Annotated in this window: 60 protein-coding genes, 2 tRNA genes and 1 riboswitch (1 of these 63 only partly in view); of the genes, 55 read left to right on the top strand and 7 right to left on the bottom strand. The window is 36.6% G+C overall.

Features of this window, described 5'->3' with window-relative positions; translation table 11 throughout:
* From mreC to ACPLVE_RS04335, 26 genes are all read left to right on the top strand, one after another.
* Positions 1 to 825: the 3' portion of a rod shape-determining protein MreC gene (mreC, locus tag ACPLVE_RS04460; protein ID WP_424610214.1), read on the top strand. 6 nt of this gene lie to the left of the window's left edge; only the last 825 of its 831 coding nucleotides appear in the window; its start codon lies off the left edge, out of view; the stop codon is at positions 823 to 825.
* Between the two features lie 3 nt (positions 826 to 828).
* A complete protein-coding gene (gene mreD, locus ACPLVE_RS04455) occupies positions 829 to 1347 on the top strand; it encodes a rod shape-determining protein MreD (protein WP_424610213.1) in 519 nt (172 codons plus the stop codon).
* Positions 1344 to 3659, top strand: coding sequence for a penicillin-binding protein 2 (locus tag ACPLVE_RS04450; protein WP_424610211.1), 2316 nt, complete (start codon positions 1344 to 1346; stop codon positions 3657 to 3659). The genes mreD and ACPLVE_RS04450 overlap by 4 nt, the downstream gene beginning before the upstream one ends.
* A gap of 96 nt (positions 3660 to 3755) precedes the next feature.
* Positions 3756 to 4400, top strand: a complete 645-nt coding sequence (gene minC / locus ACPLVE_RS04445; RefSeq protein ID WP_424610209.1) for a septum site-determining protein MinC — start codon at positions 3756 to 3758, stop codon at positions 4398 to 4400.
* 40 nt (positions 4401 to 4440) lie between these two features.
* Positions 4441 to 5235, top strand: coding sequence for a septum site-determining protein MinD (minD, locus tag ACPLVE_RS04440; RefSeq protein ID WP_424610208.1), 795 nt, complete (start codon positions 4441 to 4443; stop codon positions 5233 to 5235).
* 20 nt (positions 5236 to 5255) lie between these two features.
* Positions 5256 to 5531, top strand: a complete 276-nt coding sequence (minE, locus tag ACPLVE_RS04435) for a cell division topological specificity factor MinE (RefSeq protein ID WP_424610206.1) — start codon at positions 5256 to 5258, stop codon at positions 5529 to 5531.
* Positions 5532 to 5891: 360 nt separating this feature from the next.
* Positions 5892 to 6989, top strand: coding sequence for a rod shape-determining protein RodA (rodA, locus tag ACPLVE_RS04430; RefSeq protein ID WP_424610204.1), 1098 nt, complete (start codon positions 5892 to 5894; stop codon positions 6987 to 6989).
* 10 nt (positions 6990 to 6999) lie between these two features.
* Positions 7000 to 7389: a methylglyoxal synthase gene (mgsA, locus tag ACPLVE_RS04425; RefSeq protein ID WP_424610202.1), complete on the top strand. Its 390-nt coding sequence runs from the start codon at positions 7000 to 7002 to the stop codon at positions 7387 to 7389.
* A 54-nt stretch (positions 7390 to 7443) separates the two neighbouring features.
* Positions 7444 to 8160: a M23 family metallopeptidase gene (locus ACPLVE_RS04420; RefSeq protein ID WP_424610200.1), complete on the top strand. Its 717-nt coding sequence runs from the start codon at positions 7444 to 7446 to the stop codon at positions 8158 to 8160.
* The gene (locus tag ACPLVE_RS04415) at positions 8157 to 9044 is read left to right on the top strand and encodes a M50 family metallopeptidase (protein WP_424610198.1); all 888 of its coding nucleotides are present in this window, start codon (positions 8157 to 8159) and stop codon (positions 9042 to 9044) included. Before ACPLVE_RS04420 ends, ACPLVE_RS04415 begins: the two co-directional genes overlap by 4 nt.
* Positions 9022 to 10887, top strand: a complete 1866-nt coding sequence (locus tag ACPLVE_RS04410) for a TIGR03960 family B12-binding radical SAM protein (RefSeq protein ID WP_424610196.1) — start codon at positions 9022 to 9024, stop codon at positions 10885 to 10887. Before ACPLVE_RS04415 ends, ACPLVE_RS04410 begins: the two co-directional genes overlap by 23 nt.
* Entirely contained in the window at positions 10853 to 11506 is a 654-nt protein-coding gene (locus ACPLVE_RS04405) for a TIGR03936 family radical SAM-associated protein (RefSeq protein WP_424610194.1), read from the top strand. The genes ACPLVE_RS04410 and ACPLVE_RS04405 overlap by 35 nt, the downstream gene beginning before the upstream one ends.
* A gap of 9 nt (positions 11507 to 11515) precedes the next feature.
* Positions 11516 to 12910, top strand: coding sequence for an Rne/Rng family ribonuclease (locus ACPLVE_RS04400; RefSeq protein ID WP_424610192.1), 1395 nt, complete (start codon positions 11516 to 11518; stop codon positions 12908 to 12910).
* A gap of 82 nt (positions 12911 to 12992) precedes the next feature.
* Positions 12993 to 13343, top strand: coding sequence for a LapA family protein (locus ACPLVE_RS04395; protein ID WP_424610190.1), 351 nt, complete (start codon positions 12993 to 12995; stop codon positions 13341 to 13343).
* Positions 13344 to 13462: 119 nt separating this feature from the next.
* On the top strand, positions 13463 to 13777 hold the full coding sequence (gene rplU, locus ACPLVE_RS04390; protein ID WP_424610188.1) for a 50S ribosomal protein L21: 315 nt from the start codon (positions 13463 to 13465) through the stop codon (positions 13775 to 13777).
* A 2-nt stretch (positions 13778 to 13779) separates the two neighbouring features.
* Positions 13780 to 14106: a ribosomal-processing cysteine protease Prp gene (locus tag ACPLVE_RS04385; RefSeq protein ID WP_424610187.1), complete on the top strand. Its 327-nt coding sequence runs from the start codon at positions 13780 to 13782 to the stop codon at positions 14104 to 14106.
* A gap of 3 nt (positions 14107 to 14109) precedes the next feature.
* A complete protein-coding gene (gene rpmA / locus ACPLVE_RS04380) occupies positions 14110 to 14397 on the top strand; it encodes a 50S ribosomal protein L27 (RefSeq protein WP_424610185.1) in 288 nt (95 codons plus the stop codon).
* A 50-nt stretch (positions 14398 to 14447) separates the two neighbouring features.
* Positions 14448 to 14681 carry a Spo0B domain-containing protein gene (locus tag ACPLVE_RS04375; RefSeq protein ID WP_424610183.1) on the top strand — a complete coding sequence of 78 codons (234 nt, stop codon included), beginning with the start codon at positions 14448 to 14450 and terminating at the stop codon, positions 14679 to 14681.
* A gap of 59 nt (positions 14682 to 14740) precedes the next feature.
* Positions 14741 to 16012, top strand: coding sequence for a GTPase ObgE (gene obgE / locus ACPLVE_RS04370; RefSeq protein ID WP_424610181.1), 1272 nt, complete (start codon positions 14741 to 14743; stop codon positions 16010 to 16012).
* Positions 16013 to 16085: 73 nt separating this feature from the next.
* A complete protein-coding gene (nadD, locus tag ACPLVE_RS04365) occupies positions 16086 to 16715 on the top strand; it encodes a nicotinate-nucleotide adenylyltransferase (RefSeq protein ID WP_424610180.1) in 630 nt (209 codons plus the stop codon).
* On the top strand, positions 16712 to 17308 hold the full coding sequence (gene yqeK, locus ACPLVE_RS04360; protein ID WP_424610178.1) for a bis(5'-nucleosyl)-tetraphosphatase (symmetrical) YqeK: 597 nt from the start codon (positions 16712 to 16714) through the stop codon (positions 17306 to 17308). The genes nadD and yqeK overlap by 4 nt, the downstream gene beginning before the upstream one ends.
* Entirely contained in the window at positions 17292 to 18467 is a 1176-nt protein-coding gene (locus tag ACPLVE_RS04355) for an LCP family protein (protein ID WP_424610176.1), read from the top strand. The genes yqeK and ACPLVE_RS04355 overlap by 17 nt, the downstream gene beginning before the upstream one ends.
* A gap of 4 nt (positions 18468 to 18471) precedes the next feature.
* Positions 18472 to 18825 (top strand): ribosome silencing factor, encoded by a 354-nt coding sequence (gene rsfS / locus ACPLVE_RS04350; RefSeq protein ID WP_424610174.1) that lies wholly within the window; start codon positions 18472 to 18474, stop codon positions 18823 to 18825.
* An 86-nt stretch (positions 18826 to 18911) separates the two neighbouring features.
* Positions 18912 to 19562, top strand: a complete 651-nt coding sequence (locus ACPLVE_RS04345; RefSeq protein WP_424610172.1) for a helix-turn-helix transcriptional regulator — start codon at positions 18912 to 18914, stop codon at positions 19560 to 19562.
* A 77-nt stretch (positions 19563 to 19639) separates the two neighbouring features.
* A riboswitch (cyclic di-AMP (ydaO/yuaA leader) is annotated at positions 19640 to 19772 on the top strand.
* Between the two features lie 104 nt (positions 19773 to 19876).
* Positions 19877 to 20977 carry an NAD/NADP octopine/nopaline dehydrogenase family protein gene (locus ACPLVE_RS04340; RefSeq protein ID WP_424610170.1) on the top strand — a complete coding sequence of 367 codons (1101 nt, stop codon included), beginning with the start codon at positions 19877 to 19879 and terminating at the stop codon, positions 20975 to 20977.
* A complete protein-coding gene (locus ACPLVE_RS04335) occupies positions 20974 to 22626 on the top strand; it encodes a cobalamin-dependent protein (RefSeq protein ID WP_424610168.1) in 1653 nt (550 codons plus the stop codon). Before ACPLVE_RS04340 ends, ACPLVE_RS04335 begins: the two co-directional genes overlap by 4 nt.
* A 172-nt stretch (positions 22627 to 22798) precedes the next feature.
* On the opposite strand, the gene ACPLVE_RS04330 is transcribed toward ACPLVE_RS04335, so the two are convergent.
* Positions 22799 to 24052 (bottom strand): D-alanyl-D-alanine carboxypeptidase family protein, encoded by a 1254-nt coding sequence (locus ACPLVE_RS04330; RefSeq protein WP_424610166.1) that lies wholly within the window; start codon positions 24050 to 24052, stop codon positions 22799 to 22801.
* A 119-nt stretch (positions 24053 to 24171) separates the two neighbouring features.
* On the opposite strand from ACPLVE_RS04330, the gene ACPLVE_RS04325 reads away from it, so the two are divergent.
* Both ACPLVE_RS04325 and ACPLVE_RS04320 read left to right on the top strand, forming a co-directional pair.
* The gene (locus ACPLVE_RS04325) at positions 24172 to 24768 is read left to right on the top strand and encodes a helix-hairpin-helix domain-containing protein (protein ID WP_424610165.1); all 597 of its coding nucleotides are present in this window, start codon (positions 24172 to 24174) and stop codon (positions 24766 to 24768) included.
* A 52-nt stretch (positions 24769 to 24820) separates the two neighbouring features.
* Positions 24821 to 25879, top strand: a complete 1059-nt coding sequence (locus ACPLVE_RS04320; RefSeq protein ID WP_424610163.1) for a coiled-coil domain-containing protein — start codon at positions 24821 to 24823, stop codon at positions 25877 to 25879.
* Positions 25880 to 25892: 13 nt separating this feature from the next.
* Here the strand turns inward: ACPLVE_RS04320 and ACPLVE_RS04315 are convergent, their stop codons facing one another.
* A complete protein-coding gene (locus ACPLVE_RS04315) occupies positions 25893 to 26375 on the bottom strand; it encodes a phosphatidylglycerophosphatase A family protein (RefSeq protein WP_424610161.1) in 483 nt (160 codons plus the stop codon).
* Between the two features lie 122 nt (positions 26376 to 26497).
* On the opposite strand from ACPLVE_RS04315, the gene gltX reads away from it, so the two are divergent.
* The 3 genes from gltX to ACPLVE_RS04300 are packed head-to-tail and all read left to right on the top strand — an operon-like array spanning position 26498 to position 29339.
* Complete coding sequence (gltX, locus tag ACPLVE_RS04310; protein ID WP_424610159.1) at positions 26498 to 27940, top strand: glutamate--tRNA ligase; 1443 nt, start codon at positions 26498 to 26500, stop codon at positions 27938 to 27940.
* Positions 27941 to 27996: 56 nt separating this feature from the next.
* A complete protein-coding gene (locus tag ACPLVE_RS04305) occupies positions 27997 to 28629 on the top strand; it encodes a SatD family protein (RefSeq protein WP_424610157.1) in 633 nt (210 codons plus the stop codon).
* The gene (locus tag ACPLVE_RS04300) at positions 28626 to 29339 is read left to right on the top strand and encodes a DUF3307 domain-containing protein (protein ID WP_424610155.1); all 714 of its coding nucleotides are present in this window, start codon (positions 28626 to 28628) and stop codon (positions 29337 to 29339) included. Before ACPLVE_RS04305 ends, ACPLVE_RS04300 begins: the two co-directional genes overlap by 4 nt.
* Positions 29340 to 29419: 80 nt before the next feature.
* On the opposite strand, the gene ACPLVE_RS04295 is transcribed toward ACPLVE_RS04300, so the two are convergent.
* Positions 29420 to 29495, bottom strand: a tRNA-Glu gene (locus tag ACPLVE_RS04295).
* Between the two features lie 7 nt (positions 29496 to 29502).
* A tRNA-Gln gene (locus tag ACPLVE_RS04290) sits at positions 29503 to 29576 on the bottom strand.
* Positions 29577 to 29714: 138 nt separating this feature from the next.
* On the opposite strand from ACPLVE_RS04290, the gene ilvE reads away from it, so the two are divergent.
* From ilvE to holA, 9 genes are all read left to right on the top strand, one after another.
* Positions 29715 to 30590 (top strand): branched-chain-amino-acid transaminase, encoded by an 876-nt coding sequence (gene ilvE, locus ACPLVE_RS04285; RefSeq protein ID WP_424610153.1) that lies wholly within the window; start codon positions 29715 to 29717, stop codon positions 30588 to 30590.
* Positions 30591 to 30639: 49 nt separating this feature from the next.
* Positions 30640 to 31833, top strand: coding sequence for an alanyl-tRNA editing protein (locus ACPLVE_RS04280; protein ID WP_424610152.1), 1194 nt, complete (start codon positions 30640 to 30642; stop codon positions 31831 to 31833).
* A gap of 60 nt (positions 31834 to 31893) precedes the next feature.
* Positions 31894 to 32157 (top strand): hypothetical protein, encoded by a 264-nt coding sequence (locus ACPLVE_RS04275; protein ID WP_424610150.1) that lies wholly within the window; start codon positions 31894 to 31896, stop codon positions 32155 to 32157.
* A 69-nt stretch (positions 32158 to 32226) separates the two neighbouring features.
* On the top strand, positions 32227 to 32412 hold the full coding sequence (locus ACPLVE_RS04270; RefSeq protein ID WP_424610148.1) for an aspartyl-phosphate phosphatase Spo0E family protein: 186 nt from the start codon (positions 32227 to 32229) through the stop codon (positions 32410 to 32412).
* Between the two features lie 126 nt (positions 32413 to 32538).
* Positions 32539 to 33033 carry an ECF transporter S component gene (locus ACPLVE_RS04265; RefSeq protein ID WP_424610147.1) on the top strand — a complete coding sequence of 165 codons (495 nt, stop codon included), beginning with the start codon at positions 32539 to 32541 and terminating at the stop codon, positions 33031 to 33033.
* Positions 33034 to 33132: 99 nt separating this feature from the next.
* Positions 33133 to 33837 carry an HAD family hydrolase gene (locus tag ACPLVE_RS04260; protein WP_424610145.1) on the top strand — a complete coding sequence of 235 codons (705 nt, stop codon included), beginning with the start codon at positions 33133 to 33135 and terminating at the stop codon, positions 33835 to 33837.
* 17 nt (positions 33838 to 33854) lie between these two features.
* The gene (locus ACPLVE_RS04255) at positions 33855 to 34577 is read left to right on the top strand and encodes an MBL fold metallo-hydrolase (protein WP_424610143.1); all 723 of its coding nucleotides are present in this window, start codon (positions 33855 to 33857) and stop codon (positions 34575 to 34577) included.
* Position 34578: 1 nt separating this feature from the next.
* Positions 34579 to 36861, top strand: a complete 2283-nt coding sequence (locus ACPLVE_RS04250) for a DNA internalization-related competence protein ComEC/Rec2 (protein WP_424610142.1) — start codon at positions 34579 to 34581, stop codon at positions 36859 to 36861.
* Positions 36858 to 37874: a DNA polymerase III subunit delta gene (gene holA, locus ACPLVE_RS04245; RefSeq protein ID WP_424610140.1), complete on the top strand. Its 1017-nt coding sequence runs from the start codon at positions 36858 to 36860 to the stop codon at positions 37872 to 37874. The genes ACPLVE_RS04250 and holA overlap by 4 nt, the downstream gene beginning before the upstream one ends.
* A 24-nt stretch (positions 37875 to 37898) precedes the next feature.
* On the opposite strand, the gene rpsT is transcribed toward holA, so the two are convergent.
* On the bottom strand, positions 37899 to 38180 hold the full coding sequence (gene rpsT / locus ACPLVE_RS04240; protein ID WP_424610138.1) for a 30S ribosomal protein S20: 282 nt from the start codon (positions 38178 to 38180) through the stop codon (positions 37899 to 37901).
* Positions 38181 to 38313: 133 nt separating this feature from the next.
* Here rpsT and ACPLVE_RS04235 point away from each other — a divergent pair, with 133 nt between their 5' ends.
* From ACPLVE_RS04235 to ACPLVE_RS04165, 15 genes are all read left to right on the top strand, one after another.
* Positions 38314 to 38640, top strand: coding sequence for a phage holin family protein (locus tag ACPLVE_RS04235; protein ID WP_424610136.1), 327 nt, complete (start codon positions 38314 to 38316; stop codon positions 38638 to 38640).
* A gap of 6 nt (positions 38641 to 38646) precedes the next feature.
* Positions 38647 to 39612, top strand: coding sequence for a GPR endopeptidase (gene gpr, locus ACPLVE_RS04230; RefSeq protein WP_424610134.1), 966 nt, complete (start codon positions 38647 to 38649; stop codon positions 39610 to 39612).
* Positions 39613 to 39706: 94 nt separating this feature from the next.
* Positions 39707 to 40828 carry a stage II sporulation protein P gene (spoIIP, locus tag ACPLVE_RS04225; RefSeq protein WP_424610132.1) on the top strand — a complete coding sequence of 374 codons (1122 nt, stop codon included), beginning with the start codon at positions 39707 to 39709 and terminating at the stop codon, positions 40826 to 40828.
* Positions 40829 to 40838: 10 nt separating this feature from the next.
* On the top strand, positions 40839 to 43019 hold the full coding sequence (locus ACPLVE_RS04220; protein WP_424610131.1) for a hypothetical protein: 2181 nt from the start codon (positions 40839 to 40841) through the stop codon (positions 43017 to 43019).
* Between the two features lie 8 nt (positions 43020 to 43027).
* Complete coding sequence (locus ACPLVE_RS04215) at positions 43028 to 44143, top strand: glycosyltransferase family 4 protein (RefSeq protein ID WP_424610129.1); 1116 nt, start codon at positions 43028 to 43030, stop codon at positions 44141 to 44143.
* 6 nt (positions 44144 to 44149) lie between these two features.
* The gene (locus ACPLVE_RS04210; protein ID WP_424610127.1) at positions 44150 to 44380 is read left to right on the top strand and encodes a hypothetical protein; all 231 of its coding nucleotides are present in this window, start codon (positions 44150 to 44152) and stop codon (positions 44378 to 44380) included.
* Positions 44381 to 44403: 23 nt separating this feature from the next.
* Positions 44404 to 46215, top strand: coding sequence for a translation elongation factor 4 (gene lepA / locus ACPLVE_RS04205; RefSeq protein WP_424610125.1), 1812 nt, complete (start codon positions 44404 to 44406; stop codon positions 46213 to 46215).
* Positions 46212 to 47339: a radical SAM family heme chaperone HemW gene (gene hemW, locus ACPLVE_RS04200; RefSeq protein ID WP_424610123.1), complete on the top strand. Its 1128-nt coding sequence runs from the start codon at positions 46212 to 46214 to the stop codon at positions 47337 to 47339. Before lepA ends, hemW begins: the two co-directional genes overlap by 4 nt.
* A gap of 104 nt (positions 47340 to 47443) precedes the next feature.
* Entirely contained in the window at positions 47444 to 48475 is a 1032-nt protein-coding gene (gene hrcA, locus ACPLVE_RS04195) for a heat-inducible transcriptional repressor HrcA (RefSeq protein WP_424610121.1), read from the top strand.
* Positions 48476 to 48488: 13 nt separating this feature from the next.
* The gene (gene grpE / locus ACPLVE_RS04190; RefSeq protein WP_424610119.1) at positions 48489 to 49133 is read left to right on the top strand and encodes a nucleotide exchange factor GrpE; all 645 of its coding nucleotides are present in this window, start codon (positions 48489 to 48491) and stop codon (positions 49131 to 49133) included.
* A gap of 18 nt (positions 49134 to 49151) precedes the next feature.
* Positions 49152 to 50972, top strand: a complete 1821-nt coding sequence (dnaK, locus tag ACPLVE_RS04185; RefSeq protein WP_424610118.1) for a molecular chaperone DnaK — start codon at positions 49152 to 49154, stop codon at positions 50970 to 50972.
* A 57-nt stretch (positions 50973 to 51029) separates the two neighbouring features.
* Complete coding sequence (gene dnaJ, locus ACPLVE_RS04180; protein ID WP_424610116.1) at positions 51030 to 52187, top strand: molecular chaperone DnaJ; 1158 nt, start codon at positions 51030 to 51032, stop codon at positions 52185 to 52187.
* 24 nt (positions 52188 to 52211) lie between these two features.
* Positions 52212 to 53141, top strand: coding sequence for a 50S ribosomal protein L11 methyltransferase (gene prmA / locus ACPLVE_RS04175; RefSeq protein ID WP_424610114.1), 930 nt, complete (start codon positions 52212 to 52214; stop codon positions 53139 to 53141).
* Between the two features lie 3 nt (positions 53142 to 53144).
* Positions 53145 to 53882 carry a 16S rRNA (uracil(1498)-N(3))-methyltransferase gene (locus ACPLVE_RS04170; RefSeq protein ID WP_424610112.1) on the top strand — a complete coding sequence of 246 codons (738 nt, stop codon included), beginning with the start codon at positions 53145 to 53147 and terminating at the stop codon, positions 53880 to 53882.
* A gap of 107 nt (positions 53883 to 53989) precedes the next feature.
* Positions 53990 to 54514, top strand: coding sequence for a ferritin (locus ACPLVE_RS04165; protein WP_424610110.1), 525 nt, complete (start codon positions 53990 to 53992; stop codon positions 54512 to 54514).
* A gap of 45 nt (positions 54515 to 54559) precedes the next feature.
* Here the strand turns inward: ACPLVE_RS04165 and ACPLVE_RS04160 are convergent, their stop codons facing one another.
* Positions 54560 to 55408, bottom strand: a complete 849-nt coding sequence (locus ACPLVE_RS04160; protein ID WP_424610109.1) for a 2-oxoacid:ferredoxin oxidoreductase subunit beta — start codon at positions 55406 to 55408, stop codon at positions 54560 to 54562.
* Positions 55405 to 57084, bottom strand: a complete 1680-nt coding sequence (locus ACPLVE_RS04155) for a 2-oxoacid:acceptor oxidoreductase subunit alpha (protein ID WP_424610107.1) — start codon at positions 57082 to 57084, stop codon at positions 55405 to 55407. Before ACPLVE_RS04155 ends, ACPLVE_RS04160 begins: the two co-directional genes overlap by 4 nt.
* Between the last annotated feature and the right edge of the window lie 183 nt (positions 57085 to 57267).

The raw sequence follows: 57267 nt of genomic DNA, 5'->3' as shown, positions 1-57267 counted from the left end.
CGTTTTTTTAAGAATAGGCAGCTTATTCTGATACTTTTAATAGCCGTGGCGCTTATTGCTGCCATGGCTTATACTTATGATACAGAAAGATATCTTACAAGAGCAGAATCTGTAATAGGTGGTGTGTTTACTCCTGTAGGTAAGTTTTTTTATCGAATGACCAATGGCATTTCTGACTTTTTTTCCTCTATAGCAGAGATTGGAAGTTTAAGAGCTACAAATGAAAGACTTCAAAAGGAATTAGAAAGATTGCAAAAAGAAAATGTAAAACTACAGGAGTTAAAAAATGAAAACGAAAGGCTAAAAGAAGCGCTTGATTTTAAGACAGAAAATCCGGAACTTAATCTTAAGTTGGCTTCCATTACGGGGAAAAACCCGGGCAATTGGTTTAATACATTTACGATTGATAGAGGTAAAAAAGATGGAGTAATGCCTGGGATGGCAGTTTTGGATGAAAAGGGTAACATGGTGGGGCAAGTCTTCCAGGTGGGCGATACCTGGTCGAAAGTTTTATCCATAGTAGATAGGGATAGTTCTGTGAGTGCAGTAGATGTTAGGACAAGGGATAACGGCATAGTAAGGGGAGATTCTCAGGGCGGTCTTTTAATGATATATCTTCCTCTCGATGCGGAAATTTTAGAGGGGGATATCATCACTACTTCTGGTATGAGCAGATTTCCCAAAGGTCTTGTAATAGGGAAAGTAGAACGAGTGACAAAGGAACCCGGGGCGCTTTTTAAGCAAGCAGTTGTGAAACCGGCAGCTGATTTTGAAAGATTGGAATATGTATTTGTGGTGCTTAATATGACTGAAGCGGGGAAATAAAATATGAGAGGCATATACAAGTATTTGATTGTTATTTTGTTGGTACTCTTGCAATCTTCTTTTTTCAGATTTGTGGATATTTTGGGCGTAAAACCTGACGTTGTATTTATATTCGTTTTTAGTCTTTCTCTTTTAAATGGGCCATGGGAAGCCATCTATTTAAGTCTTTTTGCTGGGCTCTTGCAAGATATAATGTTTAACAGGGCTTTGGGAATTTACACTTTTGCACTTCTTCTTGTTTCCTATATTGCTGGACTTTTGAATAAAAACATTTTTAGGGAAAGTACTTTTGTGGCTTTTGTTTTTACCTTTATTGGTACTCTTTTTTACAACCTGATAATCATGTTTTCAATGGTCTTAATGAAATATCAGTTTGGTTTTATAGAAGAATTTCTCAATGTTGGAATGATACAGGCGGTTTACAATTCCTTAATCGTGGTATTTGTATATAAATATATTGTGAATTTCAACAGTTATGTGAGTGAAAAGAAAACACTTTTCTCCAGGAAAAGTCGATTTTGAAGGTGATAAGGTTGAGCGAGATGCTAAAAAAAAGGTTTTATGTGCTTTGGACTATAATAAGTGTGTTACTAGTTCTTCTTATATCTCGCCTTGTGTATTTGCAGTTGATAAAGGGAGATTATTATAGGGAAATTTCTATAAAACAGGCCATTCGTTTGATTCCTATTGATGCTCCAAGAGGAGAAATTGTCGATAGATATGGCATAAAACTTGCCACTAATAGACCCAGTTTTTCTGTTGATATTTTAAAAGGGGAAGTAGTAGACAGTCATTTGAATGAAACTATATTAAAGTTGATACATTTGCTAGAGAAAAATAATGTAAAGTATAAGGACGACCTTCCAATTTATTTAGATGAAAAAGGAGAACCTTATTTCAATTTTAAAAATCCTGACGAGGGAGAAGTTTCCCCTGAAACTTTAAAAGAAAGAGAGAAGCTGTGGAAAAAAACGAATAACATAAATGAAAATGCTACGGCAAAAGAAACATGGAATATTATGATGAAAAAATTTAAAATTTCGAAGGATTTAGACCCACAGGATGTGCGCAAAATAATGGTTGTAAGGCAGCTTATGGAGGAACAAGGGTATAATCAGTATCAGCCAGTGGAAATAGCGGTGGATGTAGATCAAAAAACGGTAGCGGAAATTGAAGAAAGGCATCTGGAACTTCCCGGGATAATGATTAGTATAAAACCTGTGAGGTACTATCCTTACGGTACACTATTATCTCAAACTCTTGGATATATAGGTCGCATTACTCCTGAAGATTTAAAAAAACTAGATATAAAAAAGTACAAGTTAACAGATTTAGTTGGGCACTCTGGGATTGAAGCTTTATATGAGGAATATTTGCATGGAAAAGATGGAGGCCAGCAAGTCGTGGTAGATAATTATGGTAGGCTTATAAAGAGCTTAAGTACAGTGCCTCCTGTGCCAGGAGATACAGTTTTTCTTACTATAGATAAAAATGTTCAAGAAGCCGCAGAAGAAGCTCTTGTAAATACCATGCAAAAATTAAGAGAGGGAAAACTAGGGAAACCAAGACCCAATGCTAATATTGGAGCAGCAGTCGTTGTGGATATACATTCAGGAAGGATATTGGCTTTGGCTAGTGTACCTGGATTTGACCCTAATGTTTTCGCTACGGGAAGTCCTCCAAAAGACGTGGTAAATGAGCTTTTTAGGGAGAGAAACGCCACTGTAGAGCCAAGCCCTATTTTCAATTACGCAACTCAGGGGGCGGTACCTCCAGGTTCCACTTTTAAGATGATTGTCGCTTTAGCAGCATTAGAAAGTGGCGTTACTACGGTAGATGAAAAATACCTGGACCCTGGGGTGTATATTACTGGGCAGACAAACTGGTTGTGGAATGAATATGGGAGGACACAGGGGTGGGTCAATGTATCGGATGCTATAAAGTATTCGACAGATACTTATTTTTACGAAATGGGAAGAAGAATGGGAATAGATAAAATAGTGGAATATGCTAAGAAATTTGGATTGGACGAAAAGACGGGAATTGAACTTCCAGAAGCTAAGGGGATCATAGCGAGCCCTAAATATAAAAGAGAGTTCTATTTGGGACTTATACACTCTATGGTAAAAAGTGAAAAGAATCCAGATGGAGTGATAACTGAGGAGCAGTACAAAAAGATAGTTGAAATCGTCGATAAGGGAAATTTGTCCGATTACAATACCTTTTTGCAGTTAGAAAAAATGGGAATAAAGGATACAAAGTTGCAGAGAAAACTCTGGGAGATGATGTATTATGCAAGGCATTGGAGCCTGGCTGATACCTGTAGTGCGGCTATTGGACAGGGAGACAATCAATTTACTCCTCTAGAGATTGCGAGCTATATTTCAACTTTAGTAAACGGTGGAATAAGATATAGACTCCACCTTGTAGATAAGATTGTAGACGCTGAGGGGAATATAGTGAAAAAGACAGAACCCGAAGTTTTAGGAAAAATAGACATTCCTAAAAAGTATCTGGATGCAATAAAGCTTGGCATGAAAGGAGTTACTGAAAGAGGAGGAACGGCAAGCGCTGCATTTGACGGATTCCCCATGACCGTAGGAGGTAAGACTGGTACTGCTGAAGTGGGAATCAAGGGAAGAGATAATTATGCCTGGTTTGTGGGTTTTGCTCCCTATGAGGATCCTCAAATAGTGGTTGTCACGGTCATTTATCAAGGAGGCGGTGGCTCATATGCTGCCTATGTGGCTAGAGACATATTTGATGCTTATTTTGGCCTTAGTAAAAGTGGGGAGAAAGAGACCTTTAATTTTATGAATATTCCTTTGAGATGAAGAGGAATATATCCTCTTTTTTTCTTTTTACAAGCAGGAAAATTGCATTTTATGAAGAATATAGATATTTAGATGAAACCAAACTGGAGGTAAATTATGGCAATGGAACCCGTTAAAATCCAAGGTACAAAAGAAGGACTTGTAATTGTATTAGAAGAGGAGTTGGATATTGAAGCTTTAAAGGAAAGAATCGTAGATAGAATTGAGAAATCCCTTAGTTTTTTTGAAGGGGCTACTTTAAATGTCAGAGTTAAAAATCCCAAGTTTAAAGAGGAAGAAATTGAGGAATTAAGAGATTATATCATGAAAAAATATGGGGTGAAAATTTTTATAAAAAAATTTCAAGAAAAGCATATAAAAAATGTGACAGATGACGAAATATTTAATGGGTTGGAAGAAGGAATCACTAAATTCCATAAAGGAACTGTTCGGTCTGGACAAGTCGTACGATATCATGGCAATTTGGTAATAATAGGTGACGTAAATCCTGGTGGTCTTATCCAAGCTGCTGGTAACATAGTGGTTATGGGGACATTGAGGGGAATCGCCCATGCGGGTTTTACAGGTAATAAAGAGGCTTTTATTGTTGCTTCCTCCTTAAAAGCCATGCAACTTAGAATAGCAAACATAATTTCAAGAGCTCCTGACAAGGAGGAAGAAGTAGAATATCCGGAGATTGCCGTAGTGAAAAAAAACAAGATAATTGTAAGGCCACTTTACCATCTGGGAGACTTATGGTAAAATATTCTAATAAATAATATTAATGGAATGGAGTGGGAGGATGAAGGAAGCAATAGTCATAACTTCAGGAAAGGGAGGAGTGGGTAAAACCACCACTACTGCAAATATTGGTACATATCTGGCTATGAAGGGTTATAAGGTAGCTTTAGTAGATACTGATATAGGTTTGAGGAATTTAGATGTAGTGATGGGGCTTGAGAATCGGATTGTTTATGATATTGTGGATGTTGTAGAAGGTCAGTGCAGATTAAAACAGGCTCTTATAAGAGATAAGAGGTTTGATACCCTCTATCTTTTACCTGCTGCTCAAACTAGGGACAAGACGGCGGTAAGCCCTGAACAGATGAGGAAGCTGATACAGGACCTAAAAGAGGAGTTTGACTATATATTGGTAGATTGCCCGGCAGGGATTGAACAAGGTTTTAAAAATGCTATAGCTGGAGCCGATAGAGCAATTGTTGTAACAACTCCAGAAGTTTCGGCAGTGAGAGATGCTGATAGGATAATTGGACTTTTAGAAGCTGCTGAACTTCATGACCCTCTTCTTGTGATAAATAGAATAAAAATGGATATGGTCAAAAGAGGAGACATGATGGATATAGAGGATATAATAGATATACTTGCAATTGACCTTCTGGGAGTAATTCCGGATGATGAAAATATAATTATTTCTACTAATAAGGGCGAACCCATAGTTTTAGAAGAAAAATCATTAGCTTCACAAGCTTACAGAAACTTGGTGGAGAGACTTCTTGACAAAAACGTACCTCTGATAAATTTAGACGTGGGCAATGGTTTTATGGACAGGTTGAGAAGACTTTTTAAGATGGCCTGAAAGTTAAGGAGGTGTTTTAAGTGGATTTGTTTAAGGCCTTTGGCGGGAAAAGCAATAGTAAAGACATAGCAAAGGAGAGGCTCCAGCTTTTGTTGGTTCACGACAGATTGGATGCTTCACCTCGTTTTTTGGAAATGATAAAAGAAGATATTTTAAATGTAATCTCAAATTATGTTGACATAGATGAAAAAGAACTTAAAGTGGAGATTACAAAAGAGAGAAAAAACGATGATACCTATATTTCAGCTCTTCATGCCAACATTCCTATAAAAAAGATGAAACAAGTAATAAGGTGAACTGGCGAACAGCCAGTTTTAGATTGTTGACAAAATCCATATTAATTTAAGTGGCATTTTGTGTTAATGCTCCGGAGTTGCAAAGCGACTAAACTAAGGCTCACTTTTCGAGCTCCGGCGGGGTGCCGGCCAATTCGCCAAAAGGCTCAGGTGGCCGCTCGCTTTGCTCGCCCCGCCTTCGCTTCTCAAGCTCGCCAAGTTTAGTTATCGCTTTGGCAACGAGTCGCATTTACACACAAAATGCCACTTCTTAAACTTTGTCAACAGTCTGAACTGGCGAACAGCCAGTTTTTTTATGTAGTTTAATCTTGTATTGTATGATATAATACAAAGTGGATTTTTTAAAAGGGGAGAATCACCTTGTTTGATAGAAAATTGCTTAAAAATTTTGATTGGGGTCTTTTAATTGTTGTTTTATTACTCTGTATATACAGCCTGGTTGTGGTCACAAGTGCCTCCCATGCTTTACAGACAGGTTCATATAAGAAGGTTGTAATACAGGCTATAGCGATTCTAATAGGCCTTATTTCAATTGTGTTTATATGTCTTTTTGATTACAACATATTTGCTAAGTTTTCCACTTTTATATATATCTTAAACTTGATCGGTCTGATGCTTGTACTGGTTATAGGGAAAGTGAGTAATGGAGCACAAAGCTGGATAAGTCTCGGACCTGTCGATATACAACCTTCTGAATTTTCTAAATTGGCTTTGGTTCTTACTTTGGCAAATATGTTTAGTGATCAAGAAGAGATCAAATCTTTCAAAGAATTGATAGGTCCTCTTGTATATGTCGGGATACCTTTTATTGCAGTTATGCTCCAGCCCGATTTGGGGACAGGACTTGTTTTTATAGCGATTTTTTTAGCGATTGTGTATATTTCGGGAATAAAAACAAAAGTGCTTGCCCAACTTTTTGCGTTAGGAATTGCAATGCTTCCTGTGGGTTATAAACTTTTAAAACCTTATCAGAGGAATAGGCTTATGTCCTTTTTAAATCCCGAACTAGACCCTATGGGGACGGGTTATCATGTGATACAATCGAAGATAGCAGTAGGTTCAGGAATGTTTTGGGGGAAGGGGCTTTTCCACGGCAGTCAAACCCAACTTTATTATCTTCCAGAAGCGTGGACGGATTTCATTTTTTCTGTTGTGGGAGAGGAATTAGGATTTATAGGGGCATTTCTTCTTATACTTCTTTACGCTGTACTGCTCTATAGGGCATGGAGGATTGCCTACAACGCAAAGGATAAATATGGAATGCTTGTAGCAGTTGGTATAATCGCTATGTTTGCCTTTCACATATTTGAAAATATAGGTATGACGATTGGCCTTATGCCTATAACTGGCATTCCTCTTCCCTTTATGAGTTACGGTGGTAGTGCTATGGTGGTAGATATGATGGCTATAGGGCTTTTAGAAAGCATAAGCATGAGAAGACAGAAAATAAATTTTTAGGAGGGTTTTTATGAATATCGCACTCATTGCCCATGATCAAAAGAAAGATTTGATGGTCAATTTCGCTATAGCCTACAAACACATATTTGAGAAATGCAATTTGTATGCGACGGGACATACGGGGGAACTCATAAAAAAAGCCACAGGGCTTGATGTCCACTGCCTTTTGCCTGGCCCTTTAGGTGGTGACCAGCAGATAGGGGCTTTGATTGCAGAGAATAAAATCGACCTTGTTATTTTCTTGAGAGATCCCCTTACTGTTCAACCCCATGAACCGGACATTCTTGCGCTTTTGAGGGTATGTGATGTTCATTCAATTCCTGTCGCAACCAATATTGCTACTGCTGAAGTACTTTTAAAAGGAATGGAGTTGGGGCTTTTAGAATGGAGACAAATTTGATTCATAAGCGGGCCTCCTTCAAAATAAAATGTAGATAGAAGGAGGCTTTTTATTATGAGATATTATCCTAAAAGGGTTAACTTTTACAGAAAGTACTTAGAGCTTTTTGAAAATCAACTTATAATAGCTATGGTATTTTTGGGAATGGTTCTGATTTTTAAAGCAGTAGATGTACCTTTGACAAATTCTTTTATGAATGCTACTAAAAATGTCTTGACGTATGATTTAGACTATGAAAATGCAAAAAAGGGATTAAAATTGGTGCAGTCTAAAATTCCTTGGCTTAAAGAGAACGTAGTTAAAGTATTTTCACAGTCGGAGGAAAAATCCTCTTCTGAAAGACTTTCAAAAATTTCCTCAAGAATGATTCTTCCAGTGGAAGGGAAAATAAGCTCGGGTTTTGGGGAGAGGATAGATCCATTTACTAATAAGATGACAAAGCATACGGGGATAGATATTGAAGTTCCCGTAGGTACGGAAGTGAAAGCTGCACTTGATGGGGTTGTGATGTTAGCTACAGAAAAGGAAGACTTGGGTAAAGTAATTGTATTGAAGCATGAAGGCGATGTAAGAACCGTTTATGCTCATCTTTCGGAGATTTTTGTCCAGGAAGGGCAAAAGGTAAAACAAAAAGAGGTGATAGGCAAGTCGGGAGACACCGGCAGAGTTACCGCTCCCCATCTCCACTTTGAAGTATGGGAAAATGGGCAACCTGTAGACCCACTTACAAAGGTAGTGATAAGCGAAACTACCAGTGATAGTGAAAAATGAGAATAAAAGTCCATTTTTCTACCTTGCTCTTTGGAATTTTACTGATTTTTTTTGGTTTTTCTAAGGAATTTTTTTGTATAGCTGTTGTATTAGGTTTACATGAGGCAGGGCATATTTTGGCGGCAAAAAGGCTGAAGGTAGAAGTTTTAGAGCTTGACATATATCCTTTTGGAGGAGTTGCCTTTCTTGACCCGAGCATTTTTATACGACCGGATTTAGAAATTTTAATAGCATTAGCTGGACCTTTTTCTAACATTTTTTTTGCTTTTCTCTCGGAATTGATTTCCCAAATTTTTCACTTGGAGATGGAACATTTTGTAAAAGCCAATCTCATGATGGCTTTTTTTAATCTTCTACCAGGTTTACCCTTGGATGGGGGAAGGGCTTTTAAGAGTTTTCTTTCCTGCTTTTTAAACTTTAGGACTGCTGTGTTTATTGCAGTGTATAGCAGTTATTTGATTTCATTTGCCCTTTTATGGTTTTTTTTCAGTGATATTGACCATTTGGAAAAATCAATTTTTTACTTGTTTTTGGCGATTTTTCTGGTAATTGCGGCTAACAAAGAAAAAAATATGACAGCTTTTTCCCAAATGAGAAATTTGTATAGAAAAAAGATGGAATTTCAAAAAAAAGGCTTGATGTCAGTTTATCATGTAGCTGCATATGAGAAAATGATGTTGAAAGATGTAATAAAAGGTTTTATGCCTTCAAAATACCATGTTATAATAATATTAGACGAGAATTTGAGGGAAAAATATAGAATGACTGAGGCGGAATTTTTTGAAAAAGCTTTGGAATATGGTTTAAATAGTTATATAGGCGATATAGTAGGAGATTACCAAAAACATTGGAGGAGAAATAATGGATATAAAGGAAAAAATTGATTATTTGCTCATGAAGGTAAGCAAACCCACCAGATATACAGGTGGAGAATTGAATTCAATTTTAAAAGATCCAGAAAGAGTAAAGGTGAGATTTGCCTTTGCTTTTCCCGATGTTTATGAGGTGGGCATGTCTCACCTTGGACTTAGAATTTTATACCATCTTTTAAATAAAAGGGAAGATGTGTACTGTGAGAGAGTATTTGCACCTTGGGTGGATATGGAAGCATTGATGAGGCAAAATAAAATTCCCCTTTTTACCCTCGAGACAAAAACTCCCCTTTCAGAATTTGATTTTGTGGGTTTTACTCTTCAGTACGAGTTAAGCTATACTAATGTTATAAATATGTTAAATCTTGCTAATATACCTATTTTATCTAGAGAAAGAGAAGGACTTCCTTTTGTTATAGCCGGTGGGCCTTGTGCCTACAATCCTGCTCCTTTGTCTGATGTGATTGATTTTTTTGTCATGGGTGAGGGAGAGGAAGTAATTAATGAGATAATAGACGCTTATATTGAATGGAAAGAAAGAAAAGGAGAAAGAGAGGAGTTTTTAGAGGCTGTTGCGCAGATACAAGGAGTATATGTACCAAAGTATTACATTGAGGAATATGACAAAGATGGAAAAATAAAGGATATACGTCCTATAAAAAAAGGGATTCCGGAGAGGGTTAAGAAAAGAATAGTAAAGGATTTTGAAAATGTGTACCACCCTGAAGAGCAAATTGTTCCTTTTATGGACATAGTGCATGACAGAATAATGCTTGAGATATTCAGAGGTTGTACTCGAGGATGCAGGTTTTGTCAGGCAGGAATGATTTACAGGCCTTTGAGGGAAAAATCGAAAGAAAAAATTATTGAATTAGCGGACAAGCTCGTAAAGTCGACAGGATATGAGGAAATTTCTCTGACTTCCTTGAGTACTTTTGACTATTCGGAGATTGAAGATCTAATAAGGGAACTCATATCCAGATATCAAGATAGAGGGATAGGTGTTTCAATTCCTTCTACAAGAGTGGATGCTGTTTCTGTGAATTTGCTAAAAGAGATACAGAAGGTAAGAAAAACAGGACTTACTTTAGCACCGGAAGCCGGAACGCAGAGGCTAAGAGATGTTATAAATAAAGGGATAACAGAAGAGGAGATTTTAGAGGCCACGGCTGCTGCTTTTGAAGCGGGGTGGAACAATATAAAGCTTTATTTCATGATTGGACTTCCTACTGAGACGATGGAAGATGTGGAAGGAATAGTAGATTTGGCTTATAAAATAGTTGATAACTATAAAAAAATCAAAGGAAACATCAAGAATTTGAGAGTTACGGTGAGTACTTCTACCTTTGTCCCAAAACCTTTTACGCCTTTTCAGTGGGTGGCTCAGGATAGTATTAAAAAGATAATTGAAAAGCAGGATTTTCTTAAAAAAAGCTTGAAGAGCAAAGCTTTGAAGTACAACTGGCACAATCCACATATGAGTTTTCTTGAGGCTGTTATTTCTAGAGGTGACAGAAGGGTAGGGAAAGCTATAATAAAGGCCTGGGAAAAGGGCTGTAAATTTGATGGATGGGACGATTATTTTGACTATGAAAAATGGGAAAAAGCTTTTAAAGAAGCGGGAGTTAATCCATATTTTTATGCTAACAGAGAATGGGGCATGGAAGAAATTTTGCCTTGGGATGTAGTGGACGTCGGGGTTACGAAAAAATTCTTGCAGAGAGAATATAAAAAAGCTTTAGAAGGCAGGATTACACCCGATTGTCGTTATTACTGTACTGGCTGTGGAGTAAAGGATTATGACGAGGGGGTTATATGTTTTGAAGCGCCTAAGATGCAAATACACAAAAGGTGAAGAAGTAAAATTTATATCCCATCTCGACCTTTTGAGAGTTATGCAAAGGGCTTTAAGAAGAGCCGATATAAAAGTAGCTTTGACTCAGGGATTTAATCCCCATCCAAGGATTTCATTTGGACCTGCCTTAATAGTGGGGGCGACTACTGAGGGAGATTATATGGATATTGATTTGGAGGAAGACATCTCACCTGAGGAGTTTAAGAGGAAGATGAATGAAGTTTTGCCTGCTGGTATTAAGATTACAGAGGTCTTTGAAGTGGATATAAAGGATTCCTTATCATCTCGGATTAAAGAAGCAGATTATTTGCTGGAAGTATTTTTAAAAAAACAAATGGAAGATTTGGGTGAGGCTGTAAAAAGATTTTTAACACAGGATGCTATAGAAATAGAAAAAGATACTAAGAAAGGGAAAAAACTCATAGACTTAAAGTCATACCTTGAGGAATTTTATCTTATTGATACAAATAAAGAAAAGGCAAAGTTTTACGTAAAAATGAAGCTGGGGGAGGGGGCACCCAACCCTCTTCATCTTTTGAAGGCTTTTGATGAGTATTTGGGCAATGCTTTTAATTTGGAATATTACAGGATTCACAGAAAAAACATATTTTTAGAATGAGGAACCGGGGTGAAAATCTTGAAAAGGCTTGTTATCGATATAGATGAAAGACTTTGTCAAATTGCTCTTTTAGAGGATGGTAAATTGAGAGAGTATAGACCAGAAAGAAAAAATGGGAAAAATATTTTGGGAAATATTTACAAAGGGAGAGTAGAAAATGTTTTAAAAGGTATGCAAGCTGCTTTTGTAAATATAGGCCTTGAAAAGAATGCTTTTTTATTTTTAGAGGAAGGACAAAAGGCTTTAAAGCCAGGACAAGATATTATGGTGCAGGTTATAAAGGAAGCAATTGGACTTAAGAGCCCTCGCGTCACGACTAATATATCTATACCTGGGGAATATGTGGTTTTAATGCCCTTTGTAAATTATGTAAATGTCTCCCACAGAATTGAAAATCATGAAGATAGGCTAAGACTTATAGAGATTGCAAGAAAGTTGAAACCTGAGAACATGGGTATTATAATGAGGACGTCTTCTAAAGATGCTAAAGAAGAAGATATAAAATTAGATATAGAAAAATTGCTTTCTATATATAAAAAAATTGAAAAAGATTTTAAGCTTCTCCCTTCTCCTTCTCTTATCTTCAGCGAGGAGAGTATTGCTATAAAATATTTAAGGGATTTTTTATCCTATGAAGTAGAAGAAATTGTAATAAACGATAGAGAAGAATATGAGAAAATAAAAAAATATTTGAGGGAAATAGGAAAGGATATTGAGGTTGTGCTTGAAGAAGGTGATGTTTCAGGAATATATGGTGTGGATTTCCAGGTTGAAAAATTGCTTAGCAAAAGGGTATGGTTGAAAAGTGGGGGCTTTTTAGTGATAGATAGGACAGAAGCTTTGACAATAATCGATGTTAATACAGGTAAATATGTCGGGAAAACCTCTCTTGAAGAAACTATATTCAATACAAATCTTGAGGCGGCTGAAGAAATTGCTTTACAGCTTAAACTAAGAGACATAGGCGGTATTATACTAATAGATTTCATAGATATGGAAAACGAAAATTTTAAAAAACAACTGCTGGACTTTTTTAAAGAAAAGTTAAAGCAAGACAGAGCTAAATGTACTGTACTGGGATTTACTCAACTTGGGCTTGTTGAAATGACACGAAAGAAAGTGAGAGAAGAGATTTCACGATTTTTAAAAACCAAATGTCCCTTATGTGGTGGTAGTGGTACTGTTTGTTCTGAAGAGTACATATATAAAAGGTTAAAAAACAAGGTTGAGCGAATTTTAAGACATGTTACGACAAAAAAGGTGGTAGTAAAAGGTGATAAAAAGGTGGGGGAAATTATTGCAAAAAAGAAGTTTATAGAACGCTATGAAGAAAAAAAAGGAATTAAATTTGTTTTTGAAGAAGTTTTTAACGAGTATGGTAAGTTTGAAGTAGAATTTGAGTAATTATTGTTGACAACTTAAAAATATAAACTTATTATAAAGATAAGAAAAGAGTGTTAATGATTTGAAAAAGAGGTGAATTTTTATGAAAGGACAGTATTACACTATTCTTGTACTTATATTTGCTATCATAGTAGCTGTTTTTGCAATTTCAAACTCCGGTCCAGTTGATATAAGTTTTTTGTATTGGCATTATTCTATGTCACAGGCATTGGTCATTCTGCTTTCTGCCGCTATTGGAGCTATAACGGTAGGAATAATAGGAATAATTGGTCAGATAAGGTACAGTACTACTATAAAGGGACTCAACAATCGGATAAAGGAGCTTGAAAAGGAAAAGGAAGAACTTGTGCAAAAAGTCTCAGCTCTTCAAAAATATAATCTTGATAGAGGTAAAGAAGGGGGAGAAGGTGAAAAAGGAACGCAGTCCATTTGACATTGCTTTTTAATTGACAATTGGCCTTTCATTGTGCTAAAATATCACTTGTGGCCGCTCGAGACGGGTTTTAAAATTTTACCTTGCTCTCGGCGAGACTGGATGGAGGAGGTGCAGTTATGTACGCGATAATTGAGACAGGCGGTAAACAGTACATGGTCAAAGAGGGAGATGTCCTTAAGGTAGAAAAACTTAATTACCCTGAGGGAGAAGTTATAGCTTTGGATAAGGTATTAGCTGTCTCCTTTGAGGACGGTAATGTGATGGTGGGGAAGCCTTATCTTGAAAATGTAAAAGTTACTGCAAAGGTGTTGGAGCACGGGAAAGGTCCAAAGATAAGGGTATTTAAGTATAAGCCCAAAAAGAACTATAGAAAAAGACAGGGACATCGTCAACCATATACAAAGATTCAAATAGAAGCGATTGAGAAATAGCCATGATTGAAGTAAAAGTATGGAGGACTCCTGAAAGAGGCATATACAAGTTTAGCATAAAAGGGCACGCAGGATATGACGAATACGGAAAGGATATAGTGTGTGCTGCTGTATCTGCTATTTCTCAGACGGCGGTTTTAGGAATAGAAAATATAGAAGGTGTAAAGATTAGAAAGAAAATTGAGGAGGGTAATTTAGAAGTAGAAATTGAACAAGCATTAAAAGAAATAGACAGAATCAAGCTTCAGGCCATACTGGAAACCATGCTTTTAGGGCTTAAGGATGTGGCTCAGGGGTACAGTGATTATGTGAAGGTAGAGGAGGTGTAGAAAATGATACTACAGCTTTTTGCTCATAAAAAGGGAGTTGGAAGTTCCAGAAACGGACGAGACAGCGAATCCAAAAGATTAGGTGTAAAAAGAGGAGATGGACAGTTTGTACTTGCAGGAAATATACTGGTAAGGCAGAGAGGTACTAAAATACATCCAGGTGCTAACGTAGGAATAGGGAAAGACGACACGCTTTTTGCTTTGATAGATGGGTATGTAGTGTTTGAAAGGAAGGGCCGTGACAAGAAACAAGTAAGTGTGTATCCAGAAAGAAAAGTTGCTCAGAACTAAATCCTGGTTTATGCCAGGATTTTTTCATAATTTCAATTAGAAAGTGTGGGATGCATGTGGCAGATGAAATAGATATGGATTTATTGGTTAAATATATCAGGAAAAGGCGGCACGAGCTTTTAAACGATCTTCAGGTGCTTTTGGGATATGCTCAATTGGGTAAATTGGATAAACTAATAGAATATATACACAAGATGATTGCCAACTTAAATGAGGAAAGAGAAGTTTTTAATTTTGAAAACCCCGAAGAAATTATAAAAAGCCTTCTTAAAAAGGTACAATAAAATAAGAGAGTTATCCTATATAGATAAAAGAATTATGAAGAGTTGAGGCGGGTGATATAGTGTTTATCGATACAGCTAGGATATATATAAAAGCCGGAGACGGGGGAAATGGCTTCATCTCTTTTAGAAGAGAAAAATACGTTCCCTATGGAGGCCCTGATGGAGGAGATGGGGGAAAAGGCGGAGATGTTATCTTTATAGCGGATCCAAATCTTTCTACTCTTTTGGACTTTAAATATAAGAGAAAATATGTGGCTGAAAATGGGGAGAATGGAAAAAGTAAAAATCAATATGGAAAAAATGGCGAAGACCTCTATATAAAAGTTCCAGTAGGTACTACCATAGTAAATGATGAGACAGGAGAATTAATAGCAGACCTTACAAAGCCTTATCAAAAAGCTATTGTGTTAAGAGGTGGAAAAGGAGGAAGAGGAAATGCTAAGTTTGCTACTCCTACCTTGAAGACTCCTCGTTTTGCTGAAAGCGGTGAAAAAGGAAGAGGAATGTGGGTAAGGTTAGAACTTAAACTCCTTGCAGATGTGGGTTTGGTTGGTTTTCCTAATGCTGGGAAGTCCACCCTATTGGCAAGCTGCAGTAGGGCCAAACCTAAAATTGCTAATTATCCTTTCACGACGTTGATACCAAATTTGGGAGTGGTAGAACACAAAGGTAGGTCATTTGTAATGGCTGATATCCCTGGACTTATTGAAGGAGCTCACAGGGGAGAAGGATTAGGACACGATTTTTTAAGACACATTGAAAGAACAAAGATGCTTGTTCACGTGGTAGACATATCTGGCATTGAGGGGAGAGATCCTGTAGAAGATTTTGAAAAAATAAATGAAGAGTTAAGGCTTTATGATGAGAGGCTTTTGACTTTGCCTCAGATTGTAGCGGCAAATAAGATGGATTTGCCTGAAGCTAAGGAGAACTACAGTAATTTTGAAAAGGAGATAAGAAAAAGAGGATATGAAGTGTATCCTATATCTGCTCTTACAAGAGAGGGAGTGGATTTACTTCTAGATAAGGTGATTGAAATTTTGTCTTCCATACCCATAGAAAAAGGTGAGGAAGCTCCTGATGTGATAGTATATAATCCTCCTGAAGAGGAAGATATTCTTGAGATAGAAGTTCATGGGAATACCTACTACCTAAAAGGGAGCAAGATTGACAAACTTTTAAAGAGAATAAATCTACAGGACGAACATTCACTTAGGTATTTTGAAATTTTGCTTCGTAAAAGCGGAGTAATAGAAGAACTTAAGAAAAAAGGATTTAAAAGTGGGGATACCATAAATGTGAGGGATTTTGAGTTTGAATACTACGATTAAAAACTTCAAGTTGTGTATTTGCCCTTTTATAAGGTATAATTTAGATATATATTAAAGAGCAGGGGGATATAAATTGAAAAGGGAGCTAAGACTTGGCATAATGGGAGGTACGTTTGATCCTATACACTATGGTCATTTAGTTACAGCGGAAGCCGTGAGAGACGAATTTAAGCTGGATAAAGTGATTTTTGTTCCTGCTGGTAATCCTCCCCACAAGGTTAAAAGGAAAGTTACCGACAAAAAGCATAGATATTTAATGACTATTTTAGCTACAATAACAAATCCTTTTTTTGAGGTTTCTTCGATTGAAATAGAAAGAGAAGGTTACACTTACACGATTGATACTATCAAAGAATTTAAAAAGTTGTACGGTGACGAAACGCTATTCTACTTTATAACAGGAGCAGATGCGGTACTGGAGATTCTTACGTGGAAAAATGCGGACGAGCTTTTGAGGCTGTGCTATTTTGTAGCTGCAACTCGTCCAGGTATTGAGGGGAATAAGATAGACCAGGAACTTGACAAGATAAGGAACCTTTATGGAAATGTGATTTATAAAGTTACAGTTCCTTCTTTAGCTATTTCTTCTACTGATATAAGGGAAAGAGTCGCAAAGGGTAGACCTATAAAATACCTTTTGCCTGAACCTGTAGAAAGGTATATACAAAAGTACGGGCTTTACAAAGAGGATGATAGTATATGAAATATGATATCGAAAGAATGAAAGCGAAATTAAAGGAAATTCTCGATAAAGAAAGGTATTCCCATTCAATAGGAGTTATGGAAACTGCTTTAAAGCTGGCAGAAAAATATGGTGCAGATGTAGAGAAAGCAATGGTGGCAGGGCTTTTGCATGACTGTGCAAAAGGTTTATCTGATGAAGAACTTTTAAAGATGGCTTACAAGTACGGAGTTCCTGTAGATAATATTCTTCTTAAAGTACCTTTTTTATTGCATGGACCTGTTGGAGCTTGTATGGTTCAAGAATTGTTTGGAGTAACAGATGAAGAGATAAAAAGAGCGATTGCTCTTCACACTACGGGAGATGTTAACATGTCTGTTTTAGACAAGATTATATTTTTAGCAGACTATATAGAGCCAAATAGAGATTTTGAAGGAGTAGAGGAATTAAGGGAACTTTCCTGGAAGGATTTAGATTTAGCTGTTTTAAGAGCCTATGACAGCACTATATGCTATGTGATAAAGAGAAATATGATACTTTATGAGAAAACTGTAAGTGGAAGAAACGACATCCTTTTAAAGTTGGGAGAGGAGAAACATGAAAAGATTTCTTAAGATTTTTGCTCTTTTTTTGGGATTATTGATACTTAGTTTAGGAACAGGAGCTTATATCTACTTGAAGTCTTTAAACCCTTCTGATGCGAGTTTGATGAACCTTCCAGCTAAAGGGGATAAGAAAAATCCTGAAGAGATAAAGGTCCTAATTTTAGGAATTGATGAAACTTCTCCTGATGACCCTCATAGGTCAGATACGATGATGGTGGTCTCCTACAATGTCAATACGCAAAAAGGATATATACTATCTATTCCGAGAGATACCATGGTTACAATTTCTGGTCATGGGGTTCAAAAGATAAATGCAGCTTATCCAATTGGTGGACCTAAACTAGCTATGGAAGAAGTATCACAGCTTATTGGGGAAGATATTAACTACTATGTGAAAATTGACTATGAAGGTTTTAAGAAACTTGTAGATGCTATAGGCGGTGTGGAGATGAATATCCCTATGGACATGAATTATGACGATTATGCAGGAAATTTGCACATACACCTTAAAAAAGGGTGGCAACATTTAGATGGAGAAAAAGCTTTGCAGTTAGTGAGGTTTAGACACGGTTATGCCGAGCAAGATTTAGAGAGGGTAAAGGTCCAAAGGGAATTTTTGCTGGCGGCTTTGGACAAAATTAAAAGCCCTTCTATTCTTTTGAAATTACCTCAACTATTAAAGACAGTCAATCAATATGTAGAAACTAATATTCCTCCCTCTCTCATGATCAAATACGCCGAGTATACTGCAAAAGTCAGTAAAAATGACATAATTACTGCTACGTTACCTGGAAATCCGGAGTATATAAATGGTATAGCTTATTATGTCGTAAATCCAGAGGAGATAAAAAAATTTATGTCAGATCTAAAAAAGGGGGAATTAAATCAGTCTGTTAAGGTAGAAGTATTAAATGGGTGTGGCATTCCCGGGGCTGCAGGGAAAGTGGCGGAAATTTTAAAACAACAGGGCTTTGATGTAGTTCGAGTGGGGAATGTTAATGGTGCATCTTATGATACTACTCAGATAATTTTAAGGAGTGGGAATAAAAAAGTTGCAGATGAGCTTAGAAAATTTCTTAAAAATGCTGTGATAGTAGAGGACTACCAGAAAAAAAGCGATGCTGATGTAACCATAATTTTAGGAAAAAATGTAAGCTTAGAGGGGTGATTTAGTGATAGAGACAAGGGAGAAAGTGAATAAAATCTTTAGGATTTTAGATGAAAAAAAGGCTTTTGATGTGAAAATTTTGTATATTGGCGAACTTACTACCATTGCAGATTATTTTATAATAGCAACCGGTAAATCTAGTACACATGTGCAGGCATTGGCGGATGAGGTGGAGAAAAAATTGGGAGAAGAAGGTATATTTGTGGACCATGTGGAGAAAGACTTTGCGTCTGAGTGGATTTTAATGGATTATGAAGACGTAGTGGTTCACATTTTTCAGCAGGAAGCAAGGGAATTTTACAGTCTTGAAAGATTATGGGCAGATGCTAAAGAGATAGTGCTTGACAACAGAGGATAAGGCATGTATAATAACGTTAATAAATTTTTAATCATTTCTTTTTTCACATCCGCACACAATCTGGTATAATAGGGGGATTCAATCCGATGGGTACTCATCCGCTTTTAAAAAGTATTGCGCCTATAGTAGAAAGTCTTGCAAACACATTTGGGAAAAATTGCGAAGTAGCTCTTCACGACCTTTCATCACCTCAAGGGCCTATAATTGCCATTGCTAATGGGCACGTTACTGGGAGAGAAAAGGGGAGCCCTTTGCCTGATGTGATTCAAAAGGCATTAAAATCAGACAGTTTAGAAGACATGATTAATTTCAAAAACAAGTCCAGAGACGGGAAGATATTAAAATCTTCTGCTATTTTTATAAAAGACGAAAATGGGAAAGCTGTAGGTTGTTTGACAGTAAATATAGACATATCGGAGTTTATTCTTGTAAAAAATACTTTGTCAGAATTCTGTGAAATATCAGAGCCTTCAGAGGAAAACAAGGAATCTTATACAGGTAGTGTAAGCGATGTTTTAGAAAGTATAGTGAACACGACATTGGAAAGTTTCGGAAAACCTGTAAATTTCATGACAAAGGAAGAAAAAGTGCAGATAGTTAAGATGCTGGATGCAAAGGGTACCTTCCTTATAAGAGGTGCTGTAGACTATGTGGCAAAAATTTTGTGCGTGTCCAGATACACTATTTACAACTATCTGGATGAAATAAGAGTAGGAGAAGATTTTGGAAAATACTGACACCTGATTCCTTTATTTTACTTTACAAACATTTTATTTTATGATATAATAAAAACGGGTTTTTGTATAATTGAATAACATGCTAAACGCTGAATTCGTTAAGAAGCGGGGGACCCACTCTTTTGGGGTGAATCCATCTTTTATAAGATGGTAGGGTTATCTTTCGACCCGAACCCGTCAGCTAACCCCGTAAGCGTTGAAAGAGAAGGATGATAGCATGTAAGGTGTCTTATTACCTTTTTGACACCGAAAATAAAGCTATAGAAGTCCTTCTATAGCTTTTTCATTTCTTTGGCAAGGGGGTGGGTATAGGCATGAAAATGCCTTATTTTGCTGTAATCGGAGCGGGTAACGGGGGGCAGGCAATTGCCGGACATCTTGCATTAAAAGGATTTAAAGTAAATTTATACAACAGAACTTATGAAAAATTGATTCCAATAATACAAAAAGGTGGTATAGAACTAGAAGGAGAAGTTGAAGGATTTGGGAAGTTGAATCTTGTCACTGACGATATAGCCAAAGCTGTAAAAGATGCAGATATGATACTAGTAGCTGTGCCTGCATCTGCCCATGCCACGATTGCAGAAGAGCTTTTGCCCCACTTAAAAGAAGGTCAGATAGTAGTATTAAATCCGGGAAGAACAGGGGGAGCATTGGAAGTTCACAACATATTTAAAAAGAGAAGTGATATAGAAGTTGTCGTTGCTGAAACCGATACTTTTATCTATGCTTGCAGGTCTTCTAATGGTAAGGCCAGGATATATAAGATTAAAGACATAGTGTCAGTTGCTGCAATTCCTAAAGATAAAACGGAAGAAGTAGTGGAAATTCTCAATATCGCTTTTCCACAGTTTGTAGCTGCTGAGAATGTGTTAGAAACCAGCTTCAATAATTTTGGAGCAATTTTCCATCCTGCTCCAACGCTTTTAAATGCTGCCAGGATTGAGACTACTAAAGGAAATTTTGAATACTACAGAGAAGGGATTTCACCTTCTGTCGCTAAAATCCTTGAAAAGATTGACAATGAAAGAATGATGGTAGCAAAAGCTTTAGGCGTAAAAACTATCTCTGCTAAAAGATGGCTTAAAGAAAGTTATAACGCTGAGGGAGATACTCTTTATGAAGCTATACAGAACACAAAAGCTTATATAGGGCTTATGGCACCTGATACTGTAAATTGCAGGTATATTTTTGAGGATGTTCCTATGAGCCTTGTTCCTATCTCTTCTATCGGAAAAGAAATAGGTGTGAAAACACCTACAATTGACGCGATAATACATTTGGCTTCTGTAATGCACGGAAAAGATTACTGGGAAATAGGAAGAACTGCTGATAAACTCGGAATAAGTGGAATGTCTCCTAATGAGATCATAGAACTAGTAGAAGGGAAGAGAAAGGAGGTTGCGACAGCATGAGAAAGCTTATTGTTGCCGGTTCAATTGGAAATTGTGTTCATGTTGCTGGCGTGTATAATTTCTTAAAGTTTGCAGAACAGCAGGGTTATGAGACAGTGTTTTTGGGGCCAGCCGTTCCAATAGATAAATTGATTGAGGCTGTAAAAGAGTATCAACCTGAAATTGTAGGGGTAAGTTACAGACTTACTCCACAAGCTTTGGAGAACTTGTTAAAAGAACTTAAAGATAAGATAGAAAGGAATAATTTAAAAAATATCAAATGGGTATTTGGAGGGACAGAACCCAATGCAGAGGTCGCAAGAAGATCAGGGATATTTTCTGCAGTTTTTGACGGCACAAAAGGAGACGAGGAAACTATCAATTTCTTAAGAGGAGGAATTTCATTTTTTCAGAAAAGAGTTTTTGCAGATACTCTGATTGGAAGGATTGAGGATAAATTCCCCTATCCCATCATAAGACACCACTTTGGACTTCCTTCATTGGAGGATACCATAGAGGGTGTCAAAAGAATAGCTGAGGCAGAAGTTTTAGACGTGATTTCCATAGCTCCTGACCAGAATGCACAAGAGCACTTCTTCGATAAAAAATACGATCCAGCTCTAGATGGAGCAGGAGGAGTTCCTATAAGAAAAGAAGAGGATTTAATACGAATATATGAAGCATCAAGAAGGGGTAATTATCCACTTTTGAGGTGTTATAGCGGAACTAATGATGTTTTTAAGATGGCAGAAATGCTTTTAAGGACTATAAAAAACGCATGGGCTGCTATACCATTGAGCTGGTACAATGTGCTTGACGGGAGAGGCCCAAGAGATGTAAGAACTTCCATAAGGGAAAACCAGCAATTGATGAAGTGGCATGCAGAAAGAGGTGTGCCTGTAGAAGTAAATGAGGCTCATCACTGGAGCTTAAGAGATGCCCATGATGTTATAGGGGTTGTAACTGCGTTTCTTGCGGCATATAACGCAAAGAAAATGGGGGTTAGGGATTATGTAGCACAGTTTATGTTCAATGTTCCAGCTTCTATTTCCCCTAAAATGGACTTAGCAAAGATGCTTGCAAAAATAGAACTTATAGAGGACTTAGAAGATGAAAACTTTAGAGTGATAAGGCAAGCAAGAGCAGGTCTTGCAAGTTTTCCCTCTGACCTTTTAGAAGCAAAAGGACAGCTTGCTTCTAGCGCATATTTATCTATGGCTATTAAACCTCACATATATCACGTAGTTGGATATTGTGAAGCTCACCACGCGGCAACGCCTGAGGACATAATTGAAAGCGTGAAAATAGTAAAGGCTGTGATAAAAAATACTATGTTTGGAATGCCAGACTTGACTAAAGACGAAGATGTGATAAAGAGGAAAGAACAGCTCAAAAAAGAAGCAAGGATTTTGCTTGAGGCTATAAAAGAAATAGCGCCCCATAGTGAAGATCCATGGTCTGACCCGGATGTTTTGGCAACAGCTATAGAAATAGGTCTTTTAGATGCACCTCATTTAAAGGGTAATAAATACGCCAAAGGAGCTCTTCAGACAAAAGTTATAGATGGAGCCTGCTATGCCTATGACTACGAAAAGCATAGGATCATACCAGAAGAAGAAAGGGTAGAGAAGATTTTAAGAGAGTATAAAAAAGAACGCTCCCTTTTGTAAATTAAATTTAGGAAAAAGAAGGGCGCGAATTCTCTTCTTGCGCCCTTTTATTTTTGCATTTCCAAAGCAATAACTAAACTTGGGGACCTTTTACAAGCATTAACACAAAATGCTATTTAAGCTAAAAAGGACTTTGCCAACAAACTTAAAGGAGGGATGTGTCCCCTCCTTTTTAGTATTTGTTAGAAAATATAAATCTTTTTCTTTGCTTTATTTTTTGCCTTCTCCAGAGAAGAAAAGCTAGGCTAAAAGAAGCTATGCCAAAGATCAATTTTAGAGGATGTGCAATAGGATTTTTTTCCTTTTCGTTGTAGTAATTCCCCAAAAAGTTTTTATACACATCTTCTGAGGCAATTAGCGGGTTTGTTCCTATCTCCTTTCCATCAAGTGTGTATTTTATATATCCTAAGACTTTACCTTTTTGAATGGGAGCTTTTATGTCTTGTTTTAGTACAACTTCTGTTTTTATGGCATTTTCTTTACCTTTTGGAACCTCATAATAAAAGTCCTTTTGTGCAATTAAAGGAAGCTTAAATCCGCTTTTCCCAAGATCTATAGAAGTTATCACCTCGCCCTTTTGTGTTACTCTTACAAGGGAAAAGTTTTGAAAACCGTAATCTAAAAGCTTTATAGTATCTGTCCAAATGTTTATGCCTTCATCTCCCATTATAACAGATATAAGCCTGTGCCCGTCTCGCGTTGCAGAAGCCACCAACACTTGTCCTGCAGCTACAGTGTAGCCTGTTTTTACGCCATCGGCTCCCTCATAATAGAAACGAGAAGGTTTAAGTAAGCGATTGCTTATCCATAGGTCTCTCGGTTTGTCGAACTTGTTTGTCGGAGGGATTTGATAATGGAGAGTGCTCACAATTTTCCTAAATTCTGGATTTTGCATGGCATATCTTGCAATTTGTGCCATATCATATGGCGTAGAATAATGATTTTCATCAGGCAATCCATTTGGATTTACAAAATGGCTGTTGTAAGCACCTATTTCCCTCGCTTTTTCGTTCATCATTTTAGTAAAATTTTCTACACTTCCACCTATATGCTCTGCAATTGCTATTGCAGCATCGTTTGCAGATTCTAACATCAAAGCATAAAGCAACTGTTCAAGGGTGAGCTGTTCGCCCGGAGATAAAAATATTGAATTTCCTTCAATTTTAGTTACATTTTCACTACAGGTTACAATATCATCCAGTCTTCCTTTTTCTAAAGCAAGTATAGCAGTCAAAATCTTCGTAGTACTTGCTGGGTACATTCTTTTATGCATGTTTTTGTCATATAGTATCTGACCTGTAGTGAAGTCTATCAATACTGCGGTAGGTCCGACAATTTCTGGAGGTTTCAAAGTTTCTGCGTATGCTGAGATTGACAAAAAAGAGATTATAATTATCGCGAAAAAAGCTATTAATCTTTTAGTCATTTTCGCGCCTCCATTGTATTGTTCATAATTAAAGTATACCAAAAAAATGATAAAAGTAAAAAGGAATTTTTTAATGGGTGTAGAAATAAATAAAGGAGCTTGCAAAATGAGGTGATCTTATGGTACAATTTACCAAAAGACAGCAGTACGCCATAATAATCCTTTTGTCTGTAATATTGCTTTTTTCTGGATATGTAATGTATAGAAATAGCCAGCTGAAGGCCGATTTTATTGTAGATACTTCTCAATCTGAGTTAACAGCTGAAAAGGCCTCAGAACATGAACCTATTGAAATAAAGGTTTATGTTACTGGAGAGGTGAAAAATCCAGGGGTTTACATAATGAAAGAGGGAGAGAGGGTGATAGATGCTATAGAAAAAGCAGGAGGAGTGCTTGAAGAGGCGGATTTATCTAATATCAACTTGGCTCAAAAGGTAAAAGATGAACAAATGATAAAGGTATTCAAAAAAGGAGAAAAAATTGAAAATTCTCCTTTATATGTTAATTCTTATTCAAATTCAAAAAAAGTGAATATAAATACCGCTACAAAAGAGGAACTTCAGACTCTGCCCGGCATTGGTCCAGTTACTGCTGATAGGATCATAGAATTCAGGGAGGCTAAAGGACCCTTTAAAAAGATCGAAGATATAATGAATGTTCCTAGAATTGGTCCTAAAATGTTTGAGCAGATAAAGGACAAAATTACAGTAGATTAAATAGGATTTAGTTCCATATGGAACAAAAAATTACATATAAATGAGGGGTGCTATGAAAAGGATAATTTCGATTGCATTGACAAGCATCTTTATAATTAACTTTCTTATAGTGAAAGGCCAAGAGGGAGAATTAGGGGAATTTTATCAATTAAAACAAAAGGAGCAGGAGGTCATTATAGAAATATTAAATCTTGATGTAGAAAAACTAAAATCCCAAAAGAAGTTGGAGGAGATTACAGCAGAAATAGAAAAACTTAACGTAGTAATTGAAGAAAAAGAAAAAGAAATTGACAGGGTTTCTAAGGATATAGAAAAAGAAAAGATTATATTGAATAGCTGGTTTAGGTTTTTATATATGTCAGGTACTAATGCAATTTTGTCTTTGTTGTTGATGGCAAAGGATGCAACGGACCTCCTTCACAGGCTTATCTATATAGATGTGGTTACAAACTATTATTATGACAAACTTGAAAATCTTTATAATCTCGTGAAACATAAGAAAGAGGAAGAAAAACAGCTTGCTCAGGAAAGGGAACTCCTTTTACAAAAGCAGGAAGAGGAAAAAAGTGTTATAATAAAATTAGAGGAATTAAAAAGAAGCAAAGATGAGGTGCTTAAGGAAATAAAGGCTAAAATAGAAAATTATCAGAGGATATTAGAAATTGTGGAAAATACAAGTTCTTCTCTTTCTTCTTTGGATTTTCTGTTAAGTAGTATTCCTAAACTTCCCTGGGAAAAGCTTCAACCTCATGATGTCAAGCTTTCATTTTTTAGTGCTGAAGCTACCTTTTATGATAAGGATGTGACGAATCTTTTTCGTTCTTACGATGAAAAACTGAGACAGGTAGAAGTTTATTTCATAAACGGCGGTTTTGAAATAAAGGAGGAAAACAAATACGATGCAAAAGGGAAATTTGAGATAGAGGATAACAAGATAAGATTTGTGTTTGATTCTATAAAAGTTCAGGGGATTATGATTGAAGGTAACCTACTTCAAAAAATGGTAGAGGGATATGATACAACGCTTAGTTTTAATGTTCCTTTAGAAGGATGGAAATTAAATCATATCTCTTCAGAAGATGGATATTTGAAGATTCTGTTAAAAAAATAACCCCTCTTTATTATCAATCAGAGGGGAGACTGCTTTTCCTTGAATGAGCTATTCTAGCGCAAGCGGCAGCAACTATGGCAGCTACAAGGTCATCTATGAATGTATTACACCTTTTTTCTTTTTCTGCATTTAATTTTCCTATTATTCCGGGCTTGACTTTGTCAAGATATCCGAAGTTTGTAAGCCCTATGGAGCCATACACATTTGTTATTCCTAGGGCAAGAATTTCGTCTATGCCGTATAAGGGTTCATCCCTTTTTAGAATGGAAAGCAAGGGTTCTTCTAAAAGGTCTTGTTCAGCTAGTTTATCAAGAGCTATTCCGGTAAGGATAGCATTTTGTACTTCTCGTTTTTCCAAGACATGATGCAGGTTTTCTGCGCATTCTTCAATGGTGAGGTCTTCATAATATTTTTTCTGAAGGTCTAATACTAAAACGGCCATATCTTCAATTTGAACGCCTCTTTCTGCAAGCAAATTTATTACAATGTCTTTCATAAAAACAGCTCCTTTAAAAAATTTTTACAATACCAATTATACCACATTTTTATTTCCTTGAAAAAATAAATCAGTTAAAGTATAATCAAGAATAGTTCAAATCTAAAGAAGAAGGTGAGAGGATGACAGAGGTCAGAGTAAGATTTGCACCAAGCCCCACAGGTAGTCTTCATATAGGAGGAGCAAGAACTGCTCTTTTTAACTGGCTTTTTGCAAGACATCATGGTGGCAAGTTTATTTTAAGAGTTGATGATACGGATTTAGAAAGGTCTACTGAAGAATCTATGAAGGGAATATTAGAGGGGCTTCAGTGGTTGGGAATAGACTGGGATGAAGGGCCGATATATCAGTCACAGAGATTAGAGGAATATAGGAAGTTTGCAAATAAGTTGTTGGAGGAAGGCAAAGCCTATTACTGTTTTTGTACAAAAGAAGAACTAGAAGAAATGAGAAAGGAGGCTGAAAAGCAAGGTAAGCCCTTTATGTATCCGGGCAAGTGCAGGAATTTGACAAAAAAAGAGATAGAAAACTATCTTAAAGAGGGCAGAAAACCAGTCATACGTCTAAAGACTCCGGGTGAAGGAAAAACTGTGGTTCATGACATAATAAGAGGAGATGTTGAATTTGATAACTCAACAATTGATGATTTTATAATAATGAAATCGGATGGAATACCTACTTATAATTTTGCTACAGTAATAGACGATTATCAAATGGGGATTACTCATGTAATAAGGGCTGAAGAGCATCTTTCAAACACGCCAAAGCAGATTCTTATATATAAGGCTTTAAATGTCCCAATACCTCAATTTGCTCATGTGTCAATGGTTTTGGCTCCGGATAGGACTAAGCTCTCAAAAAGGCACGGAGCGACTTCTGTTCAAGAGTTTAAAGATCAAGGATATTTACCGGAAGCAATTGTCAATTATATTACTCTTTTGGGATGGGCTCCTTTAGATGGAGAAGAGATATTTGACGTTCAAAAAAGCATAAGAGAATTTTCGCTTGAGAGAGTTTCAAAAAATCCTGCAATTTACGATGTACAGAAATTAACATGGATAAATGGACATTACATAAGAAACTACGATCTGGATAAATTGACACAGGCAGTTATACCGTTTTTACAGAAGAAGGGATTAATAGGAGAAAACTACGATTATGAGTATATAAAGAGGATAGTTGCCGTTGTAAGAGAAAGGGAAAAGACACTGGTAGATATAGCAGAAGCCATGACTTATTATTTTAAAGATGTGGAAAGCTACGATGAAAAAGGGGTTCAGAAATATTTTACTAAAGAAGGGACAGTAGAAATTCTTAAAAAGGCTGTGGAGGTTCTTAGGAATCTAGATCCTTTCAATAAAACTACTGCAGAAGAAGCTTATAGAAAGCTGGTAGAAGAACTTGGAATATCCAGTAGTGCTCTTTTCCATCCAACAAGGTTAGCCATTTCTGGCAAAACTTTTGGACCAGGTTTGTTCGATATTATGGAGTTTTTAGGTAAAGAAAAGACGATTAGTCGGCTTGAAAAAGCTATAAAATTCATTGAAGAAAATATAGAAGGATGATATCACCTATAGATGGGTGATATCATCCTTTTAACCCATGAAAGGGTGAAAATAAAATGTACTTTGTGATTACTGCCGACATAGTGAAGTCAAGAGAACTTCTAAAAAAAGGAATAAAGCGAGAATTTTTTTTAGAAGCAGTGAATCAAGCTAATGATCTATGCTCTGGGAGCCTCTTTGTGCCTTTTTCACTTATGAGAGGTGACGAAATTCAAGGCATTGTGGCAGATGGAGATTCTTTGCCTAAAGTAGTCAGAAAGCTGAGGTTTAGCTTTCTTCCAGCTGTTTTAAGGATTGGCATAGGCATAGGGGAGATTTCGACAGAAGTAAAAAGCACTTCTTGGGAAATGGATGGAGAAGCTTTTTACAGAGCGAGAGAGGCTTTAACTTCCTGTGGTGACAATGTCTTGACTGTGGTTAAAATGGGAGCTCCCTTTTTAGAAAATATTGTCACGGCTTTATTTACACTTATCGATGCGCTGGAGTCAAAGTGGACTATGGGTCAGTGGGAGGCTGTAATAGCTTACGAGATTTATGGGACATATCATAAAGCGGCGGAGATTTTGAAAGTAGCGCCGCAAAATGTTTCAAAAAGATGTCATGCAGCGAAATGGCCAGCAGTGGTAGAGGGTGAAAAAGCGATTATAAGTCTTTTAAAATTCGGCCTGGAGGGGGAAAAAGACGGGTGAAAATTTTACTTTTTTCGATAATTTTATTGTTTTTTTCTCACGGGCTGGGCGATTATGTTTTTCAAACGGAAAAGATGGTAAAAAGAAAATTAGATGGGAAATTTAGGAGTTTTATGGAGCATTTCTTAATCGTTCTAAGTCTTAACATAGTTCTGATGGTCTTTTTTACAACAGGGGCTTTTCCGTATCTCATAGCACTATCTGTGTTCCATATTTTGATTGACTGGGGGAAGTATAAGCTGTTTAAAAGTGAAAGTTTAAATTCCTTTGTATTAGACCAGATTTCACATATTATTACTATGGTCTTGATAGGATTAAAAATTGCAGATTTTTTAAGGCCTTCCTTTTTGGGAGTTCACTTTGAAACCTATTTTCAAGTATTTTCGATTCTTACAGTCTATATTTATGTTGTGCTTGGGGGAGCGATTTTTATAAGATATGCCCTTTTAAGTCCACTTGTGTATGTTCCTAAAGCGGAAATTACCACTTCGGGAAAGATAATAGGAATAATAGAGAGGATTTTGATGACAACTCTAGTGGCTATGGGTCAAGTAGCTGCAGCAGGTTTTGTAATAGCTGCAAAGTCTATAGCGAGATATAAAGAGCTTGATGACAAAAACTTTGCCGAATATTATCTAATTGGTACAATGCTTAGCATGTTGCTTGCCCTTTTGGGAGGGATTCTCATAAGGTTCTTGTACCAAATGTAAAAACACCTCCCCATCAGAGTCGTCGTACCAGGTGCTTTGAGGGAGGTACCAGAAATCTACAATATAAGTATTTTCAAGCTTGGTAGCCCCAAGGGGACTCGAACCCCTGTCTCCGCCGTGAGAGGGCGGTGTCCTAGGCCACTAGACGATGGGGCCAAAAAATTGGCTGCCGAACTAGGACTCGAACCTAGACCAGGTGATCCAGAGTCACCTGTGCTACCATTACACCATTCGGCAGCGCCTTGACGAATGTTATTATAGCATAGGTTTTTTGATTTGACAAGTACCTCTTTTTTATTTTTTCGTTGACTAATCTGTTTTAGAGTGATAAAATTTTACTAAATTAATTTAAAAAAATGAAGGAGGAGTCATGGAATGGGATTAGTATATGTAAATGGAGAATTTGTGGATAGTGAAAAGGCATGTATTTCGGTTTTTGACCATGGGTATCTTTATGGAGATGGAATTTTTGAAGGAATAAGGGTGTATGATGGAGTCATATTTAAACTGGATGAGCACTTAAAGAGGCTTTACAGCATGGCAAAAGTTCTTCTTTTAGATATTCCGCTTTCTATGGAGGAGATGAAAGAAAAAGTTGTTGAAACGGTGAAAATCAATAATTTAAAAGATGCTTACATAAGATTAGTCGTGTCAAGGGGGAAAGGAGACTTAGGGCTTGACCCTTATAAATGTCCTAAACCCACGGTAGTTATAATTGCCGATAAAATTGCTTTATATCCGGAATCCATGTATGAAACGGGACTTAAGATCATAACTTCCTCTTTTAGGAGAAATTCAATACAGGCGTTGGATCCACAAATAAAATCTTTAAACTATTTAAATAATATTTTGGCCAAAATTGAAGCAGTAAAAGCTGGGTATCCCGAGGCTTTAATTTTAAATCAAGAAGGATATGTAGCTGAGTGTACAGGAGACAATATTTTTATAATTTCTGACGGTGTTTTGTATTCACCACCCTCTGCTGTTGGAGCTTTAGGAGGTATAACTCGAGCTACAGTAATTGATATAGCTAAAGAGCTTAATATTCCTTTTGAAGAGAAATATTTTTCACTGTTTAATGTATACACCGCTGATGAATGTTTTCTAACGGGTACGGCGGCAGAAGCGATTCCTGTAGTAGAGGTAGACCATAGAGTAATAGGAGATGGCAAACCAGGTCCTATAACCAAAAAAATAATAGAAGAGTTTAGAAAGCTCACAAAAATTTTAGGGACAAAAGTGTATGAATAAGATTGCCTTTTATGTGCAATCTTATTCATACAATGGGGGGATAAAGGCAATGCTTTTTTATGAGGACAGCTATATAAAGGAATTTAAAGCTAAGATTTTAGAAAAAAGAGAGGAAAAAGGTAAAAAAATCCTGATATTAGATAGAACTTATTTTTACCCGGAAGGCGGTGGTCAGCCTCATGATACGGGTGTAATAGGAGGGAAAAAAGTTGTAGGCGTTTATGAAAAGGATGGGATTGTCTATCACGTTGTAGAGGAGTTTCCGCAGGAAGACGAAGTTTTCTGTGAAATAGATTGGGAAAGAAGATTTGATCATATGCAACAACATACTGGACAGCATCTGCTTTCTGCAGTGTTGTTCAAAAAATATGGCGCTGATACTGAGAGTTTTTCTATAGGGCAAGTCTCTTCTCACATAACTGTCACAAGGGATGTCTTTACTGAGGAAGAGATAGAAGAAGTGGAGAGAGATGTAAATAATCTTATATACAAAAACATTGCTGTTAAAAGCTACTTTGTTGACAAAAAACTTCTTTCAGAGCTGCCCCTTAGAAAGAAGCCGCAAGTGACAGAAAATATAAGAGTAGTGGAAATAGAAGGCATCGATTATTCCCCTTGTGGGGGTACCCATGTTAAAAGTACAGGCGAAATTGGCATTTTGAAGGTAAAAAAGTGGGAAAGGACAACCAAAGGAGCAAGGTTAGAATTTGTTTGTGGTTTTAGGGCTTTGAAAGATTACCAAAGGAAAAATCATCTTGTAAATTATCTGATGCAAGTTCTTTCAGAAAAAGAGGAAATGTTGAAAGAACACCTGCAAAAGATACTGGAAGAATATAAAGAGGCAAAGAGAGAGATAGATATATTAAAAGAAAAATTATTAAAAGAAGAAGCCGAAAGCCTTATAAAAAAGTCAGAAGTCTATGGTGGAATTCGCATTGTTTATAAACTTTTCGAAGGAAGAGATGTAGAGGATATTAAGATGATGGGAAAACTTATAAGTGCTGAAAATAAGACTGTTGCTATATTGGGAAATAAAAGGCGCGATGTGGGGGATATAGTAATTGCGAGGTCTTTGGACGTTGACATAGCTGTAAACGGATTTTTTAAGGAAGTACTCGGGACTTTTGAGGGAAAGGGAGGAGGAAATGTCCAGTTTTGCCAGGGAGGCGGCTCCCCATCTCGTTTGGAATTGGCGATGGACAAGGCATTAAGGTTTGTTATCGAAGAGATAAATAAAATGTAAAAAATTTTTAAAAAGAAGAAGGAAATTTGTTACATATATAGAATATATTATATGATGAATATGATGAAAAAATCCGATGCTAAAAGAGATGGGGAGAGTGAAATGAATAAGGAGAGGATAATCTCAGAAGAACTTAAAATGAATATGGAGATTTTAAAAGCAAAGATTGAAAGCGATGAGATTTTGGGTTGGCTTTTTGCCAACAGGGGATTTGTTGTCAAAGAAGCAGATGAGGACTGGAAAATGAAGTATGGAAGAGAAATAATAGAAATTTACGAGAAATTAGCAGGAATAGTCAATAAATTGGTCCAAACTTCCCAATAAAACCCCTTGTAATTTTTGTATTACGATGGTAAAATTGTATATACCACTTCGTATAGAGGGGTAATGGACATGAAAAACAATGAAGCACTGGAAAAACAGATTAGTTTACTGAGGAGAGAATTAGAGAATCTAATAACAGACGAGGAAATCGATTATGAGAAAGTTCTGGATATAAGCCGAAAATTAGATGCTTTGATAGTATCTTATATAATCAGTAAAAAAGACGACTATTCCACAGCCGGTAGTTGGGTATAATTTTCGATTCTGGGCTCCTTCTAAGGGGTTTTCTTTTTTTTGTTATTATATTGTTATGATTGTATCAATACAATTGTATGATATAATTATATTATGATGCATACACTTTACATGGAGGTATGAGATATGGAAATGGACAGCGTAAAAAAATTGGTATACGGGGCTTTTATGATGGCTTTAGTTACGATTGGCACAATGGTTATTCAGATACCGACACCTGCCACAAAAGGTTATATAAACGTCGGAGATTCCTTTATATTTTTTACTGCAGCTCTTTTTGGGCCTATAATGGGGGGAGTCGCAGGAGGCTTGGGTTCAAGCCTTGCTGATCTTCTTTCAGGTTATGCTTATTGGGCTCCTTGGACATTGGTGATTAAGGGTTTGGAGGGAGTCCTTGTAGGGATTTTATACAAAGGTAATAAAGAATATTTAAAAATACTTTCCCTTATTATAGGAGCTTTGTGGATGGTTTTAGGATATTATATTGCTGGAGGAATAATGTATGGCTTCAAAGCTTCTTTAGTGGATGTGCCTAGTAATTTAATTCAAGGTTTTGCTAGTATAATAATAGGTTATTTACTCATAAAGGTCCTTATTCCTCTTGTGGTAAAAACTCGATGAGCAAAGTAAAAAGCAAGGGTATAAGTGGAAACTACCCTTGCTTTTTTTTGCATAAAAATATATGATTATATTTGGAAAAGAGATTTTGAGGTGATAAAAATGGTGGATACTTTTCTATTTGATTTAGATGGCACTTTGCTTCCTGTAGATACGGATAAAATGCTTGATGAATACTTTTTAAGCCTCACCAAAAAGCTATCTTCTCATTTTGACCCCCATTTTCTTTTCAAAAGCATTTATCAAGCCAGCATGGATATGATAAACAATCTTGATCCTTCCATGACAAACAAAGAGGCTTTTTTTGAATCTTTCTTAAAAATGGTAAATTATCCTCAGGAGGAGATAGAAAAACTTTTTGAAGAGTTCTATTTAAATGAGTACAAGGAATTGGGTAAAAATATTCAGCCCAATGAATATGTCAAGAAGTCTTTAGAAATCTTAAAAATGAAGGGATATAAAATTGTCCTTGCTACAAATCCGGTTTTCCCAGAGATTGCTATAAAAGAGAGAATAAGGTGGGCAGGTCTTAAGGAAGATTATTTTGATTTTATAACTACTTATGAAAACATGCATTTTTGCAAGCCGCATATACAGTATTATGAAGAGTTATTAGAAAAGATAGGGAAAAAGGCTGAGAAATGCTATATGGTTGGCAATGATGTAGAAGAGGATTTAATTGCCTTTAAGCTCGGTATGAAAACATATCTAATTGAAGATTTTATGATAAACAGAAATTCAAAAGAAATAGTTGCCACTCAAAAGGGAAGTTATAAAGATTTTTATGAGTTTGTGGCCAAGCTTTAAGTAAGGAGGGATTTTTTGTGAAAATAACTGTTTTGGGGTTTTATGGGCCATTTCCCGGTCCTTATGGAGCGACTTCTGGCTATATAGTAGAAGAGGGAGATACACATATTTTGTTAGACTGTGGAAGTGGCGTGATAAGCAGATATCAGAGGTATTATGATCTTAATGACCTCAAGTATGTCATTTTATCTCATCTTCATTCTGACCACATGTCAGACATGTTAGTTTTAAGATACGCACTGGATATTTTGAAATCCAGGGGGACAATAAATGACCCTGTAAATGTGTACTGTCCGGCTACTCCAGAAAATGTACTGGAAGAGCTTAAGTTTAAAGATGTTTTTAAGATTCACACTATAAGCGAAGAAACGGCGCTTAACATAGGGGGAATCGAGATTTCTTTTAAAAAAATGAACCATCCTGTTGAGACTTATGCGGTAAAGATGAAAAAAGATGATAAGATTTTTGTTTACAGTGCCGATACTGTTTATACAGAAGACCTTGTCGATTTTGCAAAAGGAGCAGATTTACTCTTATGTGATGCAAATTTTCTTTCAGGAATGCAAGGGCCTCACATGACTGCTGCTGAAGCCGCAGAAGTGGCTAAAAAGTCTGGAAGCAAAAGGCTTATTTTGACACATTTGTCTCCTTTGATGTCTTTGAAGGACTATTACGCTGAGGCTAAGACGCTTTTTGAAAATACAGAAATTGCTAGAGATTTTGAGGTCTATGTGATTTGATATGCAAGCACCTTTTTTATACATAACATCTTTCTATTCTTTGGGAATTTTATTGGGTAGATTTTTGCTTCCAGTGTTCGTTTCCTCTGTTTTATTAGCGGCTTCAGTTTTTTTTCTGTTTTTTGTTTATAAAAAAAGTAAACATTTAACTAGTGTTGTTTTACTTTTGCCTTTTCTGTTTTTAGGAGCACTTTTGGCAGCCCTAATGCTTCATGCACCTAATCCGTATGAAAAATTGGAGGATAAATTTGTAGCCATAAAGGGAAAGGTAGTAGAAGTAAAAGAAGAAGAGGAACGTGCAAAGTATATAGTAAAACCTAAAAATCTGCCTAAGATACTAGTCCTCCAGTATGGAGGGGAGTATCCAAAAAAGGGAGATGTTGTGGAAGTAAGGGGTATTATTTCTCTTCCTAAGCCTAGCACAAATCCAGGAGGTTTTGATTATCAACTCTTTCTGAGGAAAAAAGGTGTTTACGGTATTACACGCATTCACCCCTATGCAGTTTCCATTGAGGGACGGGAAGTAGGCTTTTTTGAAGAAATTCTATTAAAGGCAGAAGATAAGATAAAGAAAAACTTTCTTTCTTCTATGCCCCAAAAAGATGCAGATTTTCTTATTACAAGTTTTTTAGGTGAGAAGGTTTTAGATGACCAAACCTTGTCTCAATTTAAGGTGGTTGGGATTTCTTATATTACAGCTGTAGCAGGGATGCAAGTCGCTATAATTTCGGGTTTTATACTTTATATTCTGGGGCTTATGCACCTTACAAGATATAGGTCTTTTGTCTTGCTTCCTGTACTGGTGTTTTATGCTTTTCTGACAGGATTAAATCCTCCTGTGGTCAGGGCTGTGGTGATGGCTTCTATTACTCTTCTGGGCTCAAGTTATGGTAAAAATAAAAATTCGATTAATTCACTTTCTTTTGCAGCTTTTTTAATCCTTTTTTTTAATCCTTTGATGTTGTGGGATGTCGGCTTTCAACTTTCTTTTGTAGCCACGCTTACTATTTTGTATTTTTATAAACCAATTGAAGAAAGACTTTTTCGATGGCCTCCTTATTTAAGAAGCGTTATGGCTTTAAATATCTCTGCCCAATTGGGTACAATTCCTTTTGTGATGTACTATTTTCACTATATATCCTTTGTTTCTTTTGTATCAAATCTTGTAGTAGTTCCTATTGTGAATATATCAATTATACTGGGCTTTTTATCGGCTTTTCTATCTTTAACAGTTCCTGTTTTTTCTACTCTTGTAAATTATGTAAACATCCCCTTTATAGAATTACTCTTCAAAATTACAGCATTTTTTAATAAATTTCCTTATGCTAGTGTGGATGTTTTTATTCCTCCTATTATACTTATAGTGGTCTACTACATTGTTTTAGGAATTTTGATAAGCGAGTTTGATTTTAGGAAAAAGAGAATCTTTTTAATTGGGGCATTTTTAGTGATGATTATAGTTTTTACATGGATCTATTTTGTTCCAAAGGATTTGGAAGTGACTTTTTTAGATGTGGGGCAGGGAGATGCTTCTTTTGTGAAGACTCCTCATGGAAAAGTTTTTCTAATAGACGGTGGGGGTAATCCTGTATTTTCCAACTCTTCTTTTGATGTGGGGGAGGATGTACTGTTGCCTTTTTTGTACTATAGAGGTGTCATGAAGCTTAATGCCGTTTTTATTTCTCATACAGATATAGACCATGTGGGAGGAATCATATCGGTTTTGGAGAATATGAAGGTAGATAGGGTATTCATAGGAATTCAAAAAGTAGAGGACCAAAATTTTAAAAGAATGATGGAAATTGCAGATAAAAAGGGAGTTCCTGTAATTTTTTTAAAAAAAGGGGATAAAATAGAGGTGGATGGAGTAAAAATACATGTTATTCATCCAGATCCCAAGAATTTAATAGAAGAGAATCCTATAAATAACAATGCACTTGTATTTAAGATGACCTATAAAAATATGAGGTTTTTGTTTACAGGGGATATAGAGAAGCCGGCAGAAGAGATATTGAAAGATTGTGATTTAAAGACCTTTGTTTTAAAAGTTGCTCATCATGGTTCCAGTACTTCTTCAACTCCAGAATTTATAGAAAGGGCAGATCCTCAGGTTTTTGTAATTCAAGTAGGAAAGAATAGTTATGGACTCCCGAGCGAGAGGGTGGTAAAATATTTAAAGGAGAAAGGAAAGGTTTATAGAACCGATGAAGATGGCGCTTTGATTGTGAAAACGGATGGATTTAAAGCACATGTATACCCCTTCTTAAAGGGAGTGAGAGAATGAACTATAAAGAATTTGTAGAAAAATTAAAAAAAGGGGAGATATATCCTTTTTATCTTTTTTATGGGGAAGAGCGATTTTTGGTTTTAGATGCTTTAAGACGACTTAAGTCAAAGCTTTTGAGTTCAGAATTTGAAGACCTTAATTATGTCGTTGTTGAAAAAGAAAATCCGGCTGAATACGTCGAGGAGATAATTGAAAATTGCGAGACTCTCCCATTTTTTTCTAATTATAAAATTGTCGTCGTTAAAAATGAAGAAGATCAGCTTGCCAAATTGGAGGATAAGGAATTAAAAAGGCTTACTGATTATTTTAATAATAGGGTGTTAGGAAATTCTAATCTAGTGCTGGTAATTTTGGGCGGAGAGAAAGTGGACTGGAGGAGGAAATTTTACAAGTTTGCAGAAAAGGAAGCTGCTGTCGTTGAGTTTAAAAGGCTTACTCCGGAAGAGGCTGTTAATTATGTTGGATACTTTTTGAAGAAACATGGGAAAAAAATTTCTAGAAAAGACGCGGAAGATATTGTGAAAAATATAGGAACAGACCTTTTTCTGCTTGTAAATGAGCTTGAAAAGATTGTTGCTTATTCGGAAGAGGAGACAATAGACCTTAAAAAAGTAGAAGTAATTCTTTCGGCAACTTTTAAAGGCAATATCTTTAACCTTGTGAATGCCTTGGGGATGAAAAAGGAAAAAGAAGCTTATAAAGTTCTTTATGCGCTTCTTTTAAGAGGAGAAGTGCCTTTTGTGATTTTAGCTATGATTGTAAGACAGATAAGGCTGATTGCGAAGTTTAAAGCGTTGGAAGGGAAGACTTTAGACAAGAAATCGATAGCCAGTCGTTTGGGAATTCCTGTTTTTGCTGTAGAAGACGTAATGAGGCAGAGCAGGCTTTTTTCTAAGGAAGACTTGTACAAAGCTTATAAAGAGTGCTTAAAATGCGATATGGCCTTAAAAAGTGGAGTAGAACCTTTATTTGCTTTAGAAAGTCTTGTAAAAAAGTTGTGCAAGCAATAAAAAAGCGTACTTTAAAGGTACGCTTTATTCATTGCTTGCAGATTTTAAAAGAGCATTAAATTTGGCATAAAGTTTTGATTTTTTTCTTGCAGCAGTGTTTTTGTGAAGAACGCCTTTACTTACAGCTTTGTCTAGCTCTTTTACTGCTAATCTGAGTCTTTCTTTGATAGCTTCTATGTCTTTTGTGGCTAGACTCTCATTGAACCTCTTTATAAAAGTTTTAACCCTTGATTTTATCATTTTATTACGAAGAGTTCTTTTTTTAATGATGGCTATTCTTTTTTTTGCTGATTTTGTGTTTGCCAAAAGGTTCACCTCCTCAATCGAATTTAATTTTACCATGAACAAGATAGTTTTTCAATAATTAATACACCTTTTACTTTACCACAAACGTATAAAATTTGTCAATTTGTCTATCATAAATAAAGGAGGTGATTTGATGCTTCAAACTATAATACGTTTTATTGTATCAGCCATTGTGCTTTTGGTGGTAGGATATCTTGTGCCGGGATTTAGTGTAGCAGGTTTTTGGGGAGCTCTTATCTCCGCAGTAGTGATAGCCATATTGGGATATATAGTAGAGCTTATACTGGGCAAGAATATTTCCCCCAGAAGCCGCGGTATTGTAGGTTTTATTGTGGCGGCAGTTGTTATTTACATTTCCCAGTTCATAGTGCCTACCATCCATGCCACTGTAATAGGAGCTTTATTGGCAGCTTTTGTTATAGGCTTAATAGATGCTTTTGTTCCTACTGAGCTGAGGTGATGCCTTATGATAGGTATAAGGACCGATCTTGCTTTAGAAGCTCGTGAACTTTATAAAGATAAAGAAATTCCTGGTGTCAGCATAAAGGAAGAAAGAGAAGAAGGGATAAAAGTTACAAGGGTTAAAATTCTCGATGAAAGAGGAGAAAGAGCAATGGGCAAGCCCGTGGGAGATTATATAACTATTGAAGCTCCAGGGCTTCTTGAAAGGGATTTGGATTTAGAAGAGAGAGTGGCAAAAGTGCTGGCAAGTATACTTTCAGAACTTGCTCAACTTAAAAAGGAAAGCCATGTGCTGGTAGTGGGACTTGGGAATTGGAACGTGACGCCGGATGCTTTGGGGCCACGGGTAGTATCCAATATAGTCGTTACAAGGCATCTTAAAGAATATGCTCCTTTGCAGTTTGGAGATGAAATAAGGTCTGTTAGTGCTTTTTCACCCGGGGTTTTAGGGATAACGGGTATTGAGACAGCTGAAATATTAAAAGGGGTGGTAGACAGAGTAAGACCAGACCTTGTAATAACTATTGATGCTCTGGCTTCCAGAAGATTAGAGAGGCTTTCTACAACCATTCAAATATCCAATACAGGCATAAGCCCGGGGTCCGGTATAAGAAACAGAAGGCTTTCCATTACTTATGAGAGCTTGGGGGTTCCAGTCATAGCGATAGGAGTACCTACGGTAGTGGATGCTGTAACTATTGCTCACGATACTATTGACTACCTTGTGAAGGAACTATCCAAAGAAACCAGTAAAGAGAGTGTATTTTATAAAATTCTAGAAAATATGAAAGAACAGGAAAAGTATACTTTAATCGAAGAAGTTTTGTCTCCACATGTACAGAATTTAGTGGTGACTCCGAAAGAAATAGACCTTCTTATTAAAAACATAGCCTCTGTCATTTCACGAGGCATTAACTTAGCCCTTCAACCAGGGCTTACAGAAAAAGAGATGAATCAACTCCTTCACTAAATATGGTACTAAAGCACCTCTTATTGGAATAAATATATGAATATAAAACCAAAGAGAGGTGCTTCTTTTGTCCATGAAAAGTATGCGGTCAAGTATGTTGCTTTTTTTAGTATTCTTGATTCTTAATGTAATTTTTTATAGCTGGATGGTACAGCCTGAAAGGGTTATTGTAAAACAGGTTATTGAGGATTCTTTTTCGGAAGAGTATGACAGACTGGATAGCCTTTTTGTAACTTCCATCAATTATTCTTTTCCTGTGATAGAGGTTGCTTTTGTATCTCAGGGCTATACGGGTAAAGATTTGACATTTTCCACTTTTTTGTATGCTAAAGTCAAGGACCCTATCAATTTAATAAAATTTCAAATTCCTGCTTTTGCTCAGGTTGAATACAAAAAATCTCCAAAAATAATGGAAGTTGCAAAACAGGAGGAGGAAAAAATATTTATTCCTCCCAAGGCGGAAGAAAAGCCGGAGGAGAAAAGGGAGAATACTGAGACGAAAAAACTCGATTCTTCAAAACCCTATCTTCTTATCTACCATACCCATACAATGGAAGCTTTTGCGGCTACAGGGGAAAATAGATACGTAGCGAGATACGGATATGACAGGACGGATGACCTTAATTACACTGTTGCAAAGGTGGGAGATTATCTTACAGAATATCTAATTAAAGAAGGGATTCCAGTATTGCATGACAAGACCATTCATGATTATAATTATGATAAGTCATATATTAATTCACTAAAGACTCTAAACAAAATTCTAAAAGAATATCCTTCTATAAAAGCAGCAATTGACCTGCATAGGGATGGTTATGGAGCAGTTATGAAGCCGGGAGTGGAGTCTATACCTGTTTTAAGTAGTTTGCCAAATCAAGAGTTTAGGAAAAAGTATACTATGGAGATAAACGGGGAGAAGGTAGCTAGGGTTTCCTTTATAATAGGGTCAAGGAGAACTCCAGAAATGAATGAGGACTGGCGCAAGAATTATGAATTCGCCAAAAGGATTAGTGATAAATTGAACGAATTGTACCCGGGTCTTTCTTTAGGGGTAGATGTTAAGCCGTACAGTGAGTATAACCAGCATGTGTTGGAAAAAGCTATTTTAATAGAGCTGGGAAGTAATTATAATACTTTAGAGGAAGCCATTGCTACTACTAAGTATTTAGCAAAAGCTATAAGTGAAGTAATAAAACAAGAGGAGGATTTTAAATAGGAGGTTAAAAATGAAAGTATCAAAAAGAGCACTAATCGCTGTACTTTTATTATTACTGTCTTTACAAATTTTTCTGCCAAAGCCGGCCTATGGCGAAAATCACAAAAAAGCGATAATTTTCATAGTAGACAGAGTGAACCTGAAAGATTATTTATCAAATGACCTTCCTGCTATAAAATTTCTGATAGAAAAAGGAACGTACAGCTTAATGACTGTCAACTCTGATGGAGCAAAGACGCCAGAAAATGTGTATGTGACCCTTGGAAGCGGTACAAGAGCAGTTGGTTCCGAGAAAGCCTTTTTAAATTTTAATACATTAGAACTGGTTTATGGAGGGGAAACAGCCGGTACAATTTTTGAAAGGAATACTGGTTTAAAACCAAGCCCTCATAACATTGTAAATTTAGACATAGCTCAAATACAAAGAAATAATCTTACAAGAAATCACATCATAGTCCCCGGAGCCATGGGGAGTCTTTTAAAAGAAAAGGGGAAAAAGATTGCTGTTTTAGGTAATGAAGGAAACACGCTTGAAGCCAAAAGATACGCTCCTTTGATTTTCATGGATAAAAGAGGAATTGTAGAATTTGGGGATGTGAGTGATTCCTCTTTAAAAAGGGATATAAAAAGACCGTTTGGGATATCTACAGATTACGAATATCTCTACAAAAAATATCTGGAAGTAAAAGATAAGGCAGACTTGATAGTTTTTCAACTGGGGGATACTTTTAGAGCTAACGAGTATCAGCGCTTTGCGTTAGACAGGGTGAATGATAGATACAGAGAAAAAGCTTTAAAAGAAGTGGACAACTTTATCGGAAAGATTCTAAAAGATGGACAACCCAATACCTTGTATATACTTTTGACCCCACTTCCTCCCTCAAAAGATTTATCTTTAAAAAGCTATATTGTCCCTTTTGTGATTTTTGGTCCTGGTTTTACAGAAGGATATGCTGTTTCTGATACAACGAGAAGGACAGGCATTGTATCAAACTTAGATTTTATGCCCACGATTTTAAAGTATTTTGATATACCGATTCCGGCATATGTAACTGGACATCCTGTCTATAGTTCGGGGGTAAAAGGTTCTGTCCAATTTCTTTTAGAGGAAGGAGAAAGATTAGTTTTTAATTATTCTTCAAGGCCCATTTTTTTAAAGGCCTATGGATATTTTCAAATAGCTACTTTCATAATTTTAGCAATAGGACTATTTTTGATTAAAAAACATTTTTACTATGAAAAATATTTGTTATTCTTTATATCCGTTGTACCGCTTTCTTTTTTGCTCCTTCCTCTTTTTGACTATTACACTTTTTTTAAGTCAACATTTTTTCTTATAGGGTTAAGTATAGGAATTACTGCTTTATTAGCAGGCCTCTCAAGGTCTAGTTATTATTTCTATTTTTTGATATCTTTTATAACTATTACTTTTTTAGTTATAGATCTTGTGACAGGGCAGTATCTACTTAAGAATTCTCTTTTGAGTTATGATGTGATAGCTGGAGCACGTTTTTATGGGATTGGTAATGAATACATGGGGGTTTTGATTGGTGCAACTCTTTGTTTTGCAGCTTTTCTTTTTGAAAGATTTTCAAAAAGATGGGCTCTTTTTATGATTTCTGCTTTGTATATCCTTGTGCTGTTTTTAATGGCTTCGCCATCTTTTGGAGCTAAAGTTGGGGGAGCTATCACGGGTTTTGCAGTTTTTTCAGTTTCCATACTTTTATTTAAAGGTATAAAGGTAGACTGGAAGAGGGTTATTGCGATTGTGCTTTCAATTGTCGTAATTCTATTAGGGCTTTTTTACGTAGATTATCTAAAACCCTTTTCTTACCAGACCCACATGGGACAGACTTTTGCTTTAGTAAAAAGCCATGGTATTGGGGCACTTTTTCAAATTTTTGCAAGGAAGCTTTTGATGAATTACAAACTGATAAAGAATTCAATATGGTCGAGGGATTTAGCTGTCTTTTTTGCCCTTTTGGGAGTATTGGCAGTTGCTAAAAAAGAAGTGCTCAAAGAAATTTTTAAAAAGCATCCTCATATTTTAAAAAGCAGCATATCTGCTTTAATAGGGGCGATTGTGGCTCTAGCTTTTAACGATGCTGGAGTTATAGCTGCTTCAACTATGACAGTATTTTTAGGTCCCCTCCTTTTTCATCTTGTAATTGATGAAGTAGGCAAAGGATAGGTGATTTTATGAATAAGGTACAAATACTGTACATTATTAGAAAAGCCGAAGGTGGAATGAAAAGGCATTTGCTTTCTCTTATTAATTTTTTGGACAAGGGAAAGTATCACCTCGGAGTTGTGTGTTCTTTTGATAAGGAAACTCTCCAGTACTTAAAAAATAAAGGAATAGAGGTTTTCGAACTTGAAATTGGAGATGGTTTTAGTTTAGTAGAGGATATGAAGACTATCAGAAGATTAAGGAGTATAATAAAGGAGTTTAAAGCAGAAATTGTCCATATGCACGGTTTTAAGGCGGCTTTTGTAGGGAGAATAGCCGCACTCGGATTGCCTGTGAAAACAGTTGTAACTTTCCATAATTTCCCTCAATATGGCGAGGGGAAGGGTTTTAAAAATAGAGTTATTCTCTTTCTGCTGAGGTATTTGAATAAAAGGACTGATGCTTTCATAGCCGTATCTGAAGCTTTGAAAAAAGAAGTAGTTAGAGCTGAGAAGATAAATGGGGACAAAGTTCACGTTATATATAACTGCCTTGAGCAATCTTTTTATAAAGAAAAGCCTTTCGATTTGAGGGGGAGTTTTAAGCTTCCCAGCGATGCTTTTGTTGTAGGCACTGTTGCAAGGCTTATTCCTTCAAAAGGGGTTCAGGATTTAATAGATTTGGCTTTTCTGATGAAGGAGGAAAATGTATTTTTCTTTGTTGCTGGTGAAGGGCCTTATAGAGGGGAATTGGAGAGAAAAATAAGGGAAAAAGGGCTTGAAAAGAAGGTTTTTTTGCTTGGTTTTATAAATGATATCCAGTCTTTTTTAAAAAGTTTAGACGTTTTTATCTTACCTTCCCACAAAGAAGGTTTTGGTATATCTGTGTTAGAAGCGATGAAGGAAGGAGTACCCGTCATAGCTTATTCTGTTGGGGGCGTACCGGAGATAGTCAAAGATAGGGTAAATGGGTTTTTAGTGGAAAAAGAAGATATAAAAGGATTATATGAAGCTTTAGAGAGACTTTTGAAAGATGCTGATTTAAGGAGGACCTTTTCCCTAAAAGGTAAAGAAACTGCTGAAAAATTCAACTGCGAGGAGATGGTAAAAAAGACAAAAGAGATATATGAAAGGATAAGGGAATGAAAGAGTATGAGGCTTAAAAGGACAAAAGAGAGGAAAGAAAGGATTAGAAGAAAAAGACTTGTAATATTCGCGCTTTTGTTGTACATTTTTATTGTGATAGCAGGGCTTCTGAAAGCAGATTACAATTTTTATAAGATGCTAAATGGAGAGGGCAGAATAGGAATTCTTAGAGTCGAGTTATGCGATAAAGGGATTTTCATGGAGCTTTTTGGTAAGAAATTTGTTATAACTAAATAGGGCAACCTAAGAGGGGGAATAAAATGTCTGAAAGGATGAAGTATATTAGAAATTTCTGCATAATTGCTCATATAGACCATGGGAAATCAACTCTGGCAGACAGATTGATTGAGAGAACAGGGCTTCTCTCAGAAAGGGAGATGGATAAGCAGATTTTAGACAATTTAGAGCTTGAGAGAGAAAGAGGAATAACCATAAAATTAAAGCCTGTCAGGATGACTTACAGAGCAAAAGATGGCAATGAGTACGAACTGAATTTGATAGATACTCCGGGGCACGTGGATTTCACCTATGAAGTTTCCAGAAGCATTGCTGCTTGTGAAGGAGCTTTACTCGTAATAGATGCAAGCCAGGGTATTGAGGCTCAAACTCTAGCCAATGTTTATCTAGCCTTTGAGCATAATCTGGAGATAATACCAGTGATAAACAAGATAGACTTACCTGCCGCCGATCCTGACAGGGTAAAGAAAGAAATCGAGGATGTGCTGGGTATAGATGCTAGCGAGGCAATTTTAACCTCGGCAAAAGAAGGAATCGGTATAGATGAGGTTCTGGAAGCTATCGTAAAAAGAATACCACCTCCTGAGGGAGATGAGGATAAACCCCTTAAAGCCTTGATTTTTGATTCCTTTTACGATAATTACAAAGGTGCTATAAGCTTTGTCAGGATAGTCGACGGAAAAGTTAGAAAAGGCATGAGAATAAAGATGTTTTCTACAGGCAAGGTATTTGAAGTAACGGAAGTTGGAAGCTTTAGGCCCGACCTTTACCCTGTTGAGGAATTAAAAGCGGGTGATGTTGGCTATATAGCGGCTAATATAAAAAACGTTAGAGATACTCGCGTTGGAGATACGATCACAGATGCAGACAACCCTGCTGATTCTCCTTTGCCGGGTTATAAGGAAGTAGTGCCAATGGTATTTTGTGGAATTTATCCGGCCGATGGAGAAGACTATGAAAACCTTAAAGAGGCACTGGAAAAACTTCAATTGAATGATGCTTCTTTGGTTTTTGAACCGGATACGTCTGCCGCTTTGGGATTTGGATTTAGATGTGGTTTTTTGGGACTTCTCCACATGGAAATTGTGCAGGAGAGGTTAGAAAGGGAGTACAATTTAAACCTTGTTACAACTGCTCCCAGCGTAATTTACAGAGTATACAAGACAAATGGAGAGGTTATAGACCTCGACAATCCTACAAAAATGCCTCCTCCTACCCAGATAGAATATATTGAAGAACCTATTGTTGAAGCTACTATCATGGTTCCAACAGATTATGTGGGTTCTGTTATGGAACTCTGTCAGGAAAGAAGGGGAGTTTATTTGGGGATGGAGTACATTGAAAAGACAAGGGTACTTTTAAAGTATGAAATGCCTCTTAACGAAATAATATATGACTTTTTCGATGCGTTAAAGTCGAGGACCAGAGGTTATGCCTCTTTGGATTATGAGTTTAAGGGTTACAAAAAGTCGGACCTTGTAAAGTTGGATATATTGATAAATGGTGAAGTAGTGGATGCTCTTTCCATGATAGTCCATAAAGATAAGGCTTATGAAAAAGGTAGAAAAATAGTTGAAAAGTTAAAGGAAAATATTCCAAGGCATTTATTTGAGATTCCTATTCAAGCCGCCATTGGATCTAGAATCATAGCAAGAGAGACGGTAAAAGCTCTTAGAAAAAATGTTCTTGCAAAGTGTTATGGGGGCGACGTTACCAGGAAGAAAAAGCTTTTAGAAAAGCAGAAAGAAGGCAAAAAAAGGATGAGGCAGATAGGAACGGTAGAAATACCGCAAGAAGCTTTTATGTCAATTTTAAAGCTGGATGATGAGAAATGAGAGAAGTAGGGATTTACATCCATATACCCTTTTGTAAGAAAAAATGCTATTACTGCGATTTTAACTCCTATGCGGGCTATGAGTATTTAATGGAAGATTATTTAAAGGCCTTGTTGCAGGAAATTAGGTTCTATTCTCATCTTCAGCTCAAAGTAGTATCTATATATATAGGAGGGGGGACTCCCAATTTTGTTCCTCCTTCTCATATCGAAAGAATATTGAACGAAATTTACAGTTTTTATGCTGTATTGGAGGATGCGGAAATCACTATTGAAGTGAATCCGGGGCTTTTGACGGAGGATAAGATTAAAATATACAAAGCAAATGGGATTAACCGTATAAGCATAGGGCTTCAAGCCTTTCAAAACCGTCTTCTAAAGTATATCGGTAGAATTCACACAGTAGAGGATTTTCTTAAAAATTATTTTTTGGTGCGGAAATATTTTGATAATGTGAATGTGGATTTGATTTTTGCCCTCCCAACGCAAACTTTCGAGGAATGGCGGGAAACCCTTGTGGAGGTTACAAACCTTAAGCCAGAACATCTCTCTTTGTATAGTCTCATCATTGAGGAGAAGACTCCATTTGGCAAGCTTTATAAAGAAGGGAAACTTCCTTATGTAGATGAGGAAGAGGAAATAATGATGTACAATTGGGCGGTAAATTTTTTGAAAAATAAAGGGTATCACCACTATGAAATTTCTAATTTCGCTTTTCCAGGGAGAGAGTGCAGACATAACATCTTGTATTGGGAACTCAAAGAGTATCTTGGATTTGGTGCTGGAGCCCATTCTTACTTCGAAGGAAAGAGATGGAGCAATTACGAAAGGTTAGAAGAATATATCGATAAAATCTTTAAAGGCAGGGATTTCAGAAAAGAATTATTCGAGTTGTCTCTTGAAGACATGATTTCTGAATTTATGTTTATGGGGTTGAGGTTGAGAAGGGGAGTTTGTGAAGAAGAGTTTAAGAAGAGGTTCGGAATGGGACTTTTCGAAAGATATGAAGAGGTTTTTTCTAGGTATGAAAATATGGGGTTTATAGAAAGGAATGGAGATTGCGTGCGACTGACAGAGAAGGGGATATATGTTTCAAATGAAATTTTTGAGGCGTTCCTGCCCTAATTTACGCCAAAATAAGTATTGACAAAAAATTATAAGAGTGGTATTTTAAAAACATGGATTAGCACTCAATAAATGAGAGTGCTAATAAACATGGGGTGGTGAAAATGCCGTTAGATGATAGAAAGAAAAAGATTTTGTTTGCTGTGGTGACTGATTACATCTTGACGGCAGAACCGATAGGTTCAAGAACCATTGCAAAAAAGTACAATATGGGCGTAAGTTCGGCTACAATAAGAAATGAAATGGCAGACCTCGAAGAAATGGGTTATTTGGAGCAGCCTCATACTTCTGCGGGGAGAATACCTTCTGATAAAGGGTACAGGTTTTATGTTGATACTATATTAAAAAACTTTGTAAAAGAAGAAATAGTGCCTCCTCCCAAACCTCGAGAAGAAGTCATTGCAGAATTTGATGAGATCGTAAAGAAGTATGCAAAAATTCTGGCAGATATGACTCGTCATGCTACAGTGGCAAAGATGCCAAAATTAAATCCTGATAAAATCAAGAAATTGCAGCTTATTCCTGTTGCTTCAAATAAAATAATAATGGTGGTTGTAACTGATGCGGGAATAGTTAAAAATTATCTTCTAAATTTATGCCAGAATGTGGACAGAAATGTGTTTGAGTTTTTAAACAATCTGCTAAATGACAAGATTGTGGGCAAAAGCGAGAAGGCTATTTTTGAATTTCTTGATAAAGACCTTAGAAGGAACCTTGGAGAAATGGCTTTTATGGCAGATGAACTGATAAAAACAATACTTTTAAGTTTAAAACAGTTGCAGGAAACAGATGTATATACCGATGGTACCTTGCACATTTTAGATTTTCCTGAGTACAAAGACTTAAGCAAGGCGAAAAACTTCTTAAGTCTTCTTGATAACAAGTCTTTGCTCAATGAGGTTTTAGAACCTGTTGAGGATTTTGTGGATGTAAAAATTGGAAGAGAAAACAGATTTGAAGAGATGAGGGAATTAAGTGTCATTAAAACCACTTACAAGATAAATGACAGAGTAGTAGGTACCATAGGCATAATTGGCCCTACGAGAATGGATTATAAAAGGCTTATAAGCGAGCTTATCCTAATGACAAGGGAGCTTTCAAACCTCTTGTCTTCTATATATAATGATGAATTATGATGGGGTGATACATGTGGAAAATTTTGAAAAAGAAAAGATCGAATTGGATGAGAAAGACTTAAAGGAAATGAAAGGAGAAGGACCTCCTATCGTAGAAGGTCATCCAGAAGAGGTAGAAAATAAAATAGAAGAGAAGGAAGAAGAGATAGAAGAGTTAAAAGAAGAGGGAAAGGACGAAGTAAAGGAGCCTTCTCCTGAAGAAATCATTGAAGAGCTGAAAAGGAAACTGGAGGAAAAAGAAAAAGAAGCAAGCGAATATCTTGATATAGCTCAGAGAATTAAAGCGGAGTTTGATAATTATAGAAAACGGACAGAAAGAGAAAAAGCTGAGATGGTAATGTATGGGCAGGAGCAGGTCATAGTAGAACTTCTGCCTGTTGTTGACAATTTCGAAAGAGCTCTGTCAGCTGAAGGGGATTATAATTCTTTAAAAGAAGGTTTAGAATTAATTTACAAGCAGCTTAAAAAAGTGCTAGATAAATTTGAAGTAAGGGAAATTGAAGCAGAAGGAGAAATCTTCGACCCTTATAAGCACCATGCGATTGCGCAGGAAGAAGTAGAAGGGAAAAAGCCAAATGAAATCATAGAGGTATTTCAGAAAGGGTATTATATGAAAGACAAAGTAATAAGATATAGTTTGGTTAAAGTAGCAAAATAAAAAAGGAGGGTGAAAAATATGGGCAAAGTTATTGGAATTGACCTTGGCACCACTTTTTCATGTGTAGCTGTTATGGAGGGTGGTCAGCCGGTAGTTATACCTAATTCTGAAGGAACTCGCACTACTCCTTCTGTAGTGGCTTTTACCAAGGAAGGAGAAAGACTCGTGGGGCATCCAGCCAGACGACAGGCTATAATAAATCCGGAAAGAACTATAATGTCGATAAAAAGGCACATGGGAACAGATTACAAAGTAAAGATTGACAATAAAGAGTATACGCCCCAAGAGATTTCTGCTATGATTTTGCAGAAATTAAAAGCGGATGCTGAAGCATACTTGGGAGAAAAAGTAACTCAAGCAGTGATAACAGTACCTGCATACTTCAATGATAGCCAGAGACAAGCGACTAAAGACGCTGGAAGAATAGCAGGACTCGAAGTCTTAAGGATAATAAACGAACCCACTGCGGCAGCATTGGCATATGGGCTTGATAAGGAAGGCAATCAAAAGATAATGGTATATGACTTGGGCGGAGGTACCTTTGACGTTTCTATACTGGAGATTGGCGACGGAGTCTTTGAAGTTTTAGCTACGAGCGGTAACAACCACCTGGGAGGAGATGACTTTGACCAGAGGATAATAGACTGGTTGGCAGACAATTTCCAGAAAGAGCATGGAATTGACCTAAGAAAAGATAGAATGGCTTTACAGAGGTTGAAAGAGGCGGCGGAAAGGGCTAAGATTGAACTTTCTTCTGCTATGGTAACAAATATAAACCTTCCTTTCATAACAGCAGACGCTTCAGGCCCTAAACATATAGATGTGAATTTAACGCGAGCAAAATTTGAAGAATTGATTTCAGATTTAGTTGAGTCTACAGTTGGACCTGTTAAGCAGGCTTTGAGCGACGCAGGATTAAAGCCCGAAGATATAGATAAGGTTCTTTTAGTGGGAGGTTCTACAAGAATACCTCTTGTACAGGAAACGGTCAAGAAAATAATGGGCAAAGAACCTCATAAAGGAATCAACCCTGATGAAGCTGTTGCAATAGGAGCTGCCATTCAGGCTGCTGTATTAGCAGGTGAGATTAAGGACATATTACTTCTTGACGTTACTCCTCTTTCCCTTGGAATAGAAACTTTAGGAGGGGTTTTCACGAAAATTATAGAAAGAAATACTACTATTCCTGTAAGGAAGAGCCAAATTTTTACTACAGCTGCAGATAATCAGACTTCCGTGGAGATTCATGTGCTTCAGGGAGAAAGACCTCTGGCTAAAGATAACAAGAGTTTAGGCCGCTTCATATTATCTGGCATACCGCCTGCTCCAAGAGGAGTACCGCAGATAGAGGTTACTTTTGACATAGATGCGAATGGGATTGTACATGTTTCTGCAAAGGACCTCGCAACAGGAAAGTCACAACAGATAACTATAACAGGTAGTACCAATCTTTCTGAAGAAGAAATACAGAGGATGATAAACGAGGCTAAGCAGTACGAAGAACAGGATAGGAAGAAAAGAGAAGAAATCGAAATTAGAAACAAGGCTGATTCTCTCATATATCAAGCGGAGAAAACTCTCAAAGACCTGGGAGATAAAATGACTCAGGAAGAGAAGGATGAGATTAACAAAGAAATAGAAAATGTGAGAAAAGCCCTTGAAGGAACTGATGTGGAGGCTATAAAGGCGGCTTCTGAAAAACTTTCTGAAGCTTTCTATAAAGTTTCAACAAGGCTTTACCAGCAGGCGTCAGCTAGTGCAAATCCCGGAGGCAGTCAAGGTACATCTCAGGGCAATGTATATGAAGCGGATTACAAAGTTGAGGACGATAATAAATAAATTAGAACCAGGTTTTTTGCCTGGTTCTAATTTACGTAATGAAAGGTAGGTGAGAGAGTGCCTAAAAAGGATTTGTATGAAATATTGGGTGTAGATAGGAATGCAAGTCAGGAAGAAATAAAAAAGGCATACAGAAGGCTTGCCAAAAAATATCATCCAGACCTAAACCCTGGAGATAAAGAAGCCGAGCAAAAGTTTAAAGAAATAAATGAGGCTTACGAAATACTTTCTGACCCTCAGAAAAGGGCTCAATACGATCAATTTGGCCATGCAGCTTTTGAACAGGGGGGGTTCCAACAACAGGGCGGGTTTGGAGATTTTACTCAAGGTGGATTTGATTTTGACTTTGGCGGTTTTGGAGATATATTTGGTGATATTTTTAGTGATTTCTTTGGTACAGGTAGGAGAAAAGCAGAAAAGGGACCTAAAAAAGGTGCTGACATAAGATATGATTTGAGCTTAACATTTGAGGAAGCAGCCTTTGGAACAGAGAAAGAAATAGAAATAGAACGATTTGAAGTTTGTGATGTGTGCCATGGTACAGGTGTAAAACCGGGAAGTCGTCCTGAGACTTGTCCTGTATGCCATGGGACAGGAGAAATACGGCAGACACAGAATACACCTTTTGGTAGAATCGTAAATATAAGAACTTGCCCAAGATGCCATGGAGAGGGGAAAATCATTACAGACCCTTGTCAAAAGTGTGGGGGAACTGGTAGAATTAGAAAAAGGAGAAAGATTAAAGTTACTATTCCTGCTGGTATAGACGAGGGACAGATGCTTACCTTAAGAGGCGAGGGAGAGCCGGGTTTAAGAGGAGGTCCTAATGGAGACCTTTATATTGTCATACACGTAAAACCCCATGAAATTTTCAGGAGAGAAGGTTATGATGTATATGTGAAAATACCTATAAGCTTTGCAGATGCAGCCTTAGGAGGAGAAATTAAGATACCCACTTTGGACGGGGTTGTGAGTTTTACAATTCCAGAAGGTACTCAGACAGGTTCCAAATTTAAACTAAGAGGCAAAGGTATTCCACATATAGGTGGAAGAGGGAGAGGGGACCAGATTGTCGAAGTGTATGTAGAAGTTCCAAAGAGATTGACAGAAAAACAGAGAGAGCTTTTAAAAGAATGGAAAAAATTAGAAGGAGAAAGTCCTTCAGAGCACAAGTCTTTCTTTCAAAGGATGAAAGATGCTTTTGGAGGCAATTAAAATTTTAAAAAGGTGTTGAAGAAAATGAAGTGGTTAGAAATACAGATTACAACTTCACAGGAAGCAGAAGAGCCTGTCACAGGCATTTTATACGATTTAGGAGCAACCGGAGTGGTTATAAAAAATCCCAACGATGTAAAAGAGCTGGCACAGACTAGTGAGTGGGATTATTTTGAGCCTTACCTTTTAGAAGAAGGCGATGAAGTAAAAATTTCTGCATATTTTCCAATTACCAATGATATAACGGACAAGATAAGTTTTTTAAAGGAGAGAATTTATGAGCTTAACTCTTTTGGAATAGACATTGGAAATATCAAGGTAGAGGTTTCTGAGGTGAATGAAGAAGACTGGGCGGACAGCTGGAAGAAGTATTACAAACCTTTAAAAGTCGGAAAAAGGATTGTCATAAGGCCTCTGTGGGAGGAATACAATCCTAAGGAAGGGGAAATAGTCATAGAACTTGACCCGGGAATGGCTTTTGGCACAGGCACTCATGAGACTACAAAGATGTGCTTAGAATTTTTGGAGGATATTATAAAACCTGGAGCAGTGGTATTTGATGTTGGCTGTGGGTCAGGTATACTTTCCATTGCTGCATCTAAATTAGGAGCTTCCCGTGTGTACGGTGCTGATGTAGATGAAATGGCGGTTAAAATAGCGAGAGAAAATGTAAAGTTAAATGGACTTGAAAATGTAGAAATTTTCCAGAGCGACCTACTTAAAAATTTTAGAGGAAAGGCAGATGTGATAGTAGCTAACATCATTGCAGATGCAATAATTAGGCTTATTCCTGATGTTTTGGTTCATCTTAAAGAAGGGGGGTTATTTTTGGCAAGTGGTATCATTAGGGATAGATTTGAAGAAGTGAAAAAAAGAGCGGAGGAATTCTTTGAAATGATTGATATGAAAGAAGAAAAAGAGTGGATAAGTATATTGATGAAAGAAAAGGGATAAACGATGAAGAAGGTCTTTGTTGAGAAGGAAAAAATAAAGGGAAATTTTGCCTATGTGGAGGGGAAGGATTTTCACCATCTCATTCACGTGTTGAGATACAGGGTTGGAGATAAAATTGTGGTATCTAATATGAAAGAGGAGTATCTGGGAAGGATTGAGAAGATAGAAAAAGAGAGGGCTATTTTATTTTTAGAAGAAAAGGTTGAGACAAAGGCAGAAAGTCCTCTGGAAGTTTTTTTATTTCAAGGCATACTCAAAGCTGACAAGATGGACCTTATAGTTCAAAAATGTACGGAAATAGGAGTAAGAAGGATTATACCTTTTGTAAGTGAATTTTCTGTTGTAGACATAAAGAGAGCTAACATAGATAAAAAAGTTGAAAGGTGGAAAAAAATTAGCCAAGAAGCTTGTAAACAATCGGGAAGAAATATTATGCCCGAAATTTTTGCTCCTATCTCTTTTGAAGAAGCGATAGAAAAAGCAATGGAATGCGAGCTTGCGATAATCCCTTACGAAAAAGAAGAGAAGAAAAGATTAAAAGAAGTGCTAAAAGATGTTGAGGATGCGAAGAAAATAGGAATATTCATAGGTCCTGAGGGAGGTTTTTCGCAGCGGGAAATTGAAAAGGCTATAAATAATGGAATTGTACCCGTCACTTTAGGGCCTAGGATTTTAAGGGCAGAAACGGCAGCCATTGCAGTTTCTGCTATAATTATGTACCAACTCGGAGACATGGGATAAACCTACAGGATAAAGGTAGTAAATTTTAATTTTTTATGGTAAAATAAAAGGAGAAACATGAGATTTGAGGAAAGTAGTGACTAGAATAAAAGAAAGGAGTTAAAACTATGTTGAGTGAAAGAATGTTGGAAGAGCTTAATAAACAGTTGAATTACGAAATTTACTCTGCCTACCTTTATGTAGCAATGGAGAATTATTTTCAAGAGAAAAATTTAGAGGGATTTGCAAATTTCTTTAAAGTGCAAATGGAAGAAGAATTGTCCCATGCGAGAATTTTTTACGAATACATATACCGCATGGGAGGAAAAGTAAAGTTATATCCAATTGAAAAGCCGGAGGAGGATTTTAAGAGCATTTTAGATGTTTTTAAGAAAGCTTTGGAGCATGAAAAAAGTGTAACACAGAGAATTCATAAGCTCGTTGATTTAGCAATTGAAGAAAAAGACCATGCAACCAATGCTTTTTTGCAGTGGTTTGTGAATGAACAAGTAGAAGAAGAGGAGAGTTTCCAAAAGATAATAAACAAGCTGGAATTGATAGGTGACAGCATGCAGCCTATATTCATGCTAGATTCAGAATTAGCTAAGAGGACTTTTGTATTACCTGCGCCCTTAGTAAAAAATGAGCAATAAATAGGGTATGCCTTTATATAGCATACCCTATTTTCTTTAAAAATTTTACTGGAAAAGTTTGAGTAATTTTTTAGCATTTTTAGGATTTAATTCTACATCTACAAGAGGAGGTCCATTTTTTATAAAGTCAAACTGGTCTTCATAAGTTTCTCTTTCTACTTTGTAAATTATTCCTATAGGGATTTTATTGCCAAATTCAAAAGCTTTTTTGAAAGCTTTTTCTTTGTCTGTATAATCGTAATCTTCTGGTAAGTAGTAAACCCTTTCCTTATACCAGGCATATGTGTTAACTTTATTCCATACAACACAGGGCTGGAGGATGTCTAAAAGAGCATATCCTTTGTAAGTTATGGCTTCCTTCATCAAATTTACAAGATGAGGTATGTCTCCAGAGAATCCCCTTGCTACAAATCCAGCTCCCATTGTTAAAGCTAAAGCTATAGGATTTAGAGGTTCTAATTTTACACCATCGAATTGCAAGGAAGTTCTTTGACCTTTTGCAGTTGTTGGCGATGCTTGTCCTTTTGTCAAGCCATATATTTGATTATCATGTACAAAATGTGCAATATCTATATTTCTCCTTATTACATGTATAAAATGATTACCCCCTTCGCCGTATGTGTCACCATCGCCGGATTCTACAATCACTTTTAAGTTTTTGTTAGCTAATTTTATTCCAATAGCAGGAGGAATAGCACGCCCATGTAGTCCATTAAACCCATTTATTTTTATGTAATGAGGCATTTTTGCGCCTTGGCCTATTCCTGTGACTAGGACTGCTTCATGAGGTTCAAGACCTAATTCCTCTAGTGCCTGTTTTAAAGCTGTTCTTATCATATAATTTCCGCAACCGGGACACCATGAGGGCTCGTAGAGTTTATATTCGTATTTCATGTTAAAACCTCCTTAAGCTTATTGTATATTTCATCACTGCTAAAAGGTCTTCCGTCGTATTTTAGAATTTTATGAGTAGCTTTCATGAGAGTTTCCTGCCTTATGAGTTTTTCTAATTGGCCGGTAGCATTTTGTTCGATATCTATTATTTTTTTGGCCTTTTTACTAAATTCTAAAAGCCGATTAGTAGGTAAAGGCCATATGTCCCCAAATATTAAAGCTCCTATCGAAAAGCCCTCCTCGACAAGGGTTTCAATAGCTTCTTTTATCGGCCCATAGGTAGATCCCCAGCCTATCACCAAGTTTTCTGGATTTTCCTCTCCAACAAACCAAGGTTCCTGTAATTCTTCTTTGAGATATTCAAATTTTCTCAGTCTTTTTTCTACCATAGCCTTTCTTATTTCAGCACTTTCAGTTATGTGGCCTTCTTCGTCATGTTCATCGCTGTCTACTAAAACAACCTGTCCAGGTATTTTTCCAGGTAGTATGCGGGGAGATACACCTGTTTCTGTTATTTTATACCTTTTGTATTCTTCTTCAGTTATGACTTCTTCTGCAGATATGTATCTTTCTATAGAAATTTTCTCAAAGTCAAAAGGAGCAATGGTTTTTAAACTATCCGCTAGATATTGGTCGCTTAAAAGTAATACAGGGATTTGATATTTCTCGGCAATATTAAAAGCCCTTGCCGTTTGATAAAAAGCATCTTCTACATCTCTCAAAGCTATTACCATTCTCGTAAATTCGCCATGTCCTGCATGTATTACGAATTGTAGGTCAGCCTGTTCTGTTCTGGTAGGGAAACCTGTAGCAGGAGCGGGCCTTTGTACATCTATGACCACTACAGGGACCTCAATCATTCCAGCTAAACTAAGAGCCTCTACCATCAAAGCAAACCCTCCACCAGAGGAACCAGTCATAGCTCTGACACCAGCATAAGAGGCTCCCAATGCCATATTAAGAGCTGCCACCTCGTCTTCTACTTGTTCTACTACTATACCCATTTCATTTGAATGTTGGGACATGAAAGTCAGTATTCCTGTGGAAGGTGTCATTGGGTAACCGCAATAAAATTTGCATCCAGCAGCAATTGCTCCTAAAGCCACCGCTTGATTTCCATTTATTAATATATTTTTATCTTCCAGTTTACCGACAGAAATTTCTGTGCTTACCAATTCATATCCTTTCTTTAAGGCTTGTAAATTAATTTCTGCAACCTCTTTATTGAATTCTTCTACGATTACTTCTTCTCCTATCGAAATGTCTAAAGAAAAATACTTGAGGATAACTCCTAATCCGACTGTTGTAAATACTCTTTGATTTTTTAATTCTTTTGCTTTTTCTAAAAGTGGAAGCACCAATATTTTTCCTTTTATATCCTCTACATCGATGTTTCTGTCACATATTATGATTCCGATTTTAGTAAGATTTTTACTGTGAATTTCAATTGTTTCTCTGTTTAACGCAAATATTACGTCGTTTTTTGAGATATGAGAATGTAAAGGTTTGTCTGAAAATCTTACTTGTATGAAATTATGTCCCCCTCTAATTCTAGACATATAATCACTGTTGGAAAAGACATAAAAACCGTGCCTTTTCAAGATTTTTGCTAGAAGATTTGCAGTTGTGTCAATACCCTGTCCTGCTTCTCCTCCAATTAAAATTGTGTAATTCATTTTCACCTCTCCTCAAATAATTATCATCTAAAATTTTTTTTCATTATATCATAATTTTCTTTAAAATAAAAGTACTCTATTGTTAATTTTATCAGCAATAGGTCAGCTTGTTGACAAAACCCGTATTAATTTAAGTGGCATTTTGTGTTAATGCTTGTAAGTTGCAAAGCGACTAAACTAAGG

The sequence above is a fragment of the Caldanaerobacter sp. genome, from assembly GCF_049701115.1.
Lineage (GTDB): Bacteria > Bacillota > Thermoanaerobacteria > Thermoanaerobacterales > Thermoanaerobacteraceae > Thermoanaerobacter.
Note: the sequence above shows the minus strand (reverse complement) of the source record. Positions and strands in the feature narration are given on the sequence as shown.

What these genes read in the sequence shown, in the direction of transcription:
- mreD (WP_424610213.1), top strand. Translation starts at nt 829, where the DNA reads ATGAGAGGCATATACAAGTATTTGATTGTTATTTTGTTGGTACTCTTG.
- minC (WP_424610209.1), top strand. Translation starts at nt 3,756, where the DNA reads ATGGCAATGGAACCCGTTAAAATCCAAGGTACAAAAGAAGGACTTGTA.
- minD (WP_424610208.1), top strand. Translation starts at nt 4,441, where the DNA reads ATGAAGGAAGCAATAGTCATAACTTCAGGAAAGGGAGGAGTGGGTAAA.
- mgsA (WP_424610202.1), top strand. Translation starts at nt 7,000, where the DNA reads ATGAATATCGCACTCATTGCCCATGATCAAAAGAAAGATTTGATGGTC.
- ACPLVE_RS04420 (WP_424610200.1), top strand. Translation starts at nt 7,444, where the DNA reads ATGAGATATTATCCTAAAAGGGTTAACTTTTACAGAAAGTACTTAGAG.
- ACPLVE_RS04415 (WP_424610198.1), top strand. Translation starts at nt 8,157, where the DNA reads ATGAGAATAAAAGTCCATTTTTCTACCTTGCTCTTTGGAATTTTACTG.
- ACPLVE_RS04410 (WP_424610196.1), top strand. Translation starts at nt 9,022, where the DNA reads ATGGATATAAAGGAAAAAATTGATTATTTGCTCATGAAGGTAAGCAAA.
- ACPLVE_RS04395 (WP_424610190.1), top strand. Translation starts at nt 12,993, where the DNA reads ATGAAAGGACAGTATTACACTATTCTTGTACTTATATTTGCTATCATA.
- rplU (WP_424610188.1), top strand. Translation starts at nt 13,463, where the DNA reads ATGTACGCGATAATTGAGACAGGCGGTAAACAGTACATGGTCAAAGAG.
- ACPLVE_RS04385 (WP_424610187.1), top strand. Translation starts at nt 13,780, where the DNA reads ATGATTGAAGTAAAAGTATGGAGGACTCCTGAAAGAGGCATATACAAG.
- rpmA (WP_424610185.1), top strand. Translation starts at nt 14,110, where the DNA reads ATGATACTACAGCTTTTTGCTCATAAAAAGGGAGTTGGAAGTTCCAGA.
- ACPLVE_RS04375 (WP_424610183.1), top strand. Translation starts at nt 14,448, where the DNA reads ATGCATGTGGCAGATGAAATAGATATGGATTTATTGGTTAAATATATC.
- yqeK (WP_424610178.1), top strand. Translation starts at nt 16,712, where the DNA reads ATGAAATATGATATCGAAAGAATGAAAGCGAAATTAAAGGAAATTCTC.
- ACPLVE_RS04355 (WP_424610176.1), top strand. Translation starts at nt 17,292, where the DNA reads ATGAAAAGATTTCTTAAGATTTTTGCTCTTTTTTTGGGATTATTGATA.
- ACPLVE_RS04345 (WP_424610172.1), top strand. Translation starts at nt 18,912, where the DNA reads ATGGGTACTCATCCGCTTTTAAAAAGTATTGCGCCTATAGTAGAAAGT.
- ACPLVE_RS04340 (WP_424610170.1), top strand. Translation starts at nt 19,877, where the DNA reads ATGAAAATGCCTTATTTTGCTGTAATCGGAGCGGGTAACGGGGGGCAG.
- ACPLVE_RS04335 (WP_424610168.1), top strand. Translation starts at nt 20,974, where the DNA reads ATGAGAAAGCTTATTGTTGCCGGTTCAATTGGAAATTGTGTTCATGTT.
- ACPLVE_RS04330 (WP_424610166.1), bottom strand. Translation starts at nt 24,052, where the DNA reads ATGACTAAAAGATTAATAGCTTTTTTCGCGATAATTATAATCTCTTTT.
- ACPLVE_RS04325 (WP_424610165.1), top strand. Translation starts at nt 24,172, where the DNA reads ATGGTACAATTTACCAAAAGACAGCAGTACGCCATAATAATCCTTTTG.
- ACPLVE_RS04320 (WP_424610163.1), top strand. Translation starts at nt 24,821, where the DNA reads ATGAAAAGGATAATTTCGATTGCATTGACAAGCATCTTTATAATTAAC.
- ACPLVE_RS04315 (WP_424610161.1), bottom strand. Translation starts at nt 26,375, where the DNA reads ATGAAAGACATTGTAATAAATTTGCTTGCAGAAAGAGGCGTTCAAATT.
- gltX (WP_424610159.1), top strand. Translation starts at nt 26,498, where the DNA reads ATGACAGAGGTCAGAGTAAGATTTGCACCAAGCCCCACAGGTAGTCTT.
- ACPLVE_RS04305 (WP_424610157.1), top strand. Translation starts at nt 27,997, where the DNA reads ATGTACTTTGTGATTACTGCCGACATAGTGAAGTCAAGAGAACTTCTA.
- ilvE (WP_424610153.1), top strand. Translation starts at nt 29,715, where the DNA reads ATGGGATTAGTATATGTAAATGGAGAATTTGTGGATAGTGAAAAGGCA.
- ACPLVE_RS04280 (WP_424610152.1), top strand. Translation starts at nt 30,640, where the DNA reads ATGCTTTTTTATGAGGACAGCTATATAAAGGAATTTAAAGCTAAGATT.
- ACPLVE_RS04275 (WP_424610150.1), top strand. Translation starts at nt 31,894, where the DNA reads ATGATGAAAAAATCCGATGCTAAAAGAGATGGGGAGAGTGAAATGAAT.
- ACPLVE_RS04270 (WP_424610148.1), top strand. Translation starts at nt 32,227, where the DNA reads ATGAAAAACAATGAAGCACTGGAAAAACAGATTAGTTTACTGAGGAGA.
- ACPLVE_RS04265 (WP_424610147.1), top strand. Translation starts at nt 32,539, where the DNA reads ATGGAAATGGACAGCGTAAAAAAATTGGTATACGGGGCTTTTATGATG.
- ACPLVE_RS04260 (WP_424610145.1), top strand. Translation starts at nt 33,133, where the DNA reads ATGGTGGATACTTTTCTATTTGATTTAGATGGCACTTTGCTTCCTGTA.
- ACPLVE_RS04250 (WP_424610142.1), top strand. Translation starts at nt 34,579, where the DNA reads ATGCAAGCACCTTTTTTATACATAACATCTTTCTATTCTTTGGGAATT.
- holA (WP_424610140.1), top strand. Translation starts at nt 36,858, where the DNA reads ATGAACTATAAAGAATTTGTAGAAAAATTAAAAAAAGGGGAGATATAT.
- ACPLVE_RS04235 (WP_424610136.1), top strand. Translation starts at nt 38,314, where the DNA reads ATGCTTCAAACTATAATACGTTTTATTGTATCAGCCATTGTGCTTTTG.
- gpr (WP_424610134.1), top strand. Translation starts at nt 38,647, where the DNA reads ATGATAGGTATAAGGACCGATCTTGCTTTAGAAGCTCGTGAACTTTAT.
- spoIIP (WP_424610132.1), top strand. Translation starts at nt 39,707, where the DNA reads ATGTTGCTTTTTTTAGTATTCTTGATTCTTAATGTAATTTTTTATAGC.
- ACPLVE_RS04220 (WP_424610131.1), top strand. Translation starts at nt 40,839, where the DNA reads ATGAAAGTATCAAAAAGAGCACTAATCGCTGTACTTTTATTATTACTG.
- ACPLVE_RS04215 (WP_424610129.1), top strand. Translation starts at nt 43,028, where the DNA reads ATGAATAAGGTACAAATACTGTACATTATTAGAAAAGCCGAAGGTGGA.
- ACPLVE_RS04210 (WP_424610127.1), top strand. Translation starts at nt 44,150, where the DNA reads ATGAGGCTTAAAAGGACAAAAGAGAGGAAAGAAAGGATTAGAAGAAAA.
- lepA (WP_424610125.1), top strand. Translation starts at nt 44,404, where the DNA reads ATGTCTGAAAGGATGAAGTATATTAGAAATTTCTGCATAATTGCTCAT.
- hemW (WP_424610123.1), top strand. Translation starts at nt 46,212, where the DNA reads ATGAGAGAAGTAGGGATTTACATCCATATACCCTTTTGTAAGAAAAAA.
- hrcA (WP_424610121.1), top strand. Translation starts at nt 47,444, where the DNA reads ATGCCGTTAGATGATAGAAAGAAAAAGATTTTGTTTGCTGTGGTGACT.
- dnaK (WP_424610118.1), top strand. Translation starts at nt 49,152, where the DNA reads ATGGGCAAAGTTATTGGAATTGACCTTGGCACCACTTTTTCATGTGTA.
- prmA (WP_424610114.1), top strand. Translation starts at nt 52,212, where the DNA reads ATGAAGTGGTTAGAAATACAGATTACAACTTCACAGGAAGCAGAAGAG.
- ACPLVE_RS04170 (WP_424610112.1), top strand. Translation starts at nt 53,145, where the DNA reads ATGAAGAAGGTCTTTGTTGAGAAGGAAAAAATAAAGGGAAATTTTGCC.
- ACPLVE_RS04165 (WP_424610110.1), top strand. Translation starts at nt 53,990, where the DNA reads ATGTTGAGTGAAAGAATGTTGGAAGAGCTTAATAAACAGTTGAATTAC.
- ACPLVE_RS04160 (WP_424610109.1), bottom strand. Translation starts at nt 55,408, where the DNA reads ATGAAATACGAATATAAACTCTACGAGCCCTCATGGTGTCCCGGTTGC.
- ACPLVE_RS04155 (WP_424610107.1), bottom strand. Translation starts at nt 57,084, where the DNA reads ATGAATTACACAATTTTAATTGGAGGAGAAGCAGGACAGGGTATTGAC.